At 75.8% G+C, this 55651-nt stretch carries 56 protein-coding genes and 2 riboswitches (2 of these 58 only partly in view); of the genes, 21 read left to right on the top strand and 35 right to left on the bottom strand.

Annotation, left to right across the window (positions count from 1 at the left end):
• From ACWIX6_RS21555 to ACWIX6_RS21530, 6 genes are all read right to left on the bottom strand, one after another.
• Nucleotides 1–272 carry the 5' portion of an alpha/beta fold hydrolase gene (locus tag ACWIX6_RS21555; RefSeq protein WP_448614490.1) on the bottom strand. It extends 568 nt beyond the left edge of the window, so the window shows 272 of its 840 coding nt (coding positions 1–272); it begins with the start codon at nucleotides 270–272; its stop codon lies beyond the left edge, outside the window.
• 106 nt (nucleotides 273–378) lie between these two features.
• On the bottom strand, nucleotides 379–882 hold the full coding sequence (locus ACWIX6_RS21550) for a phage holin family protein (protein ID WP_448614489.1): 504 nt from the start codon (nucleotides 880–882) through the stop codon (nucleotides 379–381).
• A 250-nt stretch (nucleotides 883–1132) separates the two neighbouring features.
• Nucleotides 1133–3103: an acetate--CoA ligase gene (gene acs / locus ACWIX6_RS21545; RefSeq protein WP_448614488.1), complete on the bottom strand. Its 1971-nt coding sequence runs from the start codon at nucleotides 3101–3103 to the stop codon at nucleotides 1133–1135.
• A 140-nt stretch (nucleotides 3104–3243) separates the two neighbouring features.
• Entirely contained in the window at nucleotides 3244–4575 is a 1332-nt protein-coding gene (locus tag ACWIX6_RS21540) for an esterase (protein WP_448614487.1), read from the bottom strand.
• Between the two features lie 121 nt (nucleotides 4576–4696).
• A complete protein-coding gene (locus ACWIX6_RS21535; RefSeq protein WP_448614486.1) occupies nucleotides 4697–5725 on the bottom strand; it encodes an S-adenosylmethionine:tRNA ribosyltransferase-isomerase in 1029 nt (342 codons plus the stop codon).
• Complete coding sequence (locus ACWIX6_RS21530) at nucleotides 5722–6423, bottom strand: SDR family NAD(P)-dependent oxidoreductase (protein WP_448614485.1); 702 nt, start codon at nucleotides 6421–6423, stop codon at nucleotides 5722–5724. The genes ACWIX6_RS21535 and ACWIX6_RS21530 overlap by 4 nt, the downstream gene beginning before the upstream one ends.
• A gap of 54 nt (nucleotides 6424–6477) precedes the next feature.
• Here ACWIX6_RS21530 and soxR point away from each other — a divergent pair, with 54 nt between their 5' ends.
• From soxR to ACWIX6_RS21515, 3 genes are all read left to right on the top strand, one after another.
• On the top strand, nucleotides 6478–6957 hold the full coding sequence (soxR, locus tag ACWIX6_RS21525; protein ID WP_448614484.1) for a redox-sensitive transcriptional activator SoxR: 480 nt from the start codon (nucleotides 6478–6480) through the stop codon (nucleotides 6955–6957).
• A gap of 460 nt (nucleotides 6958–7417) precedes the next feature.
• Nucleotides 7418–7741 (top strand): hypothetical protein, encoded by a 324-nt coding sequence (locus ACWIX6_RS21520; protein WP_448614483.1) that lies wholly within the window; start codon nucleotides 7418–7420, stop codon nucleotides 7739–7741.
• Nucleotides 7738–8160 (top strand): ankyrin repeat domain-containing protein, encoded by a 423-nt coding sequence (locus ACWIX6_RS21515; RefSeq protein ID WP_448614482.1) that lies wholly within the window; start codon nucleotides 7738–7740, stop codon nucleotides 8158–8160. Before ACWIX6_RS21520 ends, ACWIX6_RS21515 begins: the two co-directional genes overlap by 4 nt.
• Nucleotides 8161–8336: 176 nt before the next feature.
• Here the strand turns inward: ACWIX6_RS21515 and ACWIX6_RS21510 are convergent, their stop codons facing one another.
• From ACWIX6_RS21510 to ACWIX6_RS21455, 12 genes are all read right to left on the bottom strand, one after another.
• Nucleotides 8337–9254 carry a hypothetical protein gene (locus ACWIX6_RS21510; protein WP_448614481.1) on the bottom strand — a complete coding sequence of 306 codons (918 nt, stop codon included), beginning with the start codon at nucleotides 9252–9254 and terminating at the stop codon, nucleotides 8337–8339.
• 3 nt (nucleotides 9255–9257) lie between these two features.
• Nucleotides 9258–10904 carry an HsdM family class I SAM-dependent methyltransferase gene (locus ACWIX6_RS21505; protein WP_448614480.1) on the bottom strand — a complete coding sequence of 549 codons (1647 nt, stop codon included), beginning with the start codon at nucleotides 10902–10904 and terminating at the stop codon, nucleotides 9258–9260.
• A 43-nt stretch (nucleotides 10905–10947) separates the two neighbouring features.
• Nucleotides 10948–12207 carry a uroporphyrinogen-III C-methyltransferase gene (cobA, locus tag ACWIX6_RS21500; protein ID WP_448614479.1) on the bottom strand — a complete coding sequence of 420 codons (1260 nt, stop codon included), beginning with the start codon at nucleotides 12205–12207 and terminating at the stop codon, nucleotides 10948–10950.
• A gap of 5 nt (nucleotides 12208–12212) precedes the next feature.
• Nucleotides 12213–13313, bottom strand: a complete 1101-nt coding sequence (gene cobT / locus ACWIX6_RS21495; protein ID WP_448614478.1) for a nicotinate-nucleotide--dimethylbenzimidazole phosphoribosyltransferase — start codon at nucleotides 13311–13313, stop codon at nucleotides 12213–12215.
• A complete protein-coding gene (gene cobC / locus ACWIX6_RS21490) occupies nucleotides 13310–14737 on the bottom strand; it encodes an Rv2231c family pyridoxal phosphate-dependent protein CobC (protein ID WP_448614477.1) in 1428 nt (475 codons plus the stop codon). The genes cobT and cobC overlap by 4 nt, the downstream gene beginning before the upstream one ends.
• A 97-nt stretch (nucleotides 14738–14834) precedes the next feature.
• Nucleotides 14835–15680: an energy-coupling factor ABC transporter ATP-binding protein gene (locus ACWIX6_RS21485; protein WP_448614476.1), complete on the bottom strand. Its 846-nt coding sequence runs from the start codon at nucleotides 15678–15680 to the stop codon at nucleotides 14835–14837.
• Nucleotides 15677–16414, bottom strand: a complete 738-nt coding sequence (cbiQ, locus tag ACWIX6_RS21480; protein ID WP_448614475.1) for a cobalt ECF transporter T component CbiQ — start codon at nucleotides 16412–16414, stop codon at nucleotides 15677–15679. Before cbiQ ends, ACWIX6_RS21485 begins: the two co-directional genes overlap by 4 nt.
• Entirely contained in the window at nucleotides 16411–16728 is a 318-nt protein-coding gene (locus ACWIX6_RS21475; RefSeq protein ID WP_448614474.1) for an energy-coupling factor ABC transporter substrate-binding protein, read from the bottom strand. Before ACWIX6_RS21475 ends, cbiQ begins: the two co-directional genes overlap by 4 nt.
• Nucleotides 16725–17432 carry an energy-coupling factor ABC transporter permease gene (locus tag ACWIX6_RS21470; RefSeq protein ID WP_448614473.1) on the bottom strand — a complete coding sequence of 236 codons (708 nt, stop codon included), beginning with the start codon at nucleotides 17430–17432 and terminating at the stop codon, nucleotides 16725–16727. The genes ACWIX6_RS21475 and ACWIX6_RS21470 overlap by 4 nt, the downstream gene beginning before the upstream one ends.
• A complete protein-coding gene (locus ACWIX6_RS21465) occupies nucleotides 17419–18801 on the bottom strand; it encodes a cobyrinate a,c-diamide synthase (protein WP_448614472.1) in 1383 nt (460 codons plus the stop codon). The genes ACWIX6_RS21470 and ACWIX6_RS21465 overlap by 14 nt, the downstream gene beginning before the upstream one ends.
• Nucleotides 18802–18961: 160 nt before the next feature.
• Nucleotides 18962–19576, bottom strand: a complete 615-nt coding sequence (cobO, locus tag ACWIX6_RS21460; RefSeq protein WP_448614471.1) for a cob(I)yrinic acid a,c-diamide adenosyltransferase — start codon at nucleotides 19574–19576, stop codon at nucleotides 18962–18964.
• A 2-nt stretch (nucleotides 19577–19578) separates the two neighbouring features.
• Nucleotides 19579–21648, bottom strand: coding sequence for a putative cobaltochelatase (locus tag ACWIX6_RS21455; protein WP_448614470.1), 2070 nt, complete (start codon nucleotides 21646–21648; stop codon nucleotides 19579–19581).
• Between the two features lie 71 nt (nucleotides 21649–21719).
• Nucleotides 21720–21860, bottom strand: a riboswitch (cobalamin riboswitch).
• Between the two features lie 103 nt (nucleotides 21861–21963).
• Here ACWIX6_RS21455 and ACWIX6_RS21450 point away from each other — a divergent pair.
• The 3 genes from ACWIX6_RS21450 to ACWIX6_RS21440 all read left to right on the top strand — a co-directional run bounded on the left by ACWIX6_RS21450 (nucleotide 21964) and on the right by ACWIX6_RS21440 (nucleotide 23063).
• Entirely contained in the window at nucleotides 21964–22428 is a 465-nt protein-coding gene (locus ACWIX6_RS21450) for a hypothetical protein (protein ID WP_448614469.1), read from the top strand.
• Nucleotides 22425–22715 carry a transcriptional regulator gene (locus tag ACWIX6_RS21445; RefSeq protein WP_448614468.1) on the top strand — a complete coding sequence of 97 codons (291 nt, stop codon included), beginning with the start codon at nucleotides 22425–22427 and terminating at the stop codon, nucleotides 22713–22715. The genes ACWIX6_RS21450 and ACWIX6_RS21445 overlap by 4 nt, the downstream gene beginning before the upstream one ends.
• Before the next feature lie 141 nt (nucleotides 22716–22856).
• Entirely contained in the window at nucleotides 22857–23063 is a 207-nt protein-coding gene (locus ACWIX6_RS21440) for a hypothetical protein (RefSeq protein WP_448614467.1), read from the top strand.
• 37 nt (nucleotides 23064–23100) lie between these two features.
• Here ACWIX6_RS21440 and ACWIX6_RS21435 read toward each other — a convergent pair whose 3' ends face one another.
• Entirely contained in the window at nucleotides 23101–23694 is a 594-nt protein-coding gene (locus ACWIX6_RS21435; RefSeq protein WP_448614466.1) for a type II toxin-antitoxin system PemK/MazF family toxin, read from the bottom strand.
• A gap of 229 nt (nucleotides 23695–23923) precedes the next feature.
• On the opposite strand from ACWIX6_RS21435, the gene ACWIX6_RS21430 reads away from it, so the two are divergent.
• Entirely contained in the window at nucleotides 23924–24118 is a 195-nt protein-coding gene (locus ACWIX6_RS21430; RefSeq protein WP_448614465.1) for a hypothetical protein, read from the top strand.
• Between the two features lie 36 nt (nucleotides 24119–24154).
• On the opposite strand, the gene ACWIX6_RS21425 is transcribed toward ACWIX6_RS21430, so the two are convergent.
• Together ACWIX6_RS21425 and ACWIX6_RS21420 are read right to left on the bottom strand one after the other, a co-directional pair.
• Nucleotides 24155–24580, bottom strand: a complete 426-nt coding sequence (locus tag ACWIX6_RS21425) for a VOC family protein (RefSeq protein ID WP_448614464.1) — start codon at nucleotides 24578–24580, stop codon at nucleotides 24155–24157.
• Between the two features lie 126 nt (nucleotides 24581–24706).
• A complete protein-coding gene (locus ACWIX6_RS21420; protein WP_448614463.1) occupies nucleotides 24707–25324 on the bottom strand; it encodes an MSMEG_1061 family FMN-dependent PPOX-type flavoprotein in 618 nt (205 codons plus the stop codon).
• Between the two features lie 38 nt (nucleotides 25325–25362).
• On the opposite strand from ACWIX6_RS21420, the gene ACWIX6_RS21415 reads away from it, so the two are divergent.
• Nucleotides 25363–25752, top strand: a complete 390-nt coding sequence (locus tag ACWIX6_RS21415; RefSeq protein WP_448614462.1) for an acyl-CoA thioesterase — start codon at nucleotides 25363–25365, stop codon at nucleotides 25750–25752.
• Here the strand turns inward: ACWIX6_RS21415 and ACWIX6_RS21410 are convergent.
• From ACWIX6_RS21410 to ACWIX6_RS21395, 4 genes are all read right to left on the bottom strand, one after another.
• Nucleotides 25739–27253 carry a cobyric acid synthase gene (locus ACWIX6_RS21410; protein WP_448614461.1) on the bottom strand — a complete coding sequence of 505 codons (1515 nt, stop codon included), beginning with the start codon at nucleotides 27251–27253 and terminating at the stop codon, nucleotides 25739–25741. The genes ACWIX6_RS21415 and ACWIX6_RS21410 overlap by 14 nt on opposite strands.
• A complete protein-coding gene (locus ACWIX6_RS21405) occupies nucleotides 27250–27915 on the bottom strand; it encodes a lysophospholipid acyltransferase family protein (RefSeq protein WP_448614460.1) in 666 nt (221 codons plus the stop codon). The genes ACWIX6_RS21410 and ACWIX6_RS21405 overlap by 4 nt, the downstream gene beginning before the upstream one ends.
• Before the next feature lie 124 nt (nucleotides 27916–28039).
• Entirely contained in the window at nucleotides 28040–28759 is a 720-nt protein-coding gene (locus tag ACWIX6_RS21400) for an ANTAR domain-containing protein (protein WP_448614459.1), read from the bottom strand.
• A 303-nt stretch (nucleotides 28760–29062) separates the two neighbouring features.
• Nucleotides 29063–30040: a cobalamin biosynthesis protein gene (locus tag ACWIX6_RS21395; RefSeq protein WP_448614458.1), complete on the bottom strand. Its 978-nt coding sequence runs from the start codon at nucleotides 30038–30040 to the stop codon at nucleotides 29063–29065.
• A gap of 40 nt (nucleotides 30041–30080) precedes the next feature.
• Between ACWIX6_RS21395 and def the strand changes: the two genes are divergently transcribed.
• From def to cobM, 3 genes are all read left to right on the top strand, one after another.
• Complete coding sequence (gene def / locus ACWIX6_RS21390) at nucleotides 30081–30638, top strand: peptide deformylase (protein WP_448614457.1); 558 nt, start codon at nucleotides 30081–30083, stop codon at nucleotides 30636–30638.
• A gap of 157 nt (nucleotides 30639–30795) precedes the next feature.
• Complete coding sequence (gene cbiE, locus ACWIX6_RS21385; protein WP_448614456.1) at nucleotides 30796–32019, top strand: precorrin-6y C5,15-methyltransferase (decarboxylating) subunit CbiE; 1224 nt, start codon at nucleotides 30796–30798, stop codon at nucleotides 32017–32019.
• Between the two features lie 85 nt (nucleotides 32020–32104).
• Nucleotides 32105–32845 carry a precorrin-4 C(11)-methyltransferase gene (cobM, locus tag ACWIX6_RS21380; protein ID WP_448614455.1) on the top strand — a complete coding sequence of 247 codons (741 nt, stop codon included), beginning with the start codon at nucleotides 32105–32107 and terminating at the stop codon, nucleotides 32843–32845.
• On the opposite strand, the gene ACWIX6_RS21375 is transcribed toward cobM, so the two are convergent.
• Complete coding sequence (locus ACWIX6_RS21375) at nucleotides 32842–33924, bottom strand: cobalt-precorrin-5B (C(1))-methyltransferase (protein WP_448614454.1); 1083 nt, start codon at nucleotides 33922–33924, stop codon at nucleotides 32842–32844. The genes cobM and ACWIX6_RS21375 overlap by 4 nt on opposite strands.
• A 26-nt stretch (nucleotides 33925–33950) precedes the next feature.
• On the opposite strand from ACWIX6_RS21375, the gene ACWIX6_RS21370 reads away from it, so the two are divergent.
• The 7 genes from ACWIX6_RS21370 (at nucleotide 33951) to ACWIX6_RS21340 (ending at nucleotide 40777) form a co-directional block, all read left to right on the top strand.
• Nucleotides 33951–34691, top strand: a complete 741-nt coding sequence (locus ACWIX6_RS21370; RefSeq protein WP_448614453.1) for a cobalt-precorrin-6A reductase — start codon at nucleotides 33951–33953, stop codon at nucleotides 34689–34691.
• A complete protein-coding gene (locus ACWIX6_RS21365) occupies nucleotides 34688–35347 on the top strand; it encodes an HAD hydrolase-like protein (protein ID WP_448614452.1) in 660 nt (219 codons plus the stop codon). Before ACWIX6_RS21370 ends, ACWIX6_RS21365 begins: the two co-directional genes overlap by 4 nt.
• Nucleotides 35344–36294 carry an FAD-dependent oxidoreductase gene (locus ACWIX6_RS21360; RefSeq protein WP_448614451.1) on the top strand — a complete coding sequence of 317 codons (951 nt, stop codon included), beginning with the start codon at nucleotides 35344–35346 and terminating at the stop codon, nucleotides 36292–36294. The genes ACWIX6_RS21365 and ACWIX6_RS21360 overlap by 4 nt, the downstream gene beginning before the upstream one ends.
• A gap of 79 nt (nucleotides 36295–36373) precedes the next feature.
• Complete coding sequence (locus ACWIX6_RS21355) at nucleotides 36374–36862, top strand: hypothetical protein (protein ID WP_448614450.1); 489 nt, start codon at nucleotides 36374–36376, stop codon at nucleotides 36860–36862.
• Nucleotides 36863–36865: 3 nt separating this feature from the next.
• A complete protein-coding gene (locus ACWIX6_RS21350; protein WP_448614449.1) occupies nucleotides 36866–37432 on the top strand; it encodes a hypothetical protein in 567 nt (188 codons plus the stop codon).
• A 46-nt stretch (nucleotides 37433–37478) separates the two neighbouring features.
• Nucleotides 37479–39179 (top strand): ABC transporter, encoded by a 1701-nt coding sequence (locus tag ACWIX6_RS21345; RefSeq protein WP_448614448.1) that lies wholly within the window; start codon nucleotides 37479–37481, stop codon nucleotides 39177–39179.
• Complete coding sequence (locus tag ACWIX6_RS21340; protein WP_448614447.1) at nucleotides 39176–40777, top strand: GTPase; 1602 nt, start codon at nucleotides 39176–39178, stop codon at nucleotides 40775–40777. Before ACWIX6_RS21345 ends, ACWIX6_RS21340 begins: the two co-directional genes overlap by 4 nt.
• A gap of 5 nt (nucleotides 40778–40782) precedes the next feature.
• Here the strand turns inward: ACWIX6_RS21340 and ACWIX6_RS21335 are convergent, their stop codons facing one another.
• The 6 genes from ACWIX6_RS21335 to ACWIX6_RS21310 form a co-directional block, all read right to left on the bottom strand.
• Nucleotides 40783–42030, bottom strand: coding sequence for an MFS transporter (locus ACWIX6_RS21335; protein ID WP_448614446.1), 1248 nt, complete (start codon nucleotides 42028–42030; stop codon nucleotides 40783–40785).
• Nucleotides 42031–42103: 73 nt separating this feature from the next.
• On the bottom strand, nucleotides 42104–43603 hold the full coding sequence (locus ACWIX6_RS21330) for a precorrin-2 C(20)-methyltransferase (protein WP_448614445.1): 1500 nt from the start codon (nucleotides 43601–43603) through the stop codon (nucleotides 42104–42106).
• On the bottom strand, nucleotides 43600–44220 hold the full coding sequence (locus ACWIX6_RS21325) for a precorrin-8X methylmutase (protein WP_448614444.1): 621 nt from the start codon (nucleotides 44218–44220) through the stop codon (nucleotides 43600–43602). The genes ACWIX6_RS21330 and ACWIX6_RS21325 overlap by 4 nt, the downstream gene beginning before the upstream one ends.
• A complete protein-coding gene (gene cobG, locus ACWIX6_RS21320; RefSeq protein ID WP_448614443.1) occupies nucleotides 44220–45398 on the bottom strand; it encodes a precorrin-3B synthase in 1179 nt (392 codons plus the stop codon). The genes ACWIX6_RS21325 and cobG overlap by 1 nt, the downstream gene beginning before the upstream one ends.
• Before the next feature lie 13 nt (nucleotides 45399–45411).
• On the bottom strand, nucleotides 45412–46245 hold the full coding sequence (locus ACWIX6_RS21315) for a DUF4383 domain-containing protein (protein ID WP_448614442.1): 834 nt from the start codon (nucleotides 46243–46245) through the stop codon (nucleotides 45412–45414).
• An 86-nt stretch (nucleotides 46246–46331) separates the two neighbouring features.
• Nucleotides 46332–47117: a DUF4383 domain-containing protein gene (locus tag ACWIX6_RS21310; protein ID WP_448614441.1), complete on the bottom strand. Its 786-nt coding sequence runs from the start codon at nucleotides 47115–47117 to the stop codon at nucleotides 46332–46334.
• A 180-nt stretch (nucleotides 47118–47297) separates the two neighbouring features.
• On the opposite strand from ACWIX6_RS21310, the gene ACWIX6_RS21305 reads away from it, so the two are divergent.
• Together ACWIX6_RS21305 and ACWIX6_RS21300 are read left to right on the top strand one after the other, a co-directional pair.
• Entirely contained in the window at nucleotides 47298–47627 is a 330-nt protein-coding gene (locus ACWIX6_RS21305; protein ID WP_448614440.1) for a tetratricopeptide repeat protein, read from the top strand.
• Nucleotides 47628–47967: 340 nt separating this feature from the next.
• On the top strand, nucleotides 47968–48525 hold the full coding sequence (locus ACWIX6_RS21300) for an FKBP-type peptidyl-prolyl cis-trans isomerase (protein WP_448614439.1): 558 nt from the start codon (nucleotides 47968–47970) through the stop codon (nucleotides 48523–48525).
• 33 nt (nucleotides 48526–48558) lie between these two features.
• Here the strand turns inward: ACWIX6_RS21300 and ACWIX6_RS21295 are convergent, their stop codons facing one another.
• From ACWIX6_RS21295 to ACWIX6_RS21285, 3 genes are read right to left on the bottom strand one after another with little or no spacing between them, the layout of a single operon-like run.
• A complete protein-coding gene (locus ACWIX6_RS21295; protein WP_448614438.1) occupies nucleotides 48559–49197 on the bottom strand; it encodes a response regulator in 639 nt (212 codons plus the stop codon).
• A gap of 10 nt (nucleotides 49198–49207) precedes the next feature.
• Nucleotides 49208–51136, bottom strand: a complete 1929-nt coding sequence (locus ACWIX6_RS21290) for a sensor histidine kinase (RefSeq protein ID WP_448614437.1) — start codon at nucleotides 51134–51136, stop codon at nucleotides 49208–49210.
• A 31-nt stretch (nucleotides 51137–51167) separates the two neighbouring features.
• A complete protein-coding gene (locus ACWIX6_RS21285) occupies nucleotides 51168–51869 on the bottom strand; it encodes a hypothetical protein (RefSeq protein ID WP_448614436.1) in 702 nt (233 codons plus the stop codon).
• Nucleotides 51870–52073: 204 nt separating this feature from the next.
• Nucleotides 52074–52139: riboswitch (cobalamin riboswitch) on the top strand.
• A gap of 51 nt (nucleotides 52140–52190) precedes the next feature.
• Here ACWIX6_RS21285 and cobN point away from each other — a divergent pair.
• A protein-coding gene (gene cobN / locus ACWIX6_RS21280) for a cobaltochelatase subunit CobN (RefSeq protein WP_448614435.1) crosses the window boundary here: on the top strand, nucleotides 52191–55651 show its 5' portion. 178 nt of this gene lie beyond the right edge of the window; 3461 of the gene's 3639 nt are visible here — the first part of the coding sequence; its start codon is at nucleotides 52191–52193; its stop codon lies off the right edge, out of view.

Genomic DNA, 55651 nt, shown 5'->3' with positions numbered 1-55651 from the left:
ACGAGGCCGCCCCAGTCGGACCCCACGACGACCGCCTCCGTCTCGCCCAGCGCACGGACGACGGCTGCCGCGTCCTCGGCCGCGGTGGGGAGGTCGTAGCCGCGGGGTGGCTTGTCGCTGGCCCCGTACCCGCGCAGGTCCGGGGCGACCACCCGCAGCCCGGCGTCGGCGAGCCCCACCAGCTGCGACCGCCAGGCCCACCAGAACTCCGGGAAGCCGTGCAGCAGCAGCACCAGGGGGCCTTCGCCGGCCTCGGCGGCGTGCAGCCGCACGCCGTTGGCGGAGACGTCGCGGTGCGACCAGGGGCCGGGCAGCAGGACGCTGGTGGCGTCGGGCTGCCCGGGCCCGGGCAGCGGTGCGCTGGTCAGTGCGTCGTGCTCAGGTCAGCCGGGCGTGCGCGTCCTGCCGGACCACCTGCCCGCCGCGCACGGTGGGCAGGTCGCGCTGCCGCTGGCCGGGGGACTCGCGGCGCAGCACGTCGGGCAGGTCGTGCAGCGTCTCGAGGGTGCGCTCGGGCTTCTCGATCTTCTTCACCATCCGCCAGCCGATCAGCCCGGCGATCGCGGCCAGCAGCACGAGCAGCGCGAAGACGATCAGGTAGGACACCCACCGCGGCAGGCCGAGCCAGGTGAGGAACTCGGCCAGCGTGATGAAGAAGAAGACGGCGGCGAAGGCGGCCAGCACGCCGGCGACGGCGAACGCCCCGGCGCTGATGCCGCCGCGCTTGACCGACGTCCCGATCTCGGCCTTGGCCAGCTCGATCTCGCTGCGGATGAGGGTCGACACGTCGGTCATGGCGCTCTTGGCGAGCGTGCCGATCGAGGGCTCGGCCGGCCCGGCGGCCTTGCCGGTGAGGTGGGACGTCGTCGCGCTGTGGGCCACGGGTGGCTCCTCCCTGGTCAGCGCCGAGAGCGGTGCGCACGGCGGTTCTGTCGGTGATCGTGCCGCATGATCGTCGCCACCGCGTCCCGGGACCCCGCCCGCGGAGTGGGTCCGTCGGCGTGGCGCCGACGGACCCACTCCGGTGAGGCCCCGCTGCAGGGGCCCGCGCCGGGCGTGCGAGCGGCAGGGTCAGGCCCCCTTCAGGGTCCCGCCCTGAGCCTGGGAAGGGTGGGGGGAAGGGGGTCCTTCATCAGTCCTCCGAGGCGGAGGAGGGGAGCTTGGAGCTGATCAGGTCCATCACCGAGGAGTCGGTGAGCGTGGAGACGTCCCCCAGCTCCCTGTTCTCGGCGATGTCCCGCAGCAGCCGGCGCATGATCTTCCCCGAGCGGGTCTTGGGCAGCTCGGCGACGACCATGATCTGCCGGGGGCTGGCGATCGGCCCGATCTCCTTGCGGACGTGCTGGCGCAGCGTCTTGACCAGCTCGTCACCGGAGTCCTCGGCGTCCCCGCGGAGGATGACGAAGGCCACGATGCCCTGCCCGGTGGTCGGGTCGGTGGCGCCCACGACCGCGGCCTCGGCCACCGTCGGGTGGCTGACCAGCGCCGACTCCACCTCGGTGGTGGAGATGCGGTGCCCGGACACGTTCATCACGTCGTCCACCCGGCCCAGCAGCCAGATGTCGCCGTCCTCGTCGAGCTTGGCGCCGTCCCCGGCGAAGTAGATGCCCTCGCCGTACCGGGACCAGTAGGTGTCCTTGTACCGCTGGTCGTCACCCCAGATGGTGCGCAGCATCGACGGCCACGGCTCGGTGAGCACCAGGTAGCCGGTGGCTCCCGGCTCGATCGGCTTGCCCTCCTCGTCGACCACCTTGGCGCTGATGCCGGGCAGCGTGCGCTGCGCGGAGCCGGGCTTCAGCGTGGTCACGCCCGGGAGCGGGGTGATCATGTGCGCGCCGGTCTCGGTCTGCCACCAGGTGTCCATGATCGGGCAGCGGCCGCCGCCGATGTTCTTGTGGTACCAGAGCCAGGCCTCTGGGTTGATCGGCTCACCGACCGAGCCGAGCAGCCGCAGGCTGGACAGGTCGAACCCGGCCGGGACGTCGTCGCCCCACTTCATGAACGTGCGGATGGTGGTCGGGGCGGTGTAGAGGACCGTGACCTTGTACTCCTGGACGATCTCCCACCAGCGGCCGCGGTGCGGGGTCTCCGGCGTCCCCTCGTACATCACCGACGTCGTCCGGTTGGCCAGCGGCCCGTAGACGATGTAGCTGTGCCCGGTGACCCAGCCGACGTCCGCCGACGTCCAGAAGACGTCGGTGTCGGGCTTGATGTCGAACACCGCCCAGTGGCTGTAGGCGACCTGGGTCAGGTAGCCGCCGGAGGTGTGCAGGATGCCCTTGGGTGAGGCCGTCGTCCCGGAGGTGTACATGATGTAGAGCGGGTGCTCGGCGTCGAAGGACTCCGCCTGGTGCTCGGTCGACTGGCCGGCCACCACGTCGTGCCACCAGACGTCGCGGCCCTCGGTCCACTCGATGTCCTGCTCGGTGCGCTTGACCACCAGCACGGTCCGCACCCCCTGGGCCTTCCCCAACGCCTCGTCGACGTTCGGCTTGAGGGCGCTGGGTGCCCCGCGGCGGTAGCCGCCGTCGGCGGTGATGACGACCTTCGCGTCCGCGTCGGTGATCCGGCTGGCCAGCGCGTCGGGGGAGAAGCCGCCGAAGACGACCATGTGGACGGCGCCGATCCGGGCGCAGGCCAGCATCGAGACGACGGCCTCGGGGATCATCGGCAGGTAGATCGCCACCCGGTCCCCGGCCTGCACGCCGAGCTCGGTGAGGGCGTTGGCGGCCCGGCAGACCTCGTCCTTGAGCTCCGCGTAGGTGATCGTGCGGGTGTCACCGGGCTCGCCGACCCAGTGGTAGGCGACCTGCTCGCCGTGCCCGGCGTCCACGTGGCGGTCCACGCAGTTCACCGCGACGTTGAGCTTGCCGCCGACGAACCACTTGGCGAACGGCGGGTCCGTCCAGTCCAGCGCCTGGTCCCACTCCTGCGTCCAGTCCAGCCGGCGGGCCGCCTCCTCCCAGAAAGCGACCCGGTCGGCGTCCGCGCGCTCGTAGACGTCCGCCCCCACGTTGGCCTGCGCGCTGATGCTCTCCGGCGGGGGGAAACCGCCCTCGGGGCTGCTCAGGCCCTGGGCTTCGCTCGTCCCGGTCTCGCTCATACGCCACCTCCGCGGTCCGCGCGCCGCCGTCCCGCCGGGCGACGCTGCTCGTACACAACCTATGGCCCCGGTCACGTCCGCGTCTCCTCGACCGGAGCACTTCCGCGGTCCGGGCGCCGGACCGCCCGGACGCCGGGGACTCAGCCGGTGGGGGTGCAGTCCTGGACGTCGAACTGCCGCTGCGGGACGGTGAACCGGCAGCCGTAGCGGGGGTCGGCCACCACGGCCGGGTCGAGCACGTCGTCGCCGTCCGGCCGCACGCCGTCCTCCACCCAGGTGACCAGGTCGGCGAAGGCCTGCCGGTACTCCTCGTCGCTGAAGTCGCAGTGCTCGACCCCCCGGATGGCCCGCTGCACCAGCAGGTCCTCGTTGCCCCGGCGGGCGGCGTCCCGGGCGTACTCCTGCTCCATGCTGAACGGCACGAACAGGTCGCCGAGGTCGTGCATGGTCAGCACCGGGACGTCGAAGCGCCCGGTGATGACCGGCACCCCGGACAGCCCGCGCTTCCCGCGGGCCGCCTCCACCCGCAGGACCTCCGCGTTGAGCGCCTCCTCCTCCGCGGTCAGCGCCGGGTCGGAGTCGAGCTGGTAGACGGTGTCGGCGTTGCCGCCGACGGCCCCCTTCTCCTGGCCCAGCCCGGGGAAGACGGGGTACAGGGTGAACAGGAAGTCGGCGAAGGCGGCGAAGCCCAGGTCGAACAGCGGCCGCTCACCGCCGGTGCGCTGCTCGGTCAGCGCGCGGAGGTCCTGGCCGGCCTCGGTGAGGACCGCCGGGTAGGGGGTGCCCAGCTCGGTCCGCATCTGCGCGGCCGTCGTCTCGACGTAGTCGGCGGGGGCGGGGTAGACCGGCGGGGTGTCGGTCAGTGCCTGGGCGGCGGCGTTGTAGTCAAGGAACGTGTCGAAGAGCCGGCGGTCGCCCATCACGCCGCAGACGGGCATCGCCCCGGCGTACTCGTGCCGGTACCGCTCGATGGAGACGCCGGTGACGTGGCCGCCCATGGAGACCCCGGCCAGGTACCGCCGGCCGGGCTCGCCGATCGTCCGGTCGAAGTGCCGCACCAGCCGGTGCGTGCTCCGCACCCCGGAGGCGACGTCGTAGCCGTTCTCGTCGTAGCTCGACGCGGCCCAGGCGTAGCCCTGCTCGACGAGGTACCGCCGCAGGCCCTCGGGCGGGGTGTCCACGGTCAGCTCGGCGCCGGTGCCGCGGTAGCCGTGCGCCCACATCACCAGGTCGCCGTTCCACGCGTCGGGCACCTCGATCCGGTACCCGGCGTCGTGCAGCACGCCCCAGGACCGGGATGTCGCGGTCCCGGGCAGGGCGTCGAAGGGGAGCGCGTCCTCGTCCACGACGTACTCCACCTCCGGCGGCTGCGGGTACCCGTCAGCGGAGGCCGAGGCCGGGGTGACCACGGTGGTGGCCGCCAGCGCCACGGCCAGCGGCACCAGGAGCGCACGGATGCGGCGACGGGTCATGGGGGCCTCCGGACGTCAGCTCTGGCGTCCGTCGACCGTAACGCGTTGTGGCGCACATCACACGAGCCGTGTCCGAGCACCCTGGCGGGACCCGGACCCGGGCCCGCGCCCCGGCACCCCGTCACGGGAGGATCAGCGTCGAGTCGCCGAACTCGTGCCAGAGCAGCCGCTCGTCCACCGCCCGCTGGTACGCCAGCGCCACCAGCTCCGGCCCGGCCACCGCCTCCAGCAGCTGCAGGTGGCTGGCCTCGGGAGCGTGCAGGCCGGTGACCAGCCCGGTCACCACCCGCGCCGGCCGCTGCGGTCCCAGTACCAGGTCCGTCCAGCCGGCTCCGGCCCGGGTGACCCCGTCGGCGCCGGTGACCGTCTCCAGCGCCCGGGTCACAGTGGTGCCGACGGCGACCACCCGCCCGCCCGCGGACCGGGTGGCGTTGACGAACCGCGCGGTGGCCTCGGGCACCGCGAACCGCTCGGGCGCCGGCGGCTCGTGCAGCTCCGGGCTGGACACCCCGGTGTGCAGGACCAGCGGCACCACCGCGATCCCGGCGGCCATCAGCCGGACCAGCAGCGGTGCGGTGAACGGCCGGCCCGCGCTGGCCATCTCCGCGCTGCCCGGCTCCGTGGCGTACACCGTCTGCAGCGCCGCGAGCGGCACCGGGCCGGCCAGGTAGCCGTACCGGACGGGGCGGCCGTGCGCGGCCAGGTGCGTCCGGGCCGGGACCTGCGGAGTGGTCTGCGCCCGCCACAGCCGCGAGGCCCGGCCGGGTTCGGGGAAGCCGTCGAGCAGCCGCAGCGTCACCCCGCCGGGGAGGTCGAGCACCGACCCGGGCTCGACGCCGAGCTCGGGGCCGGTGTTGTCCGGACGGCGCACCTCGACCACCCAGCTGCCGTCGTCCAGCGTCGTCGACACGTGCACCGGCGTGCTGACGCCGTCGGCGCGCAGTGCGTCCAGCCGGGCCGGCAGCGTCGCCGAGGTGTTGACCACCAGCAGGTCACCGGGAGCGAGCAGGTCGGGGAGGTCGCGGAAGCGGTGCGTGGTCACCGCTCCGGGGCGGGCGGCCAGCAGCCGGACGCCGTCCCGGGCCAGGCCGCGCTGCTCGGGCGGGGCGGTCGCCTCGGAGCCGGGGGGCAGGGTGAAGGTCGCGGTCATCGCCCGGCCTCCACCGGCGCGAGCTCGGCGGCCCGGTAGCGCCCGCTCGGCAGCTCGCCGGTGACCAGCCGGAGCAGCGCCGGGACGACGGTCGCCGGGGCCGGCCGGTCACTGATGTCCTCGCCCGGGAACGCCGCCTGCTGCATGTCGGTGGCCATGTCGCCCGGGTCGACGGCGTACACGCGCAGCTCCGGGTGCTCCACGGCCAGGACGGCGGACAGCTGGTCGAGCGCGGCCTTGCTCGCGCCGTACCCGCCCCAGCCGGCGTAGGCCTCCACCGCGGCGTCCGAGCTGACCAGCAGCACCCGCCCGCCGGCCCGGCGCAGCGCTGGGAGCAGCAGCTGGAACAGGGCCAGGGGTGCCACCGTGTTGACCTGCAGCAGTCGGTCGAAGGCGGCCGGCGGGAGTTCGGCGAGCCGCGGGAGCGGGCTCGGGCCGAGGTCGCTGGCGTTGGCCACCAGCAGGTCCAGGCGGTCGGGGACGACGGCGGCGAGCGCGGCCCGGTGGCCGGGGTCGGCCACGTCGCCGGCGTGGGAGGTGACCGACCCCGGGTCGGCCAGGGTGGCGACCGCGGCGGCCAGCCGGCCGGGGTCGCGGCCGTCGACGACGAGGCGCCATCCGCGGGCGGAGAGCTCGGTGGCCAGGGCGAGACCGAGGCCTCGGGAGGCGCCGGTGATCAGCGCGGTGGGGGATGTCATGGCGCTACCATCGGATCTCAAGTTGACTTGAGGTCAAGGGGTGCGATGGACTCGATGACGATCGGCCAGGTGGCCGCCCGGGCGGGCGTCGCGCCGTCCGCGCTGCGCTGGTACGAGCAGCAGGGCCTGATCACGGCCAGCCGGACGGCCGGCGGTGCCCGGCGCTACCCGCGCAGCACGCTGCGCCGGCTGTCCTTCATCCGGGCCGCCCAGAACGTCGGGCTGTCGCTGGCCGAGATCCGCACCGCACTGGCCACGCTGCCGTCCGGCCGCACCCCGACGGCGGGGGACTGGAGCCGGCTGTCGGCCGGCTGGCGGGCACGCCTGGACGAGCAGATCACCGCGCTCACCCGGCTGCGGGACGGGCTGGAGTCCTGCATCGGCTGCGGCTGCCTGTCGCTGGAGCGGTGCGCGCTGTCCAACCCGAACGACGAGGCCGCCGCCGACGGGCCGGGTGCGCGGTGGCTCCCGCCGGCGCTGCGCCGGGTGCCCCCGGTCAGCAACGCCGGCCGCGAGCCCGCGCCGGGGTCCTGAGCTCCGGTACAACCCGCCAGGTCGGCCGGCTGCGGCTACGATCGCGCCGGCGCTGGGGGCGCCCCCGGGTCCGCGGGCAGGACAGAGACTGCCTCCGCACCGATGAGGCAGCACCTGCACGAACCCGACCGTCACCTGGCCCGGCTCCGCGGACCGCCGGCTGCCGAAAGGGCCGTCATGCCCGATCTGCCCCCGCGCGCGAGCCGCCGGGAGCTGCGAACACGCGCCAAGGACCTGCTCCGCGCGGCCCGGCGCGGCGACTCGCACGCCCTTGCCCAGCTGCGCGCCGTCTCCGACCGGACGGCGCTCTCCCCCGCCCAGCTGGCGCTGGCCGCGAGCACGGCTTCCCCAGCTGGGCGGCACTGGCGACCGAGGTGGCGCAGCGGGAGGTCCTCGACCGCGGGGACGTCGTCCGGCTGCGCCAGGTTCTCGCCGAGGCCCGCAGGTGGCGGTGACCCGGATGTCCCACCGGTGCGACCACCTCGCGGGGGCGAGCCCGCTGGGCTACGCGGCCATGCTGCCGTACGACTCCGCCCGGGGCCGCTGGCGGGACGTGGACGGCGCCGCCGTGCTGCTGCCCCGGGCACTGCGGGACGCCGGTGCGCCGGTCGAGGGCGACCCGACCGACTTTGAGACGCCACTGATGACCGCGGCCAGCTACGGCGACGCCGAGGTGGCGCGGGTGCCGGTGGATACCGGGGCCGACCTGTCCGTCACCGCGGCAGCCGGCGCTAGTGGCGTGCCCGGCGGCACCGCGCTCCGCCACGCGGGGTCTTCGGGTTGACCGACGTCGCGGAAGTCCTGCTGGCCGCGGGTGCCACCGACCTGGTGAAGGCCGCGGCGGCCGGCGACGTCTCCGCGCCGCTCCGGCCCGGCACGCCGGAGCGGGACCGGGTTGCGGCGCTGCGGATCGCCGCCGAGCACGGGCGGCTGGACGTCATCGACCGACTGCAGGCCGCCGGCACCCCGGTGGACGGCGTCGACCACGACGGCTCGACCGCCCTGCACGAGGCCGTGTACTCCGGACGGGCCGACAGCGTCACGCACCTGCTTGCCGCTGGTGCCGATCCGACGCGCCGGGACACCCGGTTCTCCGACACCCCGCTGAGCTGGTGCCCTCACTGGCGGGCCGAAGTCGGGCCCAGGCATGGCCACAACGAGGTCGAGGCGGTCCTTGCGCGGATGACCCCCGAGGGGGACTGAGTGGACGCAGCATTCGGGGTCAGTGCGACGCGCCCAGGGCGACGACGTCCCCGACCACCCACACCGCCGGTGGCCGCACGCCTTCGTCTGCGACCGGCCTCGCGCATCGGCCTTGCCGGCGAGTGCGTGCCACTAGACAACAGGGGCTCGTAGGACTTCTGCCGCTGGTTGAGCGGTCAGTCCCCTGCTGCCTCCTCCGCTGCCTGCACCAACTCCTCCACAGCCGCGGAAGGTGGGCGCAGCGTCGGGACGTCGGGTCCGGCTGCATCGACTCGTGCCTTCGCGGCGATCAGGTCCTGTGTGATGCGCTGCATCACGCGCACGAGCTGGATTGCTGATGGCACACGAACTTCCTCGTACGAGGCCGGCCGCAGACTGCCTGCCCGGTATCCCGCTGGCCGGTACAGGAAGACCCCGCATCCATCGACGACCTGAGTCATCGCCTGGGCCATAGTGACCACCGCATCAGCATCGGACTTGCTCGTGACCCGGACAGCCAGGGCGATGTAGCTGCGGGGTTTGGCCGTTCGCAACCATGACGTTAGATCGCCTGTCATGCCTTCCTGCTGCTGGCCGCCGAGCGCGGACTGCAGCATCCCGTAGGCGGCCTTCAGGTCGATCGTCTTGAACCCGGCCTCCTTGCAACGCTTTAGTAGATCGGCCGATCCCGGGCGGCCCTCGATGTCCTGTGTGCTCGCATTGCCGGGATGCTGAGGCGTTCCCATCATTTTGGCCTCAACCAAAACTTCTGCGATGGCCCCCGGCGTCTGCGGGTATGTAATGTCCAGATTGTGGTTGGGGAAGATGAGGCCATTCACTCCGGTTCGCTTGTTCAGGGGGACGCTTGATGCGCTCTCGAGCAAAACTGCGAGAAGGTCGTTAAAGTAGTCGCCTTTTCCGTTCTGGCGCTCGCCGTCGCTTGCATTCCCTGCGATCACTTGATTGTCGAACGACTCCATGGCCGCCATGAAGTCAGCTTGCACCGACAGCCACGACGACGGAGTCACGTGAGCCAACCTCACCGCGCTTAGATGTTGCCTAAACGGCAGGCAGGCTGGTCCGGTCATCAACGCCTTACCTGGGCGCTTGGCCATGCGTCAAGCCTCTACTGTGGTTGCTCGGCGACCATGTCGCCGGTTGGCAAGCGCATTTCGATCACGCCGCACATGGCTGACTGCGGACTCACTCTCGCCGCATCCCTCTCGTAGTACCAGTTCGTCGACCAGTCCGATGACGGTGGAGAGCTGTCCTGCTTGGAGTAGACGTCTCGCTGGCCGACGCAACTCGCTCAGCGGCTTGGCCAGTCGAGCCACGAGTTCTGCGGATGGGACCATGAGAGCTACGGCCTCTCCGGGTTCCATCTTCAAGATCCCGCCACCGTAAGCCCGGCCGACGAACTCGGCGCTGAGAGTCGTGACGCTGTTGAGGCTGGCGAGAGCCAGGTTAGCTGCGTGATCGCGCTGGTGGGCATTCAGGTAGACGCCATGGACGGAGTTGAGGTGGTGTAGGCCGAGGGGGTTGAGGGCCAGCTGCGGCGTGTGCGCGTTCATGTACGTGAAGAACATGTCCGCGACGGGAGGGAGTGGAACGAGCCACCACGGCTTCCGTATGCGGCATTTGTAGGCGCCATCCACTCTGGCCGCTTCACCAGCAGCGATGTACTGCCAAGCCGCGGACGTCGGCGTACTCGGGCGAAAGAGCAGCGTCTTGGCGTCGCGGTGGCCTAGTCGTTCATAATCAGTGCGGCTGAGGGTCAACGCCCTGAGGTGAGCTGATCCGGGCGGCGATAAGCGCACGACATCATTCCGACCCAGTCCGAGTTCCTCCGCGCGAGCGGGACTCAATGCAAAGTACTTGTTGTTCCCGGTAACGGCCCCGAGGTTGACGCGACCCCATTCGCGGAGGGGGCTGAATGAACCTGACGCTCGCAGCGCATCCACGATGGTCGTTGCTCCACTGGTGACAAGCGACCCGGTCCACCTGTCAGTACTACGCTCCGGCTGCAGCGTGATGTCAAACGAGACGGTCGTCAGGTCGCCAGGCGAACGGACACGCGCAAATTTGATCGAGTTCGTGGTGCCCCCCTTGCCGTCGGCAAGCAGGATCACCGCCTCGGTCTGTACACCAGGGAACACCTGGCTATCGACCAAGATCACCGAGACTTCTGAGAACGTCTCCATCAAGAAGGATCTCACGGAAGCGGCATACGTTGAAGACAGGAGTTCGGCGGGAAGGACGAACGCGAGACGTCCGCCGGGTTCCAGGTGTCCCGCTGAATGAACCACAAATGGTGCCCAGGAGCTGGAGAGTCCGGTGAGGCGGACTCCCTGTGCTAGCGCGGCTTGAAGCCCGTTGGCGCGAGCATCACCGGAGAATGACTGGTAGCGCACGTAAGGCGGATTACCCACAACCGCTGAGAAGCTCGGTGCGGCAGCCTCCGCGAGGAAGTCCCCGACCCGGATGTCGGCAACCGTGCCCACCTCGAGCAGGACAACTCTGGCTGCTTCCGCTGAAGGTGCATGTATCTCGTAGCCACTCAGACGAGGACTCCGAGCCCCGAGCTCACACAGGCGTACATGTGCGGCGAGAAGGAAGGCAGCTTCCCCGCAGCTTGGTTCTAGGACGCTGTCAGCCGTGGAGCGGACAGCCCATCGGACCATGAAGTCGCAAAGCGCTGGCGGCGTGAAGAAAGCACCGCGGGCCTTGCGCGCCACAGCGGGATCGACGATGTCGAACTCAGTCACGGACCCGCCCTCACCCTAGACACCCAACAGCATCTGCAACCTCTCAGGAGGTACCGACACTCCTGTCTGTCTGCCCCAAGGCGACGACGTCCCCGACCACCCACACCGCCGGCGGCCGCACGCCCTCGTCGGCGATGGTCCGGGCCAGCCCCTGCAGGGTGGTGCGCAGGACGCGCTGGGCCGGCGTCGCGCCGTCGCTGATCACCGCCACCGGTGTGCCCGCCGGGCGCCCGTGCTCGACCAGCGAGGCCGCGATCGCCGGTGCGGTGTCCACGCCCATCAGCACGACGACCGTCCCGCGCAACCGCCCGAGCGCCGGCCAGTCGACCAGCGAGGCGGGGTGGCCGGGCGGCACGTGCCCGGAGACGACGACGAACTCGTGGGTCAGCCCCCGGTGGGTGACCGGCACGCCGGCCAGCCCCGGGACGCCGATGGCGCTGGTCACCCCGGGCACCACCTCCACCGGCACGCCGGCCGCGGCGCAGGCCTCGAGCTCCTCGAAGCCGCGGCCGAAGACGAACGGGTCACCGCCCTTTAGCCGGACCACCCGCTTGCCCTCGCGGGCCCGGGACACCAGCAGGTCGTTGATCTGCTCCTGGGCCATCGAGCGCCCGCGGGGCAGCTTGGAGGCGTCGATGACCTCCACCCCGACCGGCAGCGAGGCCAGCAGCCCCTGGGGTGCCAGGTGGTCGGCGACCACGACGTCGGCCGACGCCACGGCCTGCCGCCCGCGCACGGTGACCAGCCCCGGGTCGCCAGGGCCGCCGCCCACCAGGACGACGCTGCCCGGCGCGCCGGCCGGCGCGCGGGAGGCCCGGTCGGCGATCGACCCGTCGGTGAGCCCGGCGAGCACCGCGTCGCGCACGCCGACGGCCCGCTGCGGGTCCCCGCCGCCGTGCACGCCGACGACCAGGTCGCCCTGGCGCCCGACCGCCGGGGTCCACACGCTCGACGCCGACCGGTCGTCGGCCCGCGCGCAGAAGACCCGCGCCGCCTCGGCCTCCGCGGCCACCGCGGCGTTCACCGACGGGTCGTTCGTGGCGGCGACGGCGTACCAGGCGCCGGACAGGTCGCCGGCGACGTAGCCGCGGGGGTGCCAGGTGACCGCGCCGGGTGCGACCAGGGCCTCCAGCGCCGGCGTGAGGTCCGGGCTGACCACGGTGACGCGGGCCCGGGCCTCCAGCAGCCCGGCCACCCGGCGGTGCGCCACCTGACCGCCGCCGACCACGACGACCCGGCGGCCGACCAGCCGCAGGCCGACCGGGTAGACGACGGCCGAGGCGTCGGCGGACGGTGCGCTCACGCCGGTCAGCCGGACTTCTGGGTCACGCCGGCGGAGTCGAAGGTGGCCACGTCGCTCAGCGCGCGGGCGGCGCCGGCCACCAGGGGGACGGCCAGCAGGGCGCCGGTGCCCTCGCCGAGCCGCAGGTCCAGACCGAGCAGTGGCCGCAGGCCCAGCGCCCGCAGGGCCAGCGCGTGCCCGGGCTCGGCGGAGGTGTGCCCGGCGACCGCGTGCTCGAGCGCGGTCGGGCAGAGCGCGGCGGCGACCAGCGCGGCCGCGCCGGCGATGACGCCGTCCAGCAGCACGGGCACGCGGGCCGCCGCGGCACCGAGCACGAACCCGGCCAGCGCGGCGTGCTCCAGCCCGCCCACCTCGGCCACCGCCGCGAGCGCCTGCTCCGGGGTGGCCGGCCGACCGGGCACGCGGGCGACCGCCCGGGTGACCACCGCGACCTTGCGGGCCAGCGTCGGGTCGTCGACGCCGGTGCCCCGCCCGGTCGCCGCGGCCGGGTCGGCACCGGTGAACGCGCAGATCAGCGCGGCCGAGGCGGTGGTGTTGGTGATGCCCATGTCCCCGGTCACCAGGCAGCCGTGGTCGGCGGCGAGCGTCAGGGCGACCTCGATGCCCACCTCGACGGCCCGACGCGCCTCGTCCACGGTCATCGCCGGGCCGACGGCCAGGTCGGCGGTGCCGTACCGGACCTTGCGGGACAGCAGCCGGTCGGTCGGGTCCACCGCGTAGGACGTCGCCACCCCGACGTCCACGACCACCACGTCCGCGCCCAGCTGGGCGGCGAAGGCGTTGACCACCGCGCCGCCGCGGGCGAAGTTGGCCACCATCTGGGCGGTGACCTCCTGCGGCCAGGGCGTGACGCGCTGGGCGTGCACGCCGTGGTCGGCGGCGAAGACGGCCACCGCCGCGGGCACCGGGAGGGGCGCCGGGCACGCGCCGGCGATGCCGGCCAGCTGCGCGGCGACGTCCTCGAGCACGCCGAGCGCGCCCGGGGGCTTGGTCATCCGGTCCAGCCGGTCGCGGGCGGTGCGCTCGGCGGCGGCGTCGCGCGGCCGGACGGCGGCGATCGTGTCGCCCAGCGGGGTCCCGGCGAAGGGCTTCGGGTCGGTGCTCAACGGTCCTCCATCGGGGCGGCGTGCGGGTCAAGGGTCTCAGCCAGCGCGGCGGCGAACGCACGGGAGGTGGCCGGGTCCCGGACGGCGACCCGCAGGTGGTCGCCGGACAGGCCGGGGAAGGTGTCCCCGCGGCGCACCGCCCAGCCGCGCTCGCGCAGCCGGTCCCGCACCCCCGCGCCGCCGGGCACCCGGAGCAGGACGAAGCTCGAGGCCGGCGTCCCCACCACCTGCACCTGCGGCGGCAGGGCGGCCAGCAGGGCGGCCCGGTGCCCGGTGGTGCGCCGGGCGACCTCCTCGGCCTCGGCCCGGGCGCGGTCGGTGGTGCAGGCGGCCAGGGCGGCCAGCGCCGGGGTGGACACCGGCCAGTGCGGCTGCTGGGCGGCGAGCGCGGCGACCAGGTCCGCCGGGCCGAGTGCGTAGCCGACCCGCAGGCCGGCCAGCCCCCAGGTCTTGGTCAGCGAGCGCACCACCAGCAGGCCGGGCAGGTCGCGGCGGGCGGCCAGCGACGCCGGCTCGCCGGGCACGGTGTCGGCGAACGCCTCGTCGACGACCAGCACCCGGCCGGGCCGAGCCAGCGCGGCCACCGCGGCCGCACCGTGCAGCACGGACGTGGGGTTCGTCGGGTTGCCCAGCACCACCAGGTCGGCGTCGACCGGGACGGCGTCCGGGTCCAGCAGGTACCCCGGCGGCTCCAGCAGCAGCCGCTCCACCGGGTGGCCGGCGGCCCGCAGCGCCGCCTCCGGCTCCGTGAAGGACGGGTGCAGCACCACCGCCCGCCGGGGACGGAGCGCCCGGGCCAGCACGGTGAACACCTCGGCGGCGCCCGCGGCCAGCAGCACCTCCGACCCCGGTCGGCCGTGCGCGGCGGCGACGGCGGCCCGGGCCGGCCCGGGGTCGGGGTACCCGGCGCTGTCGTCCAGCGCGGCGTGCAGCACCGTCCGCAGCCACGGTGGCGGGGCGTCGGCGCGCACGTTGACCGCCAGGTCGACCAGGCCCGGGGCCACCTCCCGGTCGCCGTGGTGCCGGAGGTCGACGTCCCCGCCGCCGTCCGCCCGGCCGTCGCAGTCCGCCGCCCCGGGACGGCGGGCCACCGCCACGGTCACCCGGCCGTGCACGGTCTTGCCCACCACCAGCCGGCCGCCGCCGAGCAGCGCCGCGGCCTCGGCGACCGACGGCGTGCCGACCGCGTCGGCCACCCGGGTCGAGGGCGCCGGCACCGGCACGCCGGCCAGCTCGCCCGCGGGGTGACCGGTCAGCGGCCAGCCGCGCCGGGCGGCGGCCTCCCGGATGCCGGGCTCCACGGCCCGGACGTCGAGGGTGGCCAGGGCGACCGGCGCGGCGTCGGGCGGCAGCACGGCGTCCACCGCGGCGAGGACCTCCTCGACGGTCGCCCCCGTGGACGCCCCGACCCCCACGGTGATCACGGGCTCTCCTCGCTGTCCGCCGCAAGCGGGACGTGCCCCCGGCTCGTCGTGCCCGTGCTCGGTGATGCTCTGCTGCCGCGCGCCCTCGCCGGCTCGGTCACGTGCGCACCCCCGGCTGCTGGGGGAGAGCGGCGAGCAGGGCGTCCGCGTCCCGGGGGAGCCGGCCCGGCGGCAGCAGCCCCAACTCGCGCAGCCGGGCGCCGACGGTCAGCGCCCATGGGCGGTCCAGCCGGGCGGAGGCCAGCAGCGCGTCGTCGCCGAGCACGTCGTCCGGGCGGCCCTGCACGACCCGCCCGCCGACGACCACGGCGACCTCGTCGGCCCAGCGCAGCGCCAGGTCCACGTCGTGCGTGCTCATCACCACGGTCGAGTCGGCGTCCTGCAGGCGGGCCAGCGCGGCCAGGCTCTCGGTGACCGCGGACGGGTCCAGCCCGGCGGTGGGCTCGTCCAGCAGCAGCACGCACGGCCGCATGGCCACCGCGCCGGCGATGGTCACCCGCTTCCGCTCGCCGTAGGAGAGCTGGTGGGTCGGCCGCGCGCCCAGGTGGGCGACGGCGAGCAGGTCGAGGGCCTCGGCCACCCGGGCGCGGACCTCCGGCTCGGGCAGCCCGAGGTTGACCGGTCCGAACGAGACGTCCTGGGCGACCGAGGCGCTGAACAGCTGGTCGTCGGGGTCCTGCAGCACCAGCTGGACGGCCTGGCGGTGCGCCCGCAGGCCCGTGCGGGTGTGCTGCAGCTCGGCGCCGTCCAGGGTGACCCGGCCGCGGGCCGGAACGAGGGCCCCGGACAGGCAGCGCAGCAGCGTCGTCTTGCCCGAGCCGTTGGCGCCCAGCAGCGCCAGCCGCCGGCCGGCCGGGACGGTGAGCGAGGCGCCGTCCAGCACCGGCCGCCCGCGGTCGAACCCGACCACGAGACCGTCCGCGGCGAGGGACAGGTGACTCATGCCGACACCAGCGCCGTGGCGGCGATCAGCGCCAGGCCGGCGACCGTGGCGGCGACGAAGCGCGGGGAGGAGGGCAGCGCCTCCGGAAGCACCCGCAGCCCGGTCTCCATGCCGCGCCTGGCCAGCCCGTCCTGCAGCCGGCGGGCCCGGTCCCACGAGCGGGTGAGCACGGCGGCGGCCAGCACCCCGGACGAGCGGAAGGACCGGGCGACCGTCGAGTGCCCCATCCGGGCGGTCTGCGCCTCCCGGATCGTGGTCAGGCTGGTGAGCAGCACGAACAGCAGCCGGTACAGCACCGACGCGACCTCGACGACCGCGGCCGGGACGCGCAGCCGGCGCAGCTCGGGCAGCAGGTCCGACATCGGCGTCGTGGTGGCCAGCAGCAGCACCGCGGCGCTGCCGGCCAGCCCGTGCCCCACCAGGGCCGCGCCGTCCGCGGCGGCGCCCGGCGCCCAGCCGAGCCCGCCGCGGCCCACCTCGACCACGGCGGTGACCGCGCCGACCAGGACGAACGCCAGCGGTGCCCGCACCGCCCGGAGGAAGGTGCGCGCGGGCACCCGCGCCGGTCCGAGCGCCAGCAGCACCGCGGTCAGCCCGACCAGGAACGTGCCCGGCCAGACCGGCAGCACCAGGGCGCTGACCACCAGCCCGCCGGACAGCAGGAGCTTGTCCGCGGGGGAGCGCCACCGCCAGGCGCTGGCCCACGCGGCGTCGTCGATCGCCAGCCCGCTCATGGCCGGTCCGGCTCCTGCGGGGCGGGCGTCCGCTCCGCCGACCGTCGGCCGCGCAGCCGCCCGAGCACGTAGCCGAGCACCCCGCCGCCGAGCGCCGCCTGCAGCGCGAACAGCCCCGACTCGACCTCCTTGGACGACGGCGAGAACACCGACTCGAACCACGGCCGGTACTCCGGGTCTGACTCCTGCACCACCTCGGTGGCCCGGCCGTCGGTGCCGGCGTAGTCGGACGCACCGCCGTCCAGCAGCAGGGGGACGAGGAACAACGCCAGGACGGCGAGCACCAGCAGCGCGGTCGTCAGGTGCCGCCTCACCGCTCCTCCTCCGCGCTTTCGGTACCGGAAGCGCGCTCGCGGGTCGGCGAGAGGACGCCGAGGCGCTCGAGCTCGGGGCGGGCGTTGACGGTGAGCACCCGGAACAGCAGCACGCCGAGCAGCCCCTCGCCCACCGCCAGCGGCACCTGGGTGAACGCGAAGACGCCGAGGAACTTCACCGCCGCGCCGGCGAACCCGCTCTGCGCGTCGGGGAACGCCAGCGCCAGCTGCAGGGCGGTGGTCACGTAGGTGGCCAGGTCCGCGACCGCCATCCCGGCGAACACCCCGCCCAGCAGGCCGGCTCCGCAGCGCCGGGTCAGCCGGTGGGCGCCGTACCCCACCCACGGCCCGACGACGGCGAAGGAGAAGGCGTTGGCGCCCAGCGTGGTGAGCCCGCCGTGGGCCAGCAGCAGGGCCTGGAACAGCAGGACGACGGTCCCCAGCAGCGCCATCACCGGCGGCCGGAACAGGATCGCGCCCACCCCGGTGCCGGTCGGGTGGCTGGAGCTGCCGGTCACCGAGGGCAGCTTGATCGCGCTGAGCACGAAGGTGAAGGCCCCGGCGGCGCCGAGCAGCAGCGTGGACTCCGGGCGCTCGCGCACCTCGGTCACGACCGCCCGGGCGCCGTGCACCACGAACGGCGCCGCGGCGATCGTCCAGCCCAGCGCGTGCGCCGGCGGCAGGAAGCCTTCAGCGATGTGCACCGAGCACCTCCGTGCGGGCGGCCGCCCGGACGAACCGCGAGGCCATCGACGGCGAGCCGGCCCAGTTCAGGTGCAGGTAGCTGGCGTGCACCGATCCCTGCACGAAGCCCTCCGGCCCGTCGGCGTTCCACTGCCAGGCAGGGGTCGCTCCGGCGCCCGGGTCGGCGGTGGTCCGGTGGAACTCGTGGCCGCGCACCCGGGTGCCGGCCGCGGCCAGCACGCTGTCGGTCAGTGCGACCGCCGACCGGTAGCCCAGGGTCAGCCGGGGGTGCATCGCGGTGGTGGTGGGCAGCACCCCGCACATCGGCTCGCCGTCCAGCTCGCGGGAGAGGTACAGCAACCCGGCACACTCCGCGGCGACCGGACCGCCCGCCCCGGCGAGCGCGGCGATCGACGTCCGCAGCCCGACGTTCGCGCTCAGCGCGGCGGCGTGCACCTCGGGGAAGCCGCCGCCGACCACCAGCGCGGCGGTGCCGGGCGGCAGGGCGTCGTCGCGGAGCGGGTCGACGGTCACCACCTCGGCGCCGGCGGCGGTGAGCAGCTCGGCGGTCTCGGCGTAGCCGAAGGTGAACGCCGGCCCGCCGGCGACGGCGACGACCGGGCGGCCCGGCGTCTGCTCGACCTCGGCGGCCGGGTCCCACGGCTCGCCGTCCAGGTCGGGGGCGGAGCGGGCCAGGCGCAGGACGGCGTCCAGGTCCACCGACGACTCCACGACCGCGCCCAGTGCGCGCACCGTGCGGACCGCCTCGGCGGAGCGCTCGGCGGCCGGCACCAGGCCCAGGTGCCGGGAGGGGGTCTGCAGCGCCTCGATCCGGCGGACCGCGCCCAGCACCGGGACGCCGGCCGCGCCGAGCGCCTCGCGGAGGATGGTCTCGTGCCGGTCGCTGCCGACCCGGTTGAGGACGACGCCGCCCAGCCGCACGCCCGGGTCGAAGGTCGCGAACCCGTGCACCAGCGCGGCGACGCTGCGGGCCTGCGAGGACGCGTCGACGACGAGCACGACCGGTGCCCGCAGCTGGGCGGCGACCTGCGCGGTCGAGCCGTAGCCGGGCGCCACGCTGGCGTGCGCGGCACCGTCGAACAGGCCCATCACGCCCTCGACGACGGCGACGTCGGCTCCCCGGGCCCCGTGCAGGAACAGCGGGACGATCCGGTCCTCGCCGACCAGCCAGTTGTCCAGGTTGCGACCGGGCCGCCCGGCGGCGAGGCCGTGGTAGCCGGGGTCGATGTAGTCGGGGCCGACCTTGTGCGGGCTCACGGTGAGGCCGCGGGCGGTCAGGGCGGCGATCAGGCCGGTGGCGATCGACGTCTTCCCGGCGTTGGAGGACGGCGCGGCGAGCACGATCCGTGGGATCCGGGAGGCGCTCACCACCGACCCCCGCCGCATGCTGCCGCCCACTCGGTGTCGATCATCGGCGTGTTGCCAGCGACACGCACCGTCTCGGCGCGCCACCGGGCAACCCGCCGATGATCGACACGGGGGCCGCGTCGGAAGGCCGGGAGGTCGGGCCGCACGGCCGGGTGGGGGGTCACCACTCGATCCCCCGCTGGCCCTTCTGGCCGGCGTCCATCGGGTGCTTGACCTTGGTCATCTCGACCACCAGGTCCGCGGCCTCGACCAGCGCGGCCGGCGCGTCCCGGCCGGTGATGACGACGTGCTGGTTGCCCGGCCGGTCCCGCAACGTCCGCACGACGTCCTCGACGTCGACCCAGCCCCACTTCAGCGGGTAGGTGAACTCGTCCAGCACGTAGAACCGGTGCGCCTCGGCGGCCAGGTCGCGCTTGATCTGCGCCCAGCCCTCGGCGGCGTCCGCGGCGTGGTCGGTCTCCTCGCCGTGCTTGCGGGACCACGACCAGCCCGAGCCCATCTTGTGCCAGACCACGGGCCCGCCCTCGCCGGTCTCGGCGTGCAGCCGGCCGAGCGCGCTCAGCGCGTTCTCCTCGCCGACCTTCCACTTGGCGCTCTTGACGAACTGGTAGACCGCGATCGACCAGCCCTGGTTCCACGCCCGCATGGCCATGCCGAACGCGGCGGTCGACTTCCCCTTCATCTCGCCGGTGTGCACTGCGAGCAGCGGGCGGTTGCGGCGCTGGCGGGTGGTCAGCCCGTCGGCCGGGACGGCGGTCACCTGGCCCTGCGGCATCGTCAGGCCGCCTTCCGTGCATCGCGGACGGTGCTCGCCAGCGACTCGGCGGCGAGCTCCGCCAGCCGCAGGGTCTGCCCACCCAACACCGTCCCGAGGGTGCCGGCCAGCCCCAGCCGCACCGGTCCGGACTCGCAGTCCACGACGACGCTCGCCGTCCCGCCCGCGGCGATCAGCCCGGCGGCCCTGCGGGCGTCGGCCAGGTGGTCGGTCCCGCGGGCCCCTGTGGCCCGGCCGTCGGTGACGACGACCAGCAGCGGGCGGCGCTGCGGGTCGCGGACCCGCTCCACGCGGAGCACCTCGTGCGCCCGCAGCAGCCCGGCGGCCAGCGGGGTCCGGCCCCCCGTGGGCAGGCCGGTCAGCCGGGCCGCCGCGGCCTCCACCGACCAGGTGGGCGGGAGGGCCAGCTCGGCAGCGGCGCCGCGGAAGGTGACCAGGCCGACCTTGTCCCGGCGTTGGTAGGCGTCCAGCAGCAGGGAGAGGACGGCGCCCTTCACCGCGGCCATCCGGGAGCGCGCCCCCATCGACCCGCTGGCGTCGACGACGAACAGGACCAGGTTGCCCTCCCGGCCCTCCAGGCCGGCCTGGCGCAGGTCGGCGCGCTCCAGCCGGAGTCCCGCGCCGGTGCGTCCGCGGGCCCGCTGGTGCGGCGCGGCGGCCAGCACGGTGTCGGTGAGGTGCAGCTTGGTGACCGTGCCCGCGGGCCGTGTGGAGCCGACGACCCGGCCGCGCTCGCTGCGGGCCCGGGACCGCCGGCCGGCCGCGCCGGCGCCGATGCCGGGCACCTCCAGCCGGCGGGTGCGGAACGGCGCGTCCGGGGCCTCGGCGGCCCGCTCTGGCGCGGGCGCGGCGTCGGCGTGCCCGCCGCCCTCGCCCCGGGGCGCCGTCGTCGGCTCCTCCCGTGCCGTTCCGGGCTCGAGCCCGGGTGCCCTGTCCGGCTCGCGTCCCTCCGGTGGAGCTCCTGCGGGCTCGAGCCCCGGGGAGTTCGGCGGCGGGTTGCCGGAGGGGCCGCCGTCGTCGGGGGAGTCAGGGGAGCCGGGGGAGTCGGGGCCGCCGTCGTCCTCGGGACGGGCGTCGGACAGCGCCTGCTCCAGGGTGTCCTCGTCCAGCCCCGGGGCGTCGAAGGGGTTGCGCCGGCGGCGGTGCGGGAGGGCCAGCCGGGCGGCCGCCCGCACGTCGTCCTCGGTCACCTCCGTGCGGCCGGCCCACGCGGCGTGCGCGATCGCGGCCCGGGCGGTGACCAGGTCGGCCCGCAGCCCGTCGACGTCGAACGCCGCGCAGACGCTGGTGACCTGCTGCAGCGCGGCGTCGGACAGGACGACCTGCGGCAGCCGGGCCCGGGCGGCGGCGATCCGGTCGGCGAGCTCGGCCTCGGCCGCCGCCCACTGCTCCCGGTAGCCCTCGGGGTCGGCGTCCGCGGCGAACCGGCGGCGCACCACCTCGGCGCGCAGCGCGGTGTCGCGGGGGGCGGCCACCTCGACGGTCAGCCCGAAGCGGTCCAGCAGCTGGGGGCGGAGCTCGCCCTCCTCGGGGTTCATGGTCCCGACGAGCAGGAACCGGGCGGCGTGCCGCACCGAGACGCCCTCCCGCTCGACGTAGGCGGTGCCCAGGGCGGCGGCGTCCAGCAGCAGGTCGACCAGGTGGTCGTGCAGCAGGTTGACCTCGTCGACGTAGAGGACGCCGCGGTTGGCCGCGGCCAGCAGACCGGGCTCGAAGGACTTCACGCCCTCGGTGAGCGCGCGCTCGAGGTCCAGCGAGCCGACCAGCCGGTCCTCGGAGGCACCCACGGGCAGCTCGACCAGCCGGGCCGGCCGGGCCAGGGCCGGGGCGTCGGGGTCGTGCGGCCCGTCGGGGCAGCCCGGGTCGGGCGCCGCGGGGGCGCAGGCGAACCGGCAGCCGGCGACGACGTCGACCGCGGGGAGCACGGCGGCCAGTGCGCGCACCGCGGTGGACTTCGCCGTCCCCTTCTCCCCGCGCACCAGCACACCGCCGACGGCCGGGGAGACGGCGTTGAGCAGCAGGGCCAGGCGGAGGTCGTCCATGCCGACCACGGCGCTGAAGGGGAAGGTCACGAGCGGTACTCGGGCACGACGGGTCCTCTCCCCGGGTGTCCGCGCCCGGAGATCGCAGGGACGACGGCTGGAGTCTCCTGGCTCCCGGATCGACGTCCGGCCCCGACCTTCCCGCCCCGGAGGGCCTGAGCCCAGAGGAACAGTGGCCGCGCATGGGGTCGGACTCCCCGGTCACAGTGGCGGGACCGCGCCGGACTCGCACCGGGCTTCCTCCACTGCCGTCGCAGTTCGCGCCCATCAGACCACGACCCCGACGGTCAGGACAGGGCCGGGATCACTTGACGGAACGGAAAGCGGGCCTTCACACTTTCCGACATGGAAAGCGAAGGGACGACGACCGACCCCGCGGTGGCGGCCGCCCACCTGGCCTCGCTGGAGGCCGGGCGCGCTGCGGTGGCCGACCGGGCGATGCAGCCGTGGTGGTACGACGCCGTGCTGGGGCTGCTGGTCTTCCAGTTCGTCGCGTCGTACTCGTTCGACACCTGGGTCACCGTGCTGGCGGCCGCAGTCCTGGGCCTCGGGTCCTGGGGCCTCATCTCGGCCTACCGGCGGATCACCGGGTTCTGGGTCAACGGTCTGCGCTCCGGTGCGACCGCCCCGGCCATGTGGGTCTGGTTCGTGCTGTACGCCGGAGTGCTGGGCGCGGCCGCCGCGGCCGAGCACCTGCTGGGGATGCGCTACGCGATGGTGGCCGGCGGCGCGGTGCTGGGCGTGGCCATCGCCGTCCTCAGCCGCTGGTGGACCCGGCTGTTCATCGCCGAACTGCGCGGCCGGCCGTGACCACCGTCGAACCGCACTTCGACGCCGTCGTCCACGCGCCACCCCGGCTGCAGGTGTGCGGGCTGCTGGCGGCGGTCGACTGGATGGAGTTCGCCACCGTGCGCGACGCACTCGGCGTCAGCGACTCGGTGCTGTCCAAGCACGTCAAGCAGCTCGAGGACGCCGGCTACGTGCGGACCCGCAAGGCCACGATCACCTCCCGGGTGCGCACCAGCCTGTCGCTCACCCCGGCCGGCCGGAAGGCGTTCGCCGCGCACGTGGCCGAGCTCCGGCGCATCACAGGTTGAGGACCTGTGCAGGCCCGGTGTGGAAATCGGGACGGGGGAGCTCGGCGCGCCTACCCTGGACCGGGTCCGCTGAGCCGAACGAGGGGGTCGACGCTGTCCGAGGACGCTGCTGCCGCGACGGGCACGGGCGCCGGAGGCGCCGTGCTCACGTTCGTCGGCGGTCCCCTCGACGGGAGGGTGGAGGTGCGCGAGGCGCGGCACGGCGCCCCGCTGCCCACGGTCACCCACGTGCACCTGCACGGGGGCCCGAAGGTCGTGCACCGCTACGACCTGCAGGCGCTCACCGACGGCGCCGGGGTCTACCACCTGCGGCCCCGGATCCAGCAGTGCGCCGACCTGGACACCTGATCCCCTGACGGCCCCGCTGCCGCGGCAGCGGACTGCCTCACCAGCCCTGGACCCGGCGCACCTCGGCCACGACCTCCGCGAACCGGGCCGGCGGCAGGACGGCGCCCTCCCGCCGGACGTCGGACGGGCTCAGTCGCAGCACCCGGTCCACCCGCACCTCGCTCGGCCTGCCCTGCCGGTCCCAGCCACCGGAGCCGACGTCCACCCAGTGCCGGCCGTGGCGGGCCTCGTCGGCGGCGTCCAGGTCGTGGTCCTTGCTGCTGAGCATCAGGCCCAGCAGGTCGCTGCCGCTGCGCGCCACGATCAGCACCGGCCGGTCCTTGCCCCGGCCGTCGTCCTCCTCGAAGGGGACCCAGGCCCACACGACCTCGCCCGGGTCGGGCCGCCCGTCGTCGCGGGGTCCGTACTCCAGGTCGATCGGGCCGGCGGGACCAGGCCGCGGCGCAGCCGTGTCCGGCCGCCGGTCGACCGCGGCCGGCCGGCCCGGTCTGATGGTCGGGGTCCGCCGCAGCCGCGACCGCGTTCCCGTGCGGAGCTCGCCCGTCTGCCCTCCACCGCGCAGCGAGCGCAGACCCGCCTGCAGCACCGTCGAGGCCAGCCGGCCCCATGCACTCCGCCCACCGGTCGCCATCCCGGGACGGTAGGACACGACGCTCGGCGGCGCGCAGTCACTCGATCAGGGGCGATTGCGCTCCGCTGTCGGCGCGTCGCTGGACGTCAGATGAGGCCAGTGTGATCCTTGTGACAGTTGAGACGGCAACCGGGACGAACTGGTCACACCTGGGGTTGAGAGAGCCGCGGGTGGGACACACTCGTGCTGGCGACTCGACCATCAGTCGCCACGGGGGAAAGAGCTCGTCATGACCACAGTCCAGCCCGCTCGACCGACGGCTCTGCCCCTCGCGGTGCGCGCCAGCGCCCTCGCGGCCTGGCAGCTCGTCGAGGACGCCCGCAACCGCGCGCCGGAGCGCCGCCCGCGGACCGACCGCAGCCGCATCCTCGCCCAGCGGACCGTGGCCGACCGTCGCGCCGAGCGGGACCGTCAGGCCGGCTGACCGCCCCGGCCCGCCGGGCTCCCGCCCGCGCCCGTCTCAGGTCACGCAGAACTCGTTGCCCTCCGGGTCGGCCATGGTCACCCAGCGGTGCGGCCCCTGCCGACCCTCGTGCAGCACGGTGGCGCCCCGGGCGGTCAGCCGGGCCACCTCGCCCGCCACGTCCTCCGGTCCGACCCGGACGTCGAGGTGCAGCCGGTTCTTGACCGTCTTGGCCTCGGGGACGAGCTGGAAGAGCACGCGGGGAGCGCCGCCGGTGGGGTGCCGGATCGCCGCCCCCTCCACCCACACCAGCTCGCCGCCGTGGCGCATGGTGTCGCTCTCCCGGGCGTGCCCCTGCTCGACCATCGAGCGGATGAACGCCTCGTCGGTGGGTTCGCGCTCCCAGCGCAGCGCGTCGGCCCACCAGTCGGCGAGCGGGTGCGGTGCGGCGGAGTCGATGGTGACCTGGAAGGTGTGCGCCATGCCGGCACGCTATGGGTCAGCACCGACATCCGGCCCCGCCCAGAGGCTCGCCGCGAGCTCGCGACGGCCCCGCTGCAGGGTCCCGCCGCGAGCTCGCGAGTGGCGGGGGTCAGTGGGGTCCTTCCCCTAGAGCTCCGTGGCGAGCTCGGCGCGGAGGGTGGCGTCGTCGGGCAGTGGCGTCTCCAGCCGGCAGTGGTCCTTGAGCACCTGGCCGAACGGGGTCAGCGCCGAGCGTTCGACGCGGGCGGCCGGGTCCCACAGGTTGGACCGCATCAGCGCCTTGCCGCACTGGAAGTAGGCCCGCTGCACCTGCAGCACCAGCACCGAGCGGGGCGCGCGGCCGAACTCGGTGAGGTCGATCCTCAGGTCGTCGGCGCCGACGAGGGACGTCGTCCCGAAGACCTTGAGCGTCTCCTCGACGCCCGGGACGAGGAACAGCAGCGCCGCCCGGGGGTTGGCGGCCGCGTTGCGCAGGCTGTCGACCCGGTTGTTGCCCGGCCGGTCGGGGAGGGCGAGCCGGTGGGGGTCCAGGACGTGCACGAACCCCGGGTCGCCGCCGCGGGGTGAGACGTCCGGCCAGCCCTCGGCGTCGGCGGTGGCCAGGGTGGCAAAGGGGGACAGGCCGATGAACTCGGCGCAGTGCCGGTCGATCCGGTCGATCACCTTGTCCCGCACCAGCTGGGACGGCGTGCGGTAGGCCGCGAGCACGTCCGTGCCGGAGGAGGGGACGACGACGGGTTCCACAGCGCCACGGTAGCGGCGGCTCGGTAGCCTGCTGCCCCGTGCCTGCGGTGTGGAGCTCCCCGGTCCGGTTCGTCGAGTGCGACCAGCAGGGCATCGTCTTCAACGCGCACTACATGGTCTACGCGGACGAGGCGGCCAACGCCTGGTGGGACGCCCGGGGGCTGCCGTGGGAGGCGCTGACCGCGCGGGGCCTGGAGTACTCGGTCAAGGCCAGCTCGCTGGAGTGGACCGGCCCGGCGCGCTGGGGCGACACCGTCGAGGTGGACGCGCGCCTGGAGGCGCTGGGCCGCACCAGCCTGACGCTGGGCTTCACCATCCGGGTCGGCGAGCGGACGTGCTGCGAGGTGCGCACCGTCTACGTCGCCGTCGTCGACGGCGTGTCGACGCCCTGGCCGGACGACGTCCGGGCGCAGCTCAGCGCGGGCTGAGCCCGGCCGGCAGCACCGGCAGGTCCGCCGGCGGCCCGGACTCGACCAGCCGCCACAGCGCGTCGGTGTCGGCGTGCTCGGCGACCAGGTCGCCCAGGGCGTCCAGCCGCGCCTCCCGGACCGCGGCGAAGTCGGTGTCCGGGGCGACGGCGAAGCGCCGGCCGGCCACCCGGGCCACCTCGGTGAGGAACGCCCGGCGGAACCCGTCGTCCTCGAGCGCGCCGTGCCACGTCGTCCCGAAGACCGACCCGGCGCGGGCGCCGTCGAGGAAGGGCTCGGCGCCCTCGTCCACGGTGACGACCCCGTGGTGGATCTCGTAGCCGCGGACGGTGTGCCCCAGCGCCGTCCCGACCGGCCGGCCCAGCGTCTTGTCGCGGGCGAAGCGGACGTCGGTGGGCAGCAGGCCGAGCCCGGGGACGACGCCGGCGCGGGACTCGACGTCGTCGGTGATGGTGCGGGCGAGCATCTGGTGCCCCCCGCAGATGCCCAGCACGGCACGGCCCGCCGCGGCCCGGCGGGCCACGGCGTCGGCCAGCCCGGTGGACCGCAGCCACCCCAGGTCGGCGACGGTCGAGCGGGTGCCCGGCAGCACCACCAGGTCGGCGTCGGCCAGCTCCTCCGGCCGGGTGGCGTAGCGCAGCAGCACCCCGGGCTCGGCGGCCAGGGCGTCCAGGTCGGTGAAGTTGGACAGCCGGGGCAGCCGGGCCACCGACACCCGCAGCACCTCCTCACCGTGCGGGGGGCCCGACGGCGCGCGGGCGGCGTCCACCCCCAGGGAGTCCTCGACGTCGAGCTCGAGCCCCGACCGCCAGGGCAACACGCCGAGCGTCGGGCGGCCGGTCAGCGCGGCCAGCTGGTCCAGCCCCGGGGCGAGCAGCCGGACGTCGCCACGGAACTTGTTGACCAGGAACCCGGCGACCAGTCGCTGGTCGGCCGGCGGCATCAGCGCGACCGTGCCGTAGAGGGCGGCGAAGACCCCGCCGCGGTCGATGTCGCCGACCACGACCACGGGCAGGCCGGCCGCGGTGGCCAGGCCCATGTTGGCGATGTCGTCGGCCCGCAGGTTGATCTCGGTGGGAGAGCCGGCGCCCTCGCACACCACGACGTCGAAACGGGCCCGCAGGTCGGCCAGGCAGTCCAGCACCTGCTCCAGCAGGGCGGCCTTCATCGGCCGGTAGGACAGCGCCGTGACGTCGGCGACGGGCCGGCCCAGGACGACGACCTGGCTGGAGTCCTCGCCGCCGGGCTTGAGCAGCACCGGGTTCATCGCCGCCTCCGGCTCGACCCGGGCGGCGGCCGCCTGCATCACCTGGGCCCGGCCGATCTCCGCGCCGTCCGCGGTGACCATCGAGTTGTTGCTCATGTTCTGCGCCTTGAACGGCGCCACGCGCACGCCCTCGCGCGCCAGCCAGCGGCAGATGCCCGCGGTGACGACGGACTTGCCCGCGTCGGAGGTGGTCCCGGCGACCAGCAGCGCCCCGGCCGGCGGCCGGCCGGTCACGGATTGCGCGTCGGCTCGCCCCAGCCGGCCTTCTCCTGCCCGGAGAGCTCGGCGATGGCCTCCATGATCCGGTCGGTGACCTCCCGGCGGGCCCTGCCCTTGCCGGCCTGACCGGCGTGCTCGGGGAAGGTCATCGGCGTCCCGAAGGTGATGGTGACCCGGTGCGGCCGCGGCCACCTGGCACCGACCGGCTGGACCCGGTCGGTGCCCCGGACCGCGACCGGGACGACGGGGCAGTCGGCGGTCAGCGCCAGCCAGGCCACGCCGGTCTTGCCCCGGGCCAGCCGGCCGTCCTTGGAGCGGGTGCCCTCGGGGTAGATGCCGAAGGCGCCGCCGGAGCGGAGCACGCCCAGCGCGGTGTCCAGGGCGGCCTGGGCGGCCCGGTGCGTGCCCCGCTCCACCGGCAGCGCCCCCAGCGCGGTGAACAGGGCGCGGGTGAGCCACCCGCTCACCCCCGAGCCCTGCCAGTACTCCACCTTGGCCAGGTAGCCGACCCGGCGGGGCGCCACCAGGGGGATCACGATGCTGTCGATGAAGGACAGGTGGTTGCTGGCCAGCATCAGCGGGCCGGTGAGCGGGACGTTCTCCCGCCCGGTCACCGTCGGCCGGCAGGTGACCCAGAACAACGGTCGCAGCACGAACCGGACCACCAGGTAGAACACGCTCCGGCCTCCTCGCCCGCCACGTCCGGGCGCCGTGGCTACTGCTGCCGCGGCGCCGGGCGGTCCCCCGATCTTTACCGACCGCGGTCGGGTGCGGACGGGCGGGGGACGTGGACGAGGGGGGTCAGCCGCGCGCCGCTCCGGGCGGGCAGGCGTCGTGCAGGATCGCGCGGACGTCGGCGGGCAGCGGGGTGCCGCCGCTGGCCGAGTCGATGATCGCCTGGGCCACGTCCCGGACCTTGCGGTGCGTGTGGCTGGAGATGTGCGCCAGCAGGTCGAAGGCGACCTGGTCCCCGCAGCCCATCAGCAGCATCAGGATGCCCTTCGCCTGCTCGATGGCCGCCCGGCTGGCCATCGCGGTGCGGAGCTGCTCCACCTCGGTCTCCAGGGCGCGCAGCTGCTCGGCGGCGGGGGTGGGCGCGGCCAGCCGGCCGTCGGTCACGTCGACCAGCAGCCCGCTGAGCGCCGTCACCGTCCCGTCCGGGGCCAGTTCCGGCTCACCCACCAGCACCACGGTGCGCACGTCGGCATCCGGGCGGCGCACCCGGTGCTCGACGGCGAAGGGGGTGGCGGTGGTGCAGCCGTCGGCCAGGGCCCGGCGGACCCGCTCGCGGTCATCCGGGTGCACGGCCTCCAGGAGGAGGGCGGCCCCCGGCGCCGCCGAGCGAGGAGCGACCCCGTGCAGGGCGAAGACCTCGGGGGACCACCACCACTGGTCGCTGCGCAGGTCGTAGCGGTAGCGGGCGGTCGCTCCTCCGGCCGCCGGCGCAGCGGCGGTGCGCTGGGCGGGAGCCGGCAGGGGACGGTGGGCGGCACTCGTGCGGGCGGCAGTCGACGTGGTCATCGGGGAGACCGATCTCTCCGGGCGCACCGGGGGTCTCCGGTGGGGCTGCGGCCGCCGCTTCCTCGACGTCTCGCGGCCATCGACTCCGGCAGGAGCCGACCGCTTCGGCCGCATCAAGCTACCGCGCTGGAGACCGGCGGAGCGAGGTGGTGGAACAGGAACGGCCACCCGTCCGGGGCAGGGGCCAGGCCGACACCACGAACCGCGGCCCGGCGGTGACGCACCGTCACAGGAGGACGGCGTCTGTGTCAGGAGGCCTGTCACCCGTCCGCCCTACGGTGGCCGGGGCGCGCACCGGTCGGCTCAGCCGCCGCGGGCCAGGCGGGCCAGCACGGCCAGCGCGGCGGACGTGGTCCACACCGCCCGGGACAGCCGGGTGGCCCGGCGCACGTCCGTGCGCAGCGGCGGCCGGCCGTCCCCGAGCGTCGGCCGCTCCTCGACCCGGCTGCCGTAGACGTTGCGGCCGCCCAGCCGGATCCCCAGCGCGCCGGCCAGCGCGGCCTCGCACCGGCCGGCGTTCGGGCTGGGGTGCGCTGCGCCGTCCCGGGACCAGGCCTGCCGCGCCCCGCGGGCCGAGCCGCCGGACAGCGGGGCCACCGCGACCGTGAGCGCCGCGGTCAGCCGGGCCGGCGCCCAGTTCAGGACGTCGTCCAGCCGGGCCGCCGCCCAGCCGAACCGCTCGTACCGGGCCGACCGGTGGCCCACCATCGCGTCCAGCGTGTTCGCCGCCCGGTAGGCCAGCAGGCCCGGGAGCCCGGCGACGGCACCCCAGAACAGCGGCGCGACGGCGGCGTCGGAGGTGTTCTCCGCGACCGACTCGACGGTGGCCCGGACCAGCTCCGCCTCACCGAGGTCCCGCGGGTCGCGGCCGGCGAGCGTCCGCAGGTGCGCCCGGGCGGCGGGCAGGTCGGCGGCGTCGAGGTGCTCGGCCATCCGGACGGCGGCGCGCTCCAGCGAGGTGCCGCCGAGCACCGCCCAGGCGGCCGCGGCGGTGAGCGCCGTCCGGGCCAGCGGGTGGTGCGCGGTCAGCCGGTGCGCCGCGGCGCCCAGGACGGTCGCCGTCCCGACGCAGGCCGCCGTGTACCCGGCACCGGCGACCCGGGAGTCGCGCCAGGTCAGCCGTTCCAGCGCCGCCGCGGCGGAGCCGAAGCCGGCGACCGGGTGACCCCGGCGCGGGTCGGCGAACACCGCGTCCGCGACGGCGCCCAGCGCGAGGCCGGCAGCACCGGCGTACCGCCGCCGCGACCGGGCGGGCAGCGCACCGCGGCCGGGGGTGGACATCGCGGCCACTGTAGGGACGCCGTCCCTAGGATCGGTGGTCATGCGCCTCCCCGGCCGTTACGACGGCGTCGCCCGGCCGATCGTGACCTACGGTTCCGACCCCGTCCTGCACCGTGCCTGCGCGCCCGTGACCGTCTTCGACCGGGGCCTGCGGCACCTGGTGCTCGACATGTTCGCCAGCATGGCCGCCGCGGACGGGGTCGGGCTGGCGGCCAACCAGATCGGCGTGGACGCCCGGGTCTTCGTCATCGACTGCCCGGACGCCGTCGGGCAGGACGTCGTGGGCTACGTGGTCAACCCGGTGCTCACGGTCCTGGAGCCGATCGACGGGGAGCCGGCCGAGGAGGTCACCGAGGAGGGCTGCCTGTCGGTGCCCGGCCCCTACGCGGAGCTGCCGCGCGCCTTCCGCGCCCGGGTGGAGGGCGTGGACGTGCACGGTGACCCGGTGTCGATCGAGGCGACCGGCATGGCCGCCCGCTGCCTGCAGCACGAGGTCGACCACCTGGACGGCACGGTGTACGTCGACCGGCTGGACGTCGGCCTGCGGGAGCAGCTGCTGGCCGAGGCCGCCGGCCCCGACGGGGAGCTGCCGGCGTGACGACGGCGGAGGGAGCATCGCAGCGAGATGCCCGGAGTCGACAGGGAGCGAGCATCGCAGCGAGCGCCAGCGAGCGAGGAGCGGAACGACCGCGGAGACGACCCCGTGACTCGAGCGAGGAGCGGATCGAGGCCGGAGTCGGGCCCAAGGGCACGGCGTGACGTCCCGTCCGCCCGGGTGGACGGTCACCGTCGTCGGCATCGGCGCCGACGGCTGGGACGGGCTCTCCCCGCGCGCCCGGCACACGGTCGAGGCGGCCGGGGTGCTCCGGGGCAGCGCCCGCCAGCTGGACCTCGTGCCCGCCGCCGTGCGGGCCGAGCGGGTGCCCTGGCCGTCGCCGATGGCGCCTGCCCTGGCGGAGCTGCCCGGTGCCCATCCCGGCCGCCGGGTGGTGGTGCTGGCCAGCGGCGACCCGATGCTCTCCGGGGTCGGCACCTCGCTGGTCCGGGCGCTCGGCCCGGACGCCGTCGAGGTGCTGCCGCACCCGTCGTCGGTGACGCTGGCCTGCGCCCGGCTGGGCTGGGCGGTGGAGGACGTGCAGGTGGTGTCGGTGGTCGGCCGCCCGGTCGAGCTCGTCCTGCCACACGCCACCCCCGGACGCCGGCTGCTCGTACTCGGGTCGGACACCGGGACCCCCGCCGAGGTGGCCGCCCTGCTGGCCGGTCGCGGCTACGGGGCCAGCGCGGTCACCGCGCTCGCCCAGCTCGGCGGCGTCTCGGAGCGGCGGTTCACCGGCACCGCGGCCGACTGGCCGCACCCGGCGACCGACCCGCTGGTGGTGACCGCCGTCGAGGTGGTGGCCGACCCGGGGAGCACGCCGCTGCCGACCGTCCCGGGCCTGCCCGACGACGCCTACGCGCACGACGGCCAGCTGACCAAGCGCGACGTCCGGGCGGTGACGCTGTCCCGGCTGGTGCCGTTGCCGGGCCAGCTGCTCTGGGACGTCGGCGCGGGGGCGGGGTCGATCGGCATCGAGTGGATGCGGGTGCACCCCTCCTGCCGGGCGGTCGCGGTGGAGTCCGACGCGGCCCGGGCGGCGCGGATCGGGCAGAACGCCGCGCGGCTCGGCGTCCCCGGCCTGCAGGTCGTGCCCGGGCGGGCGCCGGACGTGCTCACCGGACTGCCGCGGCCGGACGCCGTCTTCGTCGGCGGCGGCGCCACCGCGCCGCTGCTGCTGGACGTCTGCTGGGAGGCCCTCGCCCCGGGCGGGCGCCTGGTGGTCAACGCGGTGACCGTGCAGAGCGAGGCCGTGCTGGCCGACTGGCACGCCCGGTGCGGCGGGTCGCTCACCCGGCTGTCGGTCGCGCAGGCCGAACCCGTGGGCGGCTTCACGGGGTGGAAGCCGGCCATGCCGGTGACCATCTGGAGCGTGACCCGGTGACGGCGGTGGTCCCCGGTTGCTCGCACGGGCCCCGGAGCGCGCTTTCGGTACCGAAAGCACGCACGGGGAGGATGGTGGTGCCGTCATGACCGTCCACTTCATCGGGGCGGGGCCGGGCGCCGCGGACCTGGTCACGGTCCGGGCGGCCCGGCTGATCGCCTCCTGCCGGGTGTGCCTCTACGCCGGTGCGCTGGTCCCGCGGGAGCTGCTGGACACCGCCCCGGACGGCGCCCGGCTGGTGGACACCGCCGATCTGGACCTGGACCAGATCACCGCCGAGCTGGTCGCCGCGCACGAGGCCGGGCTGGACGTGGCCCGGCTGCACTCCGGCGACCCGTCGGTCTACAGCGCGATGGCCGAGCAGATGCGCCGGCTGGACGCGGCAGGCGTGCCCTACGACGTCGTCCCGGGGGTGCCGGCGTTCGCGGCGGCGGCCGCCAGCCTGAAGCGGGAGCTGACCGTGCCCGGGGTGGCGCAGACCGTCGTCCTCACCCGGACCTCGGCACGGTCGACGCCGATGCCGCCGGGGGAGTCGCTGGCCGCGTACGCCGCCACCGGCGCGACGCTCGTGCTGCACCTGGCGGTGCAGCGGATGGACGCCCTCGCCCCCGAGCTGGCCGCGCACTATGGCGGGGACTGCCCGGTCGCGGTGGTGGCGAGGGCCAGCCGGGACGACGAGCTGGTGCTGCGCGGGACGCTGGCCGACATCGCCGGGCAGGTCGCGGCCGCCGGGGTCCGGCGGACGGCGGTCGTCGTGGTGGGCCCGGCGCTGACCGCCGGCCAGTTCCCCGACAGCCACCTCTACTCGGCGACGCGATGCCGTTAGGCCCGGCCGACGACCGTGCCGGCGCGGTCGATCACCACGACGTCCACCTCGACCGGTGCGCCCTGCAGCACGCCGACCGCGGTGTCCCGCGCCCCGGCGGCGACCAGGTCGCCCAGCGGCAGGCCGGCGGCCGCGCACTGCTGCAGTGCGTCGAGCGCGGTGTTGGCGCCGAGCACACCCTCCACCAGCTCCGGCGCCCCGCCGGCGTCGCGGACCAGCCCGGCCAGCGCCGGGAAGGACACCTGCGACCGGGCCGAGTGCAGGTCCAGGTGGCCGTCGGCGAGCTTGGCCAGCTTCCCGACCCCCCCGGCGACCGTCAGCCGGGGGACCGGGTGGCGGCGCAGGTACTTGAGCACCGCGCCGGCGAAGTCCCCCATGTCCAGCAGCGCGTCCTCGGGCAGGCCGTACAGCTGCTGGACGGTCTTCTCGCTGGTCGACCCGGTGCAGCCGGCCACGTGCCGGTGCCCGGCCGCCCGGGCGACGTCCACGCCGCGGCGGATCGAGTCGATCCACGACGAGCACGAGTACGGGACGACGACCCCCGTCGTCCCCAGGATGGACAGGCCGCCGAGGATCCCCAGCCGCGGGTTCCAGGTCCGCCGGGCCAGCTCCTCGCCGCCCTCCACCGACACCTCGACGACGACGTCCCCGGCGCCGCCGAACCGCTGCGCGACGGCGGCCACGTGCTCGGTCATCAGCCGGCGGGGCACCGGGTTGATCGCCGGCTCGCCCACCGCCAGCGGCAGCCCGGGCTTGGTCACCGTGCCCACGCCCTCGCCGGCGCGGAAGGCCACCCCGCTCCCGGGCGGGCCGAGGGTCACGCGGGCGGACACCAGGGCGCCGTGGGTGACGTCGGGGTCGTCACCGGCGTCCTTGACGATGCCGACGGTGGCGGCGCCGGACTCCAGCGACTCCCGGGCCAGCGCGAAGGCGGGGTGCCGGCCGCCCGGCAGGTCGATGCGCACCGGGTCGGGGAACCCGCCGGTGAGCAGCGCGGTGTAGGCGGCGGTGGTCGCGGCGGTGGCGCAGGCGCCGGTGGTCCAGCCGTGCCGCAGCCCGCTTCCGCCGTCCCTGCCCACCGCCCCATCGTGCCCGGTGGCCGGGCGTGACCGGGCAGGTGCTGGTGCTGGGCGGCACGGGGGAGGCCCGCCGGCTGGCCGCGGCCCTCGTCGCCGGTGGCCGGGACGTGCTGTCGTCGCTGGCCGGGCGGGTGGCCGAGCCGGTGCTCCCGGACGGCGAGGTCCGCATCGGTGGCTTCGGCGGACCGGACGGCCTGGCGGACTGGCTGCGCGGGCACCGGCCCGCCGCCGTCGTCGACGCGACCCACCCCTTCGCCGCCCGGATCACCGACTCCGCGGCGCGGGCGGCCGCGGCCACCGGGACCCCGCTGCTGCGTCTGCAGCGGCCGGGCTGGACGCCGCGGCCGGGGGACACCTGGCGGTTCGTCGACACGCTGGCCGAGGCGGCGGACGCCGTCGCCGGCCACCGGAGCGTCTTCCTCACCACCGGGCGGCAGGGGGTGCAGGCCTTCGCCGACCTGCGGGGCCGGGTGCTCGTGCGCTCGGTGGACCCGCCGGACGTCCCGTTGCCGGCCGGGGCGACGCTGCTGCTGGCCCGCGGCCCGTTCAGCGTGGCCGACGAGCTGGCGCTGATGCGGGAGCACGACGTGGACGTCGTCGTCACCAAGGACTCCGGCGGCCACCTCACCGAGGCCAAGCTGACCGCGGCCCGCGAGCTCGGGCTGCCGGTCGTGCTGGTCCGCCGGCCGGCGCTGCCGCCGGGGGTCGCGACCGTGGCCACCGTCGAGGAGGCCCTCGCCTGGCTGTCGGAGGGAGAGGGCCCATGAGCAGGCTGGTGCTGTTCGACCTGGACGGGACACTGGTGGACAGCGTGCCGGGGATCTGGGCGTCGATCCGGGTCGCGGCCGCCGAGCTGGGGCTGCCCGAGCCGACGACGGACCAGCTGCGCTCGATGGTCGGCCCGCCGCTGTGGGAGGGCTTCGCCGCCGCCTTCGGGCTGGCCGGGGAGGACGTCGAGCGGGCGGTGCAGGTCTACCGGCGGCACTACGCGGGAGGGGCGATGTACCAGGCCGTGGTCTACCCGGGGGTGCCCGAGCTGCTGGCCGGGCTCCGCTCCGCCGGCGCCACCCTCGCCGTGGCCACCAGCAAGCCCGCGGAGTTCGCCGTCCGGATCCTGACGCACGTCGGCCTGCTGGGGGAGTTCGCCACCGTGCACGGCGCGACGTTCGACGGCCGGGTCCGGCACAAGGAACAGGTGGTGTCCGCCGCGCTGGCCGCACACCCCGACGGCGAGCGCCCGGTGCTGGTCGGGGACCGGGCGCAGGACGTCGTCGGAGCCCGGGTGCACGGGCTCCCCTGCATCGGCGCGGGCTGGGGTCCGGCGCCGGCCGGGGAGCTGGTCGAGGCCGGCGCGGCGGTCGTCGCGGCGACCCCGGCCGACGTCCCGGCGGCGCTGGCCCGGCTCACCGGGGAGGCCCGGTGACCGCCCGGCGGGTCACCGTCGTCGGCGGCGGCGTCGTCGGGCTGAGCATCGCGCACGAGCTGGCCGCCGCCGGGGACACGGTGACCGTGGTCGCGGACGGGCCGGCGGAGGACAGCGTGTCCGCGGTTGCGGCCGCGGTGTGGTTCCCCTACCGCAGCGGGGCGTCGCCGTCGATGGGCACCTGGCTGGCCCGCTCGCTGCTGCGTTTCACCGCGCTGGCCGCCGACGACGCCACCGGGATCGACCTCCGCGAGGGCACCGTGGTGGAGCGGCGGCCCGGCGTGGACCGGTCCTGGACCGCCGCCGTCCCCGGCCACCGGGAAGCTCCCCCGGAGGAGCTGCCGCCGGGCGCGGTCGGCGGGGTGCGGGCCACCGTGCCGGTGGTGACGATGTCCCGCTACCTGCCCTGGCTCGGTGCCCGGTGCTCCGACGCCGGGGTCCGCGCCGAGCAGGGCACCGTCGGGTCCGTCGACGACCTCGCGCCCGGCGCCGACCTGGTCGTCGTCGCGGCCGGCCTCGGGTCGGGTCGCCTCCTCGGCGACGACACGGTCTTCCCCATCCGCGGGCAGGTGGTCCGGCTCGCCAACCCGGGCCTCACCGGGTGGGTCACCGACGAGGACCACCCCGAGGGGCTGACCTACGTCGTCCCACGGCGGGACGACGTGGTGTGCGGCGGGTCCGCCGAGGTCGGGTCCTGGGACCGCGAGCCGGACGAGGAGACCGAGCGGGCGATCCTGCGCCGCACGGTCGCGCTGGTGCCCGAGCTGGCCGGGCAGCCGGTGCTGTCCCGCGGGGTGGGCCTCCGGCCGGGCCGGGACGGCGTCCGGCTCGAGCGCGTCGAGGGCCACGGCGTGCCGGTGGTCGCCTGCTACGGCCACGGTGGAGCCGGGGTGACGCTGTCCTGGGGCTGTGCCGAGGCCGTCGCGGCGCTCGTCCACGGGACCTGACCCGGGCGGGAAGGCGCAGGACTGTCGGACCCTCCCGGCACACTGCGGCCGGATCGTCCGGCGGCACCAGGAGGCACCAGTGTTCGACGAACCGCGGGCGGCCGACCTCGACCTGACCGACGTGGAGAACGCCCTGCTGCGGGCCGCGGTCGGCGACTACTCCGCCGAGGCGGCCGTGCTGCTGCTGATCGACTCCGGGCACTGGCTGCCGCAGCTGCAGGCCGCCGGCCTGATCGCCATCGCCCTGGACGAGGACGCGCTCGGTGGCGGTCCCTGGGCCGCGGTCCAGTGGGGCGACCTGGACGGCGCGCTGCGGTCCGGCGCGGTCGCCGGCAGCGGCGTGCAGCTGCGGCTGCTGCGGGCGGCGGCCAGCATCGCCGAGGGCCATCCGGTGGACCTTGGCGACCTCGCCGGCGGGCTGGACCGCCGGTCCCTCGTGCTGCTGCTGGCCGCGCTCGCGCACGCGGCCGGCAGCCACGACCACCGCTCGACCGTCCGGGACGCCGACGGGGTCGAGCACGCCGGCGCTCCGCTGGGGCCGGTGGTGGCCTGGCCGGCCGCCGGGTGACCGGTGCTCACAGCCGCCGACCCGCTGGGTGTGCGCCCCCGCCGGGTGCTGGTCGCCGGGACGTCGGGCGCGGGCAAGACGACCGTGGCCGCCGCTGTGGCCGGCGTCCTAGGGGTGCGGCACGTCGAGATCGACGCGCTGCACCACGGTCCGCGCTGGACGCCGCGCCCGTCGTTCGAGGACGACGTGCGCCGCGTCGCGGCGGAGCCGGCGTGGGTCACCGAATGGCAGTACCGGCAGGTCCGCGCGGTCCTGGCCGGACGTGCGGACCTGGTCGTGTGGCTGGACCTGCCACGCGCCACGGTGATGTGGCAGGTGGTCAGCCGGACGGTCCGGCGCCGGGTGCGGCGGACCGAGTTGTGGAACGGCAACGTCGAGCCGCCGCTGCGGACGTTCCTGACCGACCGCGACCACATCGTGCGCTGGGCCTGGCGGACCCATGCGGCGACCCGGGACCGCGTGCTGGCGCTGGCCCGGCAGCGGCCGGGGTTGCCGATCGTCCGGCTGCGGTCCCGCCGCGAGGTGCGCCGCTGGCTGGCAGGCCCCCTGCTGGACGCAGCCGGACTGTGAACATCCGGCAGGGGTGAGCGGCCCTCCGGCCGGGCAGGTACCGGACATGACCGCTCCTCCTCGGCTGCCGGATGCCCTGCAGCTGCTGCGCGACCGGGTGGCGCAGGCCCCGCTGGCGCTGGCCGTGCCCGGCCGGGACGAGGCCGTCCGGGCGGCGCGCGGCGTCGTGGACCAGGTCGACGACTACCTGCTGCCCCGGCTGCGCGACCTGGACGCTCCGCTGCTCACCGTCGTCGGCGGCTCCACCGGTGCCGGGAAGTCCACGCTGGTCAACAGCCTGCTCGGCGCCCGGGTGACCACCCCCGGCGTGCTGCGGCCGACCACCCGAGCGCCGGTGCTGGTCTGCTCGCCGGCCGACCAGGCCTCCTTCGCCGGCGACCGGGTGCTGCCGGGGCTGTCCCGCACCACCGGCGGGGAGGCCGGGCCGGGCAGCCTGCGGCTGGTCGCCCACGAGGCCCTGCCCGCCGGGCTGGCGCTCGTCGACGCCCCCGACGTCGACTCGGTCGTGGAGGCCAACCGCGACCTCGCCGGTCAGCTGCTGGCCGCCGCCGACCTCTGGGTGTTCGTGACCACCGCGGCCCGCTACGCCGACGCCGTCCCCTGGGACCTGCTGCGCACCGCGCAGGAGCGCGGCACCGCGCTGGCCGTGGTCCTCGACCGGGTGCCCCCGGAGGCCGCCCGGGAGGTCGCCGAGGACCTGTTCGGGATGCTGCAGCGCGCCGGGCTGTCCGGCGCCCGGCTGTTCGTCGTGGAGGAGCGACCGCTCCACGACGGGTTCCTGCCACCGGGGCAGACGGCGCCGCTGCGCGACTGGCTGTACGGGCTGGCCGCGGACCAGGAACAGCGGGCGGCGGTGGTCCGGCAGACGCTGGCGGGCGCGCTGCAGAGCCTGGACGAGCGGGTCCGCGGGATCGTGGCCGCCGTCGAGGCGCAGGACGCCGCCGTCGGCGCGCTGGCCGCCGCCGCCGGGTCCTCCTACGACGCCGCCCGCGCCGGGGTCGACGAGGGAGTGGCCAACGGCAGCCTGCTGCGCGGCGAGGTCCTCGCCCGCTGGCAGGAGTTCGTCGGCACCGGGGAGTGGATGCGCGGGCTGCAGGCGCAGGTCGGCCGGCTCCGCGACCGGGTGACCGCCGCCTTCACCGGTCGCGCCACCCCCGCCGACGACCTGCGCGGCGCCCTGGAGTCCGGTGTGGAGACCCTGCTGCGGGCCGAGGCCGACCGGGCCGCCGAGCGCACCGTCACCGCCTGGCGGGGGCTGCCCGGCGGGCTGTCGCTGCTGGCCGGCCGGGAGGAGCAGCTGTCCGGCGTCTCGCCGGGGTTCACCGGGGCGGCGGCCGACGCGGTCCGCGACTGGCAGGGTGCCGTGCTGGACCTCGTCCGCGACCAGGGCGCGGACAAGCGTGCCAAGGCCCGGATGCTGTCCTGGGGCGTGAACGGCGCCGGAGCCGTGGTGATGGTCGCCGTCTTCGCCTCGACGGCCGGGCTCAGCGGCGCGGAGGTGGCCATCGCCGGCGGCACCACCGCCGTCGGCCAGCGGGTGATGGAGGCGGTCTTCGGCGACGCGGCGGTCCGCCAGCTCGCCGCCGAGGCCCGCGCGGACCTCGACCGGCGCGCCGAGCAGCTGCTGCGCGACGAGCAGGAGCGCTTCCTGGGCCTGCTCGACGACGCCGGCCCCACCGCGGACAGCGCGCAACAGCTGCGGGAGGCGGTCCGCGCGCTGGCCGCCGCCCGCGGGGCAGCGGCATGAGCCTGCTGACCGGCCGTCGCGAGCTGCCGCTCACCGACCGGCTCGCCGCGCTGCGCGAGGCGGTCGAGATCGCCGAGGACCGGCTGGAGGTGCCCGAGGTGGGCCGGGCACGTGCCCTGCTGGCCAAGGCCGGGGCCCGTGAGGCGCTCGGGGACGCCACCGTCGTCGCCCTCGCCGGGGCCACCGGCAGCGGCAAGTCCACCCTGTTCAACGCCCTGTCCGGGGCGGAGGTCAGCACGCCCGGCGTGCGCCGGCCCACCACCGGCGTGGCCCACGCGACCGTCTGGGGCGACGGCGGGGCCGACCGGCTGCTGGACTGGCTGCAGGTCCCCCGCCGCCACCGGGTGGAGCGGCCCGACCCCGCGCTGGACGGGCTGGTGCTGCTCGACCTGCCCGACCACGACAGCGTCCGGCTGGAGCACCGGCTGGAGGTCGACCGGCTGGTCGAGCTGGTGGACGTCCTGGTGTGGGTGCTCGACCCGCAGAAGTACGCCGACGCCGCGGTGCACGACCGCTACCTGGCGCCGCTGGCCGGGCACGCCGGGGTGCTCGTCGTGGTGCTCAACCAGGTGGACCGGCTCGACGAGCCGGCCGCCCGGGCCTGCCTGGCCGATCTGCGCCGGCTGCTGGACGCCGAGGGGCTGGCCGCCACCCCGGTGCTCGCCACGGCCGGCCGGACCGGCCAGGGGCTGCCGGAGCTGCGCGCCGAACTGGCGAGGCGGGTGGCCGCCCGCCGGGCGGCCACCGACCGGTTGGCCGCCGACGCCCGCGCGGCGGCCGGTGCGCTCGCCGCGCACTGCGGCACGCCCGACCGCGGGCGGGGCGGCCGCGGGCACGACGCCGACGAGCGGGCCGGCCTGGCCGACGCCCTCGCCGACGCCGCCGGCGTGCCCGCCGTCGTCAGCGCGGTGGAGCGGTCGGCGGTGCGCCGGGGTGCGGCCTCCACCGGGTGGCCGCTGCTGCGCTGGCTGGGCAGGCTGCGGCCCGACCCGCTGGGCCGGCTGCACCTGGGCGACGAGCGGTCCCGGACGTCGCTGCCCGAGGCGGGCGTCGTCCAGCAGGCCGCGGTGACCGCCGCGCTGCGCCGGGCCCGGGACACCGCCGGCACCGGGCTGCCGCAGGCCTGGCGGGACGACCTGCGCCGCACCGCGGAGTTCTCCGAGGAACGGCTCACCGGCCAGCTGGACCGGGCGGTGGCCGGCGTGGACCTGGGCCCGGATCGCACGCCGCTGTGGCAGCGCGGGGTCGGCGCCCTGCAGTGGCTGCTGCTGGTGGTCGCGCTGGCCGGCGCGCTGTGGCTGCTCGGCCTGGTCGCGCTGGGCTGGCTCCAGCTCGACGACGTGATCCCGCTGCCCCGGGTGCAGGGCATCCCGCTGCCCACCCTGCTGCTGGTCGCCGGGCTGCTGGCCGGGGCGCTGCTGGCACTGGTCGCCCGGCCGCTGGTCCGGTTCGGCGCCCGGCGCCGCGGCAGACAGGTCCGGCGCCGGCTCACCGAGCGGGTGCAGGACGTCGCGGACGCGGAGGTGCTGGAGCCGCTGGAGGCCGCACGGGAGGACCACCAGCGGTTCTGCGCGGCGGTGACCCGCGCGGAGTCCTGAGCCGGTCAGCCGACCGGTTGCTGCACCGGCGCCTCGGACCCTGCCGCCGGGAGCGGGCGGCCGGCGGCCGGGCGGCGGGCGGACAGCGCGAGGCCGGCCACGGCGAGCAGCGCCAGCACGATGACCGCGACGCCGTAGACCTGCGCCGTCCGCTCCAGGCCGACGTGCCCGGCCGCGATCCCCGCCGCGATCGCCGGCAGGCTGAAGGCCAGGTAGCTGGCGGTGAACACCGCGGCGAGCAGCGACGCCCGCTGGCCGGGTGCGACGCCCTGGGTGACCGTGGCCATCGCGCCGAGGAACGCGGCGCCGAAGCCGAAACCGGACACGACGGCGGCGACGAAGAAGGCCGCGAGCGACCCGGCCGCCAGTGCGGCCACCGTGCCGGCCACCCCGCCGGCGAACACCAGGGCACCGGCCACCATCGACCGGGCAGGGGCCACCCCGCGCATCGCCAGCGACGCGACCAGGCCGGTGCCGTTGAGCGCCAGGATCAGCAGGCTGCCGACGACGTGGTCCTGCACGCCGAAGACGTTGGACACCAGCGACGGGCCGAGCGAGGCGTACAGCCCGCCGAGCGCCCAGGTGGCGATCAGGCAGGGCAGCACGACGGCGAACGCCCGCCGCTGTGGAGCCGGCACGTGCACGCTGGGCACCAGCGACGCCGCCGCGCCGGGACGCCGGGGTGAGGACTCCGGCAGGAACACCCAGACCCCGACGGCGGCGACGAGGCAGAGCGCGGTCAGCACGCCGAACACCCAGTCGGTGGGGGCCGGCAGGAACTCCACGGCCAGGCCGGCACCCACCGCGCCCGCGGACAGGCCCAGGCCGGGAGCGGCGGAGTTGACCAGCGGGCCCAGCGGCCGATCGGTGCGCTGCAGGTCCAGCAGCGCGGCCCCGAACGCGCCGGTCATCGCGCCGGTCGCCAGGCCCTGCACGACCCGTGCGGCCAGCAGCCAGCCCACGCCGTCCGCGGCCAGGAACAGGCCCATCGAGACGGCCTCGAGCACCAGGGCGGCGGCGAGCACCGGCCGGCGGCCGACGTGGTCGCTCAGCCCGCCGACGACGAGCAGCGACGCCAGCAGGGCGAAGGCGTAGACGGCGAAGACGACGGTGATCAGCCCGGAGCCGAAGCCGAACCGCTCGGCGTAGACCCGGTACAGCGGCGAGGGCACCCCGGAGGCGGCCAGCATCAGCGTCAGCAGGACGGCGACCGTCCAGAACGCGGCGGGCCGGGACAGCTCACGACGGGGCACGAACCGGTGCAAGCACCGATCAGCGCGTTCTGTTCCTCCCCGCCCACCTGCCGCGGGCGGGCGGGGTGGTCCGTCAGCCGGCCGGGTACCGGCGGCTGGTGAGGACCTGGCCGGACGGCGTCACCCGGGTCTGCGTCGAGCCGACGATGACCAGGCACCGCATGTCCACGGTCTCCGGGTCGAACTCGCCCAGCGTGGTCACCGTGACCGACTCCTCGGGGCCGCCGACGTCCCGGCCGACGACCACGACCGTCTCGGGCTTGCGTCCCTCCAGCAGCACGTCGCGGGCCTCTGCCAGCTGGTGCGGCCGGGCCTTGGACCGCGGGTTGTAGAGGGCGAGGACCAGGTCCGCGGCCGACGTGTGCCGCAGCCGCTCCACCACCACGTCCCAGGGCTTGAGCACGTCGGACAGCGACAGAACGGCGAAGTCGTGGCCCAGCGGCGCCCCCACCCGGGAGGCGACCGCCTGCGCGGCGGTGAGCCCGGGCAGCACCCGTACCCCGACGCCGGCGAACTCCGGCTCTGCGGCGACCTCGAGGACGGCCGCGGCCATGGCGAACACCCCGGGGTCGCCGCTGGACACCACCGCCACCCGCCGGCCCGACCGGGCCAGCCGGAGCGCCGCCGCGGCCCGCTCGGCCTCCACCCGGTTGTCGCTGGGATGCCGGACCTGCCGCGGGTTGGCCGGCACCCGGTCCAGGTAGGGCCCGTAGCCGACCAGGTCGTCGGCGCAGGCGAGCGCGTCGGCGACCTCCGGCGTCGTCCAGCTCCGCTGGCCCGGCCCCAGCCCGACGACGACGACGTCCCCGGGGTGCGGCTCGTCCTCGGCCCGCCCGGGCTGGTTCCCCGGTCCGGTCAGCTCGCTGGGCAGCAGGGCGAGGGAGAAGTAGGGGACGGTGTCCGGGTCGACCTCGGCCAGCGGCAGGATGCGTTGCTGGGCCGTCGTCGCCCGCTCGACGTAGAAGGCGCGGTCCAGCACCCCGGCGCCCTCGAAGGCGTCCCGGACGGTGCGGAAGGTCCGGCCGAGCTTCATGACCGCCGCGGAGTCGGTCGTGGCCAGCCACTCGGTGAGCTCCTCGGCGTCCAGCGTGCCGGGCAGCACGGTGAGCACCTCGTCCCGCTCCACCAGCGGCCGGCCGAGCACCGCGGCGGCGCCGCTGACGCTGGTCACCCCGGGCACCACCTCGGTCGGGTACCGGGAGGCCAGCCGCTTGTGCATGTGCATGTAGGAGCCGTAGAAGAACGGGTCGCCCTCGGCCAGCACGACGACGTCCCGGCCGGCGTCCAGGTGTGCTGCCAGCCGCGCGGCGGCGGCCTCGTAGAACTCGTCGATTGCGCCCTGGTAGCCGCCGGGGTGGTCGGTGGTCCCGGTGGTGACCGGGTACACCAGCAGCTCCTCGACCTGGCCCTCGCGCAGGTAGGGGGCGGCGAGCGCGCGGGCGACCGACCGGCCGTGCTGCGCGGCGTGGAAGGCCACGACGTCGGCCGCGCCGATCAGCCGGGCGGCCTTCACCGTCACCAGCTCCGGGTCGCCGGGCCCCAGGCCGACGCCGTAGAGGCGGCCCGTCGTCACTCCGCCTCGCTCGCGATCGCGTTCACGGCGGCGGCGGTGATCGCGCTGCCGCCGCGCCGGCCGCGGACGACCAGGAAGTCCAGGTCGGAGGCGGCCAGCGCCTCCTTGGACTCCACCGCACCGATGAAGCCCACCGGGATGCCGATCACCGCGGCGGGGCGGGGAGCACCGGCGGCGACCATCTCCAGCAGGTGGAACAGCGCGGTCGGGGCGTTGCCGATGGCGACGACCGCGCCCTCGAGCCGGTCGCCCCACAGCTCCAGGGCCGCGGCGGTGCGGGTCGTCGCCAGGTCGGCGGCCAGCGCCGGCGTCCGCGGGTCGTTGAGGGTGCAGACGACGTCGTTGTCCTTGGGCAGCCGGCGGCGGGTGACCCCGGCGGCGACCATCTGGGCGTCGCAGAGCACCGGCGCGCCGGCGTGCAGCGCCTCCCGGGCCCGGGCCACGACCTCGGCCGAGTAGGCCACGTCGTCCACCAGGTCGACCTGTCCGCAGGCGTGGACCATCCGGACGGCGACCCGGGCGACGTCCTCGGGCAGCCCGGTGAGGTCGGCCTCGGCGCGGATGGTGGCGAAGGACTGCCGGTAGATCTCGGCGCCGTCGTGCTCGTAGTCGTACATCAGTCCTCTTCGACTCGGTATCCGGCGGCGGTGGCGACGACGTCGACGACCGCGCCCTGCGGGCGGCCGCAACGGCGCTCGCAGCCGGCCCAGTGCTGCCGGGCGCCGCCGGCGGGCAGGCCGCCGGCCGCGACGGCGGCGGTGGCGTCGGCCCGGACGTCGGCCAGCGACCTCGCGCACCCCGGCCGGCCGGCGCAGGTGGTGACCTGCAGCCACGGGCTGGCCGCGTCGAACACCATGCCGGTCCGGTACAGGTCGACGGCGGCGTCGTCGACGGCGTCCTCGGCCAGGTCGGGCACCACGACGCTGCGCCACGGGGTCAGCTGCACCTCCGCGGTCAGGTCGGCGAGCAGCTCGGCCTGGCCGGCGGTCAGCCGGCCGAGCGGGACGACCCCGACCAGCGCCGTCCGCCCGTCGTCCTGGGGCACCGCGCCGACCGGACCGGCGGCCGGCGGCGCCGGCACCTCCACCGGGGGGCCCGGGGCGCGGTCCCGGCCCTGGAGCCGGCTGGCCACCCGGGCGGCGCCGTCGGCCAGCTCGGCCAGCCGCCAGGCGGCCGAGCCCTGGGAGTCGCGCTCGGCGAGGAAGGCGCGGGTGGCGGCCAGCGCCAGCGGGACGGCACCGGCCGGGGTCGCCCGCAGCCCCGAGTCGACGCCGGCGAGGGTCAGCGCGACCGACCCGGGGGAGACCGCCAGCAGGCCGACGTCGCCGCCGAGCCCGGCGACGTCGCCCCGGCCGTCGTCCAGGGTGGCCAGGTGGCGGCCCGGCAGGTCGGCCAGCGCCGGGTCGGCGCACAGCCCGGCGTCCAGCTCCCGCACCCAGGGCCGGACGTCCAGGTGACCACCGGCAGCGCGGCCGGACAGGGTGCTGGTCAGCACGTTGCGCACCCGTTCGTGGGTCTCGCTGGGCAGCAGGCCCACGGCCGCCAGGTGGGTGCCCAGCGCGGTCCCGCCCCCGGCGGGCAGGCCGCGCAGCTGCAGGTTGCCCCGGCTGGTCAGCTCGAGGTGCCCGTCGCCCAGGTCACGCGCGGCACCGGCCAGCGCCCGCAGCTGCGCCGCGGACAGCAGGCCGCCGGGGACCCGCACCCGGGCCAGGTCGCCGTCGGCGGCCGGATGGGTCTGCAGCGCGCCCGGGCAGGCGTCCACCCGGCTGCGGGTGGCGGAGGGCGCTGAGGACATGGCGTCCGCGAGGCTACTTCCCGACCGGACGCCGATCCCCGCCGCGCCGTGCCCTAAGGGACCCGACGGCCCGGCTGAGCGCCGAGCGGTGCGGTGCCGGGGACGGCGGCGCCGGTGGGAGCTCCGACGACGTCCACACCCGCCGCCGTTCCGCGCGGGTGTGCACGGCGGCCATCGCCTGGACCCGGCGACGCTGGTCCTCGGTGGCCCGGTGCTCGGCGACCGCGAGCTCGGCCTCGCGCATGGCGGCCTCGGCGGCGAACTCCTCCGGGGTCGACGGATAGGACTCCGGCGGGACCTCGGGGCCGGTGGCCGGGTGCGCGTACGGGCTGTCGTCGGGCAGGTTGCCGCTCACCCGCCCGTACGCGCCGAGGACCAGCAGCACCAGCCCGACGCCGATGGAGAACAGCACGTTGCGCATCTCGAACGCGAGGACGTTGAAGGAGGTGCGCAGCACCGCGAGGTTCACCAGCGCCGAGAGCAGGAACAGCGAGCCCACGACCATCATCACCGTCGAGGCGACCCGGGGACCGAGCAGGGCGGCGCCGAACAGGACGGCGCCGACCACCACCGACAGGGCGGACAGCAGGCCGTTGGACGACAGTCCGAGCACCCGCTCGCCGTCGGTGGCGAAGAAGTCCAGGCCACCGGCGAAACCGAGCACCCCGAACAGCAGCAGGAACACCGCCACCACGAGGGCCCCGGTCCGCTGGACGAGGAACACCCGGCTGCCGGCGGACCGCCCAGGACCGGGTGGGTCCGCGTCCCGGTGCTCCGGGCCGGCGGCTCCGCGCGGGACGTCGTGCGGCCGGCTGGGATGCGGACGGAAGTGGCTTCTCACGCTCATGACGCGCTCCCTGGCGAGGCTCCCAGCGTAGTCCCGATCCGGCGTCCCGGACGCGTCCGCACGCGTCCTCCGGGGGTCCTCAGGGCTCAGCCGATCGCCGTCCGCTCGCACTCGGTCCACACCCGGCGGCGGTCGGCCCGGGTGCGGACCTCCGCCATCGCGGCGACCCGCCGGGCCTGCTCCGGGGTGGCCCGGTGCTCGGCCACGGCCAGCTCCGCCGCCCGCATGGCGGCCTCGACCGCCCGTTCCTCGGGGGTGGTGGCGTAGTGCTCCGGCTCCATGAACTCGGCGTCGGTCGCCGCGGGGTCGGCGCCGGCCCGGTACGGGCTGTCGTCGGGGAGGTTGCCGCTCACCCGCCCGTAGGCGCCCAGCACCAGCAGGAAGACACCGGCGCACAGCGAGAAGACCACGTTGGCCATGGAGAAGGCCAGGATGTTGAAGCTGGAGTTGAGCGCTGCCAGGTTGGCCAGCGCGGACAGCAGGAAGGCGATCCCGAGGAGCAGCATCACCGTGGAGGCGGGGCGTGCCCCGCGGACGGCGGCGGCGACCAGGACCACCGCCGTGAGGATGGAGATCGCCGACAGCAGGTTGTTCGAGGACAGCCCGGCGATGCGCCCTCCCTCGGTGGAGAAGTAGTCGAGGCGCTCCAGGAAACCGAGGAGGCCGAAGGTGGCCAGCACCGCGGCGAGCAGGACGGCGCCGGCCCGCTGCACCAGCGCGACCTGGCCGCCGCCCTCGCCGGGCCGGCCCTCGTCCCTGGCGCCCGGCGGGGGGCCGGCCGGCGAGGGTGCGGTGGCCGGCGCCGCCTGCGGCGGGGACGCCGGCGGTGCCGGGGACGCCGTCGGCGCCGGAGCGGCGCCGGGCGCGGTCACTGCCGCGGTCCGGCGGGGTCGGAGGGTGTCGCGTAGGCCCATGGGGTCCTCCGTCCAGAGGGGTGCTGATGTACCCCTCCTTCGGGTGGCCATGGCTTCCCGGATGCAGGAGCTCACGGACAGTTGTCGCGGGATGCCGGCGAGCCGTTCCGGTGTTGCCGCACCGGAGAGGAGAACGACATGAGCCAGCCGAACGAGATCGACCTGCACTCGGAGTACCTGCGGGCGGACCTGTTCTTCGCGATGGGGCAGCCGACCGAGGCGGCGCGGATCCTCGAGCCCCTGGTGGCCGCCGAGCCCGACCACCAGGCCGCCCTGGAGCTGCTGGCCCGCAGCTACTTCGGGTCGGCGCAGCTCAGCCGGGCCGAGGAGGCGCTGACCCGGCTGGTCGAGCTGTCGCCGGCCAACGGGTGGGCCCGCCGGGCGCTGGCCCGCACCCTGGAGCGGCAGAGCCGGGCGGACGAGGCCGTCGTCCACCACCGGGTCGCCGACGCCCTCGGCGCCGCCTGAGAAAGGACCCCGCTGCCCCCCACCACTCGCAGGCTCGTGGCGGGCCCCTGCAGCGGGGCCACGCTGCCCCCGGCCCGCTCCAGGGGCCCGGCCCGAGCTCGCGAGGGTCGGGGAGGAGCGGGTCCTTCCTCTCGTGGCGGGCCCCTGCAGCGGGGCCACGCTGCCCCCGGCCCGCTCCAGGGGCCCGGCCCGAGCTCGCGAGGGTCGGGGAGGAGCGGGTCCTTCCTCTCGTGGCGGGCCCCTGCAGCGGGGCCATGCTGCCCGCGGCCAGTACCGCAGGACCAGCCGCGGCCGACGTTCCCGCGGGGACGCGGGCGCCCTCCGGTTACAGTCGGTGCCCATGATCTGCCGCACCGCCACGCACGCTCTGCTCGCGCTCGTCGTCACCGCCTCTCTCGCCGCGTGCGGGGGCGAGGAGGCCTCGACCGCGACCGGGTCCGACGCGGCCTCCGGTTCCGCCGGGTCCCAGGAGTGCGAGAGCCGGCCTGCTCCGGCGGAGGCCCCGGCCGGTGTCTCCACCGACCTGACCCAGGCGCCCGAGGTGCCGCCCTCGGACGCCGCGCCGCCGTGCGAGCTGGAGGTCAGCGACGTCGTGGTCGGCCCGGGCGCCGAGGCCGTCGAGGGCTCCACCGTCGCGCTGAAGTACGTCGGCGCCTTCTACGAGACCGGCGAGGAGTTCGACTCCTCCTGGAGCCGCGGCGCCGACGAGACGCTGCCGGTCACCCTCGGCGAGGGGCGGGTCATCCCCGGCTTCGAGCAGGCGGTCTACGGCATGCAGGTCGGAGGGCGCCGGCTGGTGACCATCCCCAGCGACCTCGGCTACGGCCCGGCGGGCCAGGGCCCGATCCCCGGCGACGCCACCCTGGTGTTCGTGCTGGACCTCGTCTCCGTGACCTGATCGGCGGGCAGAGGGCGAGGACCCCGACCGGCGTCAGGAGCTGCCGCCCAGGCCGGCGTCCCGGGCCCGCAGGACCGCCTCCGTCCGGTCCCGGACGCCGAGCTTCGCGAACACCGCGGTGATGTTGTTGCGGACGGTCTTCTCGGACAGGAAGAGCCGCCGCGCGATCTCCTGGTTGGCCAGCCCGGCCGCCATCAGGTCCAGCACCTCCCGCTCGCGGTCGGTCAGCTCGGGGAAGGGCCTGGCCACCACCCCCGCCCCGGCGGTGAAGAAGGCGCGCAGTCGACGGGCGACCTGCGCCCCGTACACCGCCTCGCCGGCGGCCACGGCGGTCAGCGCTCGGCCGATCTCGGCCTGGCCGGCACCCTTCAGCACGTAGCCCAGGGCGCCGGCCTGCACGGCGGCGAAGAGCGCGTCGTCGTCATCGACCATGGTCAGCACCAGCACCCGGACGTCGGGGTCCTCGGCGACCAGCCGCCGGGTCGCCTCGATGCCCGACAGCCGCGGCATCTGCAGGTCCATGAAGACGATGTCGGGACGTTCCCGCCGGACGGCGGCCAGCGCCTCCTCCCCGTCGGTGGCCTCGGCCACGACCTCCACCCCGAGGTCCTCCAGCAGCACCCGCAGACCGGCCCGGAACACCGGGTGGTCATCGGCGACGACGGCCCTCACGAGCGGGCCCTCACGAGCGCGGCTGTCTGGGCAGGACCGCGTGTACCCGGGTGCCCACCGCCCCGGCCGCGGCGACCTCACAGTGCCCACCGAGCTCGGCCGCGCGCTCCCGCATCGAGGCCAGGCCGACGCCCGCCGTCCGGTCGGCCGGCAGCCCCGAGCCGTCGTCCAGGACGTCGATCTCCAGCTCGTCCGCGCCACCCCGGACACACACGCTGACCCGGGTCGCCCCGGCGTGCCGCCGGGCGTTGTGCACCGCCTCCTGGGCGATGCGGAACGCGGCGACCTCCAGCGCGGCAGGCAGGTCCGCCAGGTCGCCGTCCGCCTCCACGGTCACGTGCGGGCCGCCGTCGGTCGGCGACGCGACGCCGATCTGCAGCGCCCCCACCAGGCCGAGGTCGTCCAGGGCGGGCGGCCGGAGACCGTGCACCAGCCGACGGACGTCGGCGACCGCGTCGGCCGCCTGGGCGCTCGCCGAACCGACCAGCCCCCCGGCGCGCTCCCGGTCGTCGCGGCGGAGCGCCGAACAGGCGGTGTCCAGGGTCATCACCACGGCCGACAGCTGCGGGCCGAGCCCGTCGTGCAGGTCCCGCCGCAACCGCCGCCGCTCCTCCTCCCGAGCGGTGACGAGCCGCTCGCGCGACTCCTGCAGGTCACCGGACAGCCGTTCGGCGTAGGCGGCAGCGGCCAGCCGGCCGGCGAGGTCGCGCAGCAGCCGGCCGTCGGCCGGTTCCGGGACCGGGGCGCCCGACCGGCCGGTGACGACCAGGTCGCCGACCGGCTCGCCGTGCAGCACCAGCGGGATCCGGTCGGCGCCCGCGGGCACCGAGCCGGCCTGCTCCCGGACGACGGCCCCGCCGGGGAGCAGCACCTCGACGGCGGTCCCGCCCAGGCGCAGGCCCGAGGCGACCACCTCCGCTCCCTGTTGCAGTGCCTGCCGTGGCGTCGCTGCCTCGCGGAGAGCCGTGTCGAGCCGGGTGAGCAGGGCGTAGGGGTCGCCCCGGTCCCCGCGCAGCAGCCGGTCGACCGAGCGCTGGACGCGCAGCCGGGCCGGGTGGAAGGCGAGCGCGACCGCGAACGCCGCGACGAAGGGCGCCGCCCCGCCCCGGTCCCCGAGCAGCGCCCCCGCCCAGGCGACGACCGCGGCGTAGACCACGGCGGTCAGCCCGAAGAGGACGGCCACCACCAAGGTGCGGTTGACCAGGACGTCGATGTCGTACAGCCGGTAGCGGAGCGCCGCGACGGCCAGGCCCGCCGGGACCAGCAGCACGCCCAGGGCCACCCCCCACCACGGGGCCAGGAAGGTGGCCGCGATGGCGGCGACCACGCCGTAGGCGACCCAGGCCAGCTGGCGGCGCTCGACGGCGTCGGCCCGGCGGGCGCGGACGGTGAGCGAGAGCAGTCCGGCGCCGAGGAGCAGCGCCACCGACGAGGTGAAGCCGGGTTCGCCGAACGGGTCCCGCGGGCCGGAGGGCAGAGCCAGGGCCACCGTCGTCGCGGCGGTCAGGGCGGATGCCGCTGCGAGAGGCAGGCGCCACAGCCCGGGCAGCGGCCGGCCGTGCGGCAGCACCTGGGGCAGCACGGTGACGACCAGCAGCAGCGCCGGCGCCCAGCTCCACGACCGCAGCCAGCCGGCCGTCCCGTCGTCGCCCCCGGCGAAGGCCCACGACGTCGCGAGGACGTACAGCGCCGCGGACAGGCCGACGGCGAGCAGCAGCCAGCCCAACCTGCGGGCGGCCGGGACGCCGGCCAGCAGCGCGCCGACGGCGGCGAAGGAGGGCGCCAGCACCGGCTCCGGGGTGCGGAACAGGTCCGGGAGCCAGTCCCCGCCCACGAGCAGCGGCAGGCCCAGGGCGACCAGGGTCCCGGTGCAGGCCATGGCGGCGAGCAGCCGGGCCGCCTGGACGGCGGCCCGGCTGCTCGGCGGGCGCAGGTGCATGGAGGCAGACCGTAGAGGGAGGTGGCCGGTCTCAGGCGGCGTCCGCGCCGGCGTCCCCACGGCGGGTCAGGTGCGCGGCCAGGCCCAGGGCGCCGGCCAGGAAGAGCCAGTGCGGGTCGACCGGCCCGACGGCACCGACGGTGAAGTCCAGCAGCAGGAAGACCAGCCACGTGGCGGGGATCCAGCGGGGCACGGCGCGGGTGCGGAGCAGGCCTCCGGTGAGCACCAGCATGCCGAGCACCGTGCCGGCCAGGAAGGGCAGGAGGAAGAGGCAGGCCAGCACCGGTGAGGACTGGGCACCCTCCAGGACGGCCGCTGCGGCCGGGACGTCACCGCGGGAGGCCGGCAGCTGCAGCAGGCCCAGCACGTGGATGCCGACGAAGCCCCACATGCCCGCCGCCAGGAGCGTGCCGGCGGCGGCACCGGCGCGCGGTGCGCGGCCGGCCAGCACGCGGGCCGCGGCCAGGAAGCCGATGAGCATGAACGGGACGGCCAGGGTGCCCAGCACCGCGCGGGTGCCGTACAGCGGCGCGTTCTCGGCGACCAGGCGCAACTGGTCTGCCACCTGGTCCGGCTTGGCAGGGAGGAACTGGGCGAGCACCGCCTCGGCGGTGTTGAGGGTGGCGCCCACCACGAGACCCACCGCGGCGAGCCGCCGGCCGGGCAGGGCCGGCGGTGCCGTCGGGGTGGTGGTGGCGCTGTGGGTGGTGCGGGCGGTGACGGTGGTGGGCACGGTGTGCTGACTCCCGGTCCAGCGGCGGGCTGTTCCTGCCGGTGTGCGGCCAGCGTCGGCCCGGCGACGTCCCGGGCACATGGGAGCCAGGTCCCCTTCCGACCGGGACACGGGGACGGGCTCCGGCCGCGGTCCGTGGCCGGTGGCCGGCCCGGCCCCCGGGACACCAGGCGGTACCGTCGCCGCCATCACGGCAGTGTCAGCAGGGAAGCCGGTGCGAGCCCGGCGCGGTCCCGCCACTGTGAGCCCGTCCGGGCGAGCCAGACACCTCGGCTGCCGTGCCCGACGACCCGGGGCGCGGACCCCGAGGGAGGCACTGCCGTGAGCGCACGCACCTTCACCCTGCTCTCCACCTCCGACACCGACCTGCTGTCGGCCCGGTCCAGCGCCGCGGACTGGCGGCTCGGCAACCCGTCCCGGCTCGGTGCGGCCGGCATGGTCGCGTTGGCCGAGGGCAGCGACCTGGTCGTCGTGCGGATCCTCGGGGTGCGCCGGCAGTACGAGGAGGACCTCGCCCCGCTGCTGGCCGGACCGGCGCCGGTCGTCGTCCTGGGCGGTGAGCAGGTGCCCGACGCCGAGCTCATGGAGCTGTCCACCGTGCCGATGGGCGTGGCGACCGAGGCGCACGGTTACCTGGCGCAGGGCGGCCCGGACAACCTCGAGCAGCTGCACCGCTTCCTCGGTGACACGGTGCTGCTGGAGGGGGAGGGGTTCGAGCCGCCCGCTGTCGCCCCGGAGTGGGGCCTCCTGGAGCGGCCCTCCCGCCGGGACGACGGCCCGGTCATCGCCGTCCTCTACTACCGGGCGCACCAGCTGTCCGGGAACACCGGCTTCGTCGAGGCGATCTGCACCGCCATCGAGGACGCCGGCGGGCGCCCGCTGCCGGTGTTCACCGCGTCGCTGCGCAGCGTGGAGCCCGGGCTGGTCGAGGTGCTGCGCACCGCCGACGCCCTGGTGGTCACGGTGCTCGCAGCCGGCGGCTCCAGGCCGGCCACCGCGCAGGCCGGCGGGGACGACGGCGCCTGGGACGTGGGGGAGCTGGCGGGACTGGACGTCCCGGTCGTCCAGGGGCTGTGCCTGACCAGCTCCCGCGCCGACTGGGCCGCGAACGACGACGGGCTGTCCCCGCTGGACGTCGGCAACCAGGTCGCCATCCCGGAGTTCGACGGGCGGCTGATCAGCGTGCCGTTCTCCTTCAAGGAGACCGACGCCGACGGTCTCACCTCCTACGTGGCCGACCCGGAGCGGGCCGCCCGGGTGGCCGGGACGGCGGTCGCGCACGCCCGGCTGCGGCACACGCCGCCCGCCGAGCGCCGGATCGTGGTGATGCTCTCCGCCTACCCCACCAAGCACGCCCGGATCGGCAACGCGGTCGGCCTGGACACCCCGGCGTCGGTGGTCCGGCTGCTCGCCGCGATGGCCGGCCAGGGCTACGACGTCGGCCCGTTCGACGGGCCCGGCGCGCTGCCCGGGCTGGCCGAGCTGGACGGCGACGCGCTGGTGCACGCGCTCATCGCCGCCGGCGGGCAGGACGAGGACTGGCTCACCGAGGAGCAGCTGTCCGGCAACCCGGTGCGGATCCCCGCCGCCGAGTACCGGCGCTTCTTCGACACCCTCCCCGCCGAGCTGCGCACGGCGATGGTCGAGCACTGGGGAGAGGCGCCGGGGTCGCTGTTCGTCTCCCCCGGCCAGGCCGGCGACGACGTCGTCTTCGCCGCGCTGCGGGCCGGGAACGTCGTCGTCATGGTCCAGCCGCCGCGCGGCTTCGGGGAGAACCCGATCGCGATCTACCACGACCCGGACCTGCCGCCCTCGCACCACTACCTGGCCGCCTACTGGTGGCTGCGGTCGGTGTTCGGCGCGCACGCGATGGTGCACGTCGGCAAGCACGGCAACCTGGAGTGGCTGCCGGGCAAGACCGTCGGGATGTCCGCCGCCTGCGGTCCGGACGCCGCGATCGGCGACCTGCCGCTGGTCTACCCGTTCCTGGTCAACGACCCCGGCGAGGGCACCCAGGCCAAGCGCCGCGCGCACGCCACCCTGGTCGACCACATGGTCCCGCCGATGGCCCGCGCCGACTCCTACGGCGACATCGCCCGGCTGGAGCAGCTGCTCGACGAGCACGCCAACATCGCGGCGATGGACCCGGCGAAGCTCCCCGCCGTCCGGCAGCAGATCTGGACCCTGCTGCAGGCCGCCAAGCTCGATCACGACCTGGGCCTGGCCGAGCGGCCCGAGGACGACCACTTCGACGAGATGATCCTGCACGTCGACGGCTGGCTCTGTGAGATCAAGGACTCCCAGATCCGCGACGGCCTGCACGTGCTCGGCTCCCCGCCCAGCGGTCAGAACCGGGTGGACCTGGTGCTGGCCATGCTGCGTGCCCGCCAGATCTGGGGCGGCTCGGTCGCGCTGCCCGGGCTGCGGGAGGCGCTCGGGCTGACCGAGGACGGCACCGCCGGGCTGCACGCCACCGACGCGGTCGAGGCGCAGGCGGCCGCGCTCGTCGCCGGCATGGAGGCCGCGGGCTGGACGCCGGCGGCCGTGCCGGACGTCGTCCGCGAGGTGCTCGGCGATCCGCACGAGCAGGTCGCCGCCGTCCTGCGGTTCGCCGTCGACGAGGTGGTGCCCCGGCTGGAGCGCACCACCGACGAGCTCGACATGACCCTGCACGCGCTGGACGGTGGCTACGTGCCGGCCGGGCCCTCGGGCTCACCGCTGCGCGGGCTGGTCAACGTGCTGCCGACCGGCCGGAACTTCTACTCCGTCGACCCCCGCGCCATCCCCTCCCGGCTGGCCTGGGAGACCGGCTCGGCGATGGCAGAGTCGCTGGTGGAGCGCTACCGCGCCGACTCCGACGGGGCCTACCCGCCCTCGGTCGGGCTGTCGGTCTGGGGCACCTCGGCGATGCGGACGGCGGGCGACGACGTGGCCGAGGTCCTCGCGCTGCTCGGTGTCCGGCCGGTCTGGGACGACGCGTCGCGGCGGGTCACCGGCCTGGAGCCGATCGACCTGGCCGAGCTGGGCCGGCCGCGGATCGACGTCACCGTGCGGATCAGCGGTTTCTTCCGGGACGCCTTCCCGCACGTGGTGACCATGCTCGACGACGCCGTCACCCTGGTGGCGGGCCTGGACGAGGACGCGGGCGACAACTACGTGAAGGCGCACGTGGACGCCGACGAGGCGACGCACGGCGACCGCCGGCGGGCGACCACCCGGGTGTTCGGCTCCAAGCCCGGCGCCTACGGGGCGGGGCTGCTGTCGCTCATCGACTCCCGGGACTGGCGCGGCGACGCGGACCTGGCCGAGGTCTACGCGGTGTGGGGCGGGTACGCGTACGGCCGCGGCCTGGACGGCGTCAACGCCCGGCCGGACATGGAGACCGCCTACCGGCGGATCGCGGTGGCGGCCAAGAACGTCGACACCCGCGAGCACGACATCGCCGACTCCGACGACTACTTCCAGTACCACGGCGGGATGGTCGCCACCGTCCGCGCGCTGACCGGGACCTCGCCGGCGGCCTACATCGGCGACTCCACCCGTCCCGAGCAGGTGAAGACCCGGTCGCTGGTCGAGGAGACCTCCCGGGTGTTCCGGGCCCGGGTGGTCAACCCGAAGTGGCTGGCCGCGATGCGCCGGCACGGCTACAAGGGCGCCTTCGAGCTGGCCGCCACCGTCGACTACCTGTTCGGCTACGACGCCACCACCGGCGTGGTCGCCGACTGGATGTACGAGAAGCTCGCCCAGACCTACGTGCTGGACCCGGAGAACCGCGAGTTCAT

The sequence above is a fragment of the Modestobacter sp. URMC 112 genome, from assembly GCF_053502575.1.
Note: the sequence above shows the minus strand (reverse complement) of the source record. Positions and strands in the feature narration are given on the sequence as shown.

What these genes read in the sequence shown, in the direction of transcription:
- ACWIX6_RS21345 (WP_448614448.1), top strand. Translation starts at nt 37,479, where the DNA reads ATGACCGCTCCTCCTCGGCTGCCGGATGCCCTGCAGCTGCTGCGCGAC.
- ACWIX6_RS21290 (WP_448614437.1), bottom strand. Translation starts at nt 51,136, where the DNA reads ATGCACCTGCGCCCGCCGAGCAGCCGGGCCGCCGTCCAGGCGGCCCGG.
- ACWIX6_RS21305 (WP_448614440.1), top strand. Translation starts at nt 47,298, where the DNA reads ATGAGCCAGCCGAACGAGATCGACCTGCACTCGGAGTACCTGCGGGCG.
- def (WP_448614457.1), top strand. Translation starts at nt 30,081, where the DNA reads ATGCGCCTCCCCGGCCGTTACGACGGCGTCGCCCGGCCGATCGTGACC.
- ACWIX6_RS21400 (WP_448614459.1), bottom strand. Translation starts at nt 28,759, where the DNA reads ATGACCACGTCGACTGCCGCCCGCACGAGTGCCGCCCACCGTCCCCTG.
- ACWIX6_RS21430 (WP_448614465.1), top strand. Translation starts at nt 23,924, where the DNA reads ATGACCACAGTCCAGCCCGCTCGACCGACGGCTCTGCCCCTCGCGGTG.
- ACWIX6_RS21530 (WP_448614485.1), bottom strand. Translation starts at nt 6,423, where the DNA reads ATGACATCCCCCACCGCGCTGATCACCGGCGCCTCCCGAGGCCTCGGT.
- ACWIX6_RS21435 (WP_448614466.1), bottom strand. Translation starts at nt 23,694, where the DNA reads ATGGCGACCGGTGGGCGGAGTGCATGGGGCCGGCTGGCCTCGACGGTG.
- cbiQ (WP_448614475.1), bottom strand. Translation starts at nt 16,414, where the DNA reads ATGAGCGGGCTGGCGATCGACGACGCCGCGTGGGCCAGCGCCTGGCGG.
- ACWIX6_RS21540 (WP_448614487.1), bottom strand. Translation starts at nt 4,575, where the DNA reads ATGACCCGTCGCCGCATCCGTGCGCTCCTGGTGCCGCTGGCCGTGGCG.
- ACWIX6_RS21450 (WP_448614469.1), top strand. Translation starts at nt 21,964, where the DNA reads ATGGAAAGCGAAGGGACGACGACCGACCCCGCGGTGGCGGCCGCCCAC.
- ACWIX6_RS21325 (WP_448614444.1), bottom strand. Translation starts at nt 44,220, where the DNA reads ATGTACGACTACGAGCACGACGGCGCCGAGATCTACCGGCAGTCCTTC.
- ACWIX6_RS21510 (WP_448614481.1), bottom strand. Translation starts at nt 9,254, where the DNA reads ATGGCCAAGCGCCCAGGTAAGGCGTTGATGACCGGACCAGCCTGCCTG.
- ACWIX6_RS21520 (WP_448614483.1), top strand. Translation starts at nt 7,418, where the DNA reads ATGTCCCACCGGTGCGACCACCTCGCGGGGGCGAGCCCGCTGGGCTAC.
- acs (WP_448614488.1), bottom strand. Translation starts at nt 3,103, where the DNA reads ATGAGCGAGACCGGGACGAGCGAAGCCCAGGGCCTGAGCAGCCCCGAG.
- ACWIX6_RS21485 (WP_448614476.1), bottom strand. Translation starts at nt 15,680, where the DNA reads ATGAGTCACCTGTCCCTCGCCGCGGACGGTCTCGTGGTCGGGTTCGAC.
- cobM (WP_448614455.1), top strand. Translation starts at nt 32,105, where the DNA reads ATGACCGTCCACTTCATCGGGGCGGGGCCGGGCGCCGCGGACCTGGTC.
- ACWIX6_RS21395 (WP_448614458.1), bottom strand. Translation starts at nt 30,040, where the DNA reads ATGTCCACCCCCGGCCGCGGTGCGCTGCCCGCCCGGTCGCGGCGGCGG.
- ACWIX6_RS21340 (WP_448614447.1), top strand. Translation starts at nt 39,176, where the DNA reads ATGAGCCTGCTGACCGGCCGTCGCGAGCTGCCGCTCACCGACCGGCTC.
- ACWIX6_RS21365 (WP_448614452.1), top strand. Translation starts at nt 34,688, where the DNA reads ATGAGCAGGCTGGTGCTGTTCGACCTGGACGGGACACTGGTGGACAGC.
- cobG (WP_448614443.1), bottom strand. Translation starts at nt 45,398, where the DNA reads ATGTCCTCAGCGCCCTCCGCCACCCGCAGCCGGGTGGACGCCTGCCCG.
- cobO (WP_448614471.1), bottom strand. Translation starts at nt 19,576, where the DNA reads ATGCCGCAGGGCCAGGTGACCGCCGTCCCGGCCGACGGGCTGACCACC.
- ACWIX6_RS21315 (WP_448614442.1), bottom strand. Translation starts at nt 46,245, where the DNA reads ATGAGCGTGAGAAGCCACTTCCGTCCGCATCCCAGCCGGCCGCACGAC.
- ACWIX6_RS21535 (WP_448614486.1), bottom strand. Translation starts at nt 5,725, where the DNA reads ATGACCGCGACCTTCACCCTGCCCCCCGGCTCCGAGGCGACCGCCCCG.
- ACWIX6_RS21300 (WP_448614439.1), top strand. Translation starts at nt 47,968, where the DNA reads ATGATCTGCCGCACCGCCACGCACGCTCTGCTCGCGCTCGTCGTCACC.
- ACWIX6_RS21425 (WP_448614464.1), bottom strand. Translation starts at nt 24,580, where the DNA reads ATGGCGCACACCTTCCAGGTCACCATCGACTCCGCCGCACCGCACCCG.
- soxR (WP_448614484.1), top strand. Translation starts at nt 6,478, where the DNA reads ATGACGATCGGCCAGGTGGCCGCCCGGGCGGGCGTCGCGCCGTCCGCG.